The sequence below is a fragment of the Planotetraspora silvatica genome (assembly GCF_016863315.1).
In the GTDB taxonomy this organism is placed as follows: domain Bacteria; phylum Actinomycetota; class Actinomycetes; order Streptosporangiales; family Streptosporangiaceae; genus Planotetraspora; species Planotetraspora silvatica.
This window is the reverse complement of the sequence record NZ_BOOQ01000016.1, coordinates 115,344-170,808: the sequence shown is the minus strand read 5'-3', so window position 1 is coordinate 170,808 and position 55,465 is coordinate 115,344. Positions and strand designations below refer to the sequence as shown.

47 protein-coding genes (1 of these 47 running past the window's edge) are annotated in these 55,465 nt (G+C 68.9%); 23 read left to right on the top strand and 24 right to left on the bottom strand.

The window, feature by feature from the left end; all coding sequences use genetic code 11:
* Positions 1–1,472 (bottom strand): glycoside hydrolase family 99 protein (locus Psi02_RS14150; RefSeq protein ID WP_203974250.1); only part of this gene is annotated, 1,472 nt, incomplete at its 3' end.
* 328 nt (positions 1,473–1,800) lie between these two features.
* Between Psi02_RS14150 and Psi02_RS14145 the strand changes: the two genes are divergently transcribed.
* The 3 genes from Psi02_RS14145 (at position 1,801) to Psi02_RS14135 (ending at position 4,964) form a co-directional block, all read left to right on the top strand.
* Positions 1,801–2,403, top strand: a complete 603-nt coding sequence (locus Psi02_RS14145; RefSeq protein ID WP_203974248.1) for a DUF4291 domain-containing protein — start codon at positions 1,801–1,803, stop codon at positions 2,401–2,403.
* A gap of 48 nt (positions 2,404–2,451) precedes the next feature.
* Entirely contained in the window at positions 2,452–2,997 is a 546-nt protein-coding gene (locus tag Psi02_RS14140) for an MBL fold metallo-hydrolase (protein ID WP_203974247.1), read from the top strand.
* An 80-nt stretch (positions 2,998–3,077) separates the two neighbouring features.
* A complete protein-coding gene (locus Psi02_RS14135) occupies positions 3,078–4,964 on the top strand; it encodes a tetratricopeptide repeat protein (protein WP_239094876.1) in 1,887 nt (628 codons plus the stop codon).
* A gap of 1,097 nt (positions 4,965–6,061) precedes the next feature.
* Here Psi02_RS14135 and Psi02_RS14130 read toward each other — a convergent pair.
* A complete protein-coding gene (locus Psi02_RS14130; RefSeq protein ID WP_203974246.1) occupies positions 6,062–6,745 on the bottom strand; it encodes an NUDIX hydrolase in 684 nt (227 codons plus the stop codon).
* Positions 6,746–6,876: 131 nt separating this feature from the next.
* Here Psi02_RS14130 and Psi02_RS14125 point away from each other — a divergent pair, with 131 nt between their 5' ends.
* The 5 genes from Psi02_RS14125 (at position 6,877) to Psi02_RS14105 (ending at position 12,631) form a co-directional block, all read left to right on the top strand.
* Complete coding sequence (locus Psi02_RS14125; protein WP_203974245.1) at positions 6,877–8,649, top strand: AbeC-like domain-containing protein; 1,773 nt, start codon at positions 6,877–6,879, stop codon at positions 8,647–8,649.
* A complete protein-coding gene (locus tag Psi02_RS14120; RefSeq protein ID WP_203974244.1) occupies positions 8,646–9,536 on the top strand; it encodes a 5'-methylthioadenosine/S-adenosylhomocysteine nucleosidase family protein in 891 nt (296 codons plus the stop codon). Before Psi02_RS14125 ends, Psi02_RS14120 begins: the two co-directional genes overlap by 4 nt.
* 42 nt (positions 9,537–9,578) lie before the next feature.
* Positions 9,579–10,232, top strand: coding sequence for a hypothetical protein (locus Psi02_RS14115; RefSeq protein ID WP_203974243.1), 654 nt, complete (start codon positions 9,579–9,581; stop codon positions 10,230–10,232).
* Between the two features lie 289 nt (positions 10,233–10,521).
* Complete coding sequence (locus Psi02_RS14110) at positions 10,522–10,830, top strand: WYL domain-containing protein (RefSeq protein WP_203974242.1); 309 nt, start codon at positions 10,522–10,524, stop codon at positions 10,828–10,830.
* Between the two features lie 37 nt (positions 10,831–10,867).
* Positions 10,868–12,631: an ATP-dependent nuclease gene (locus Psi02_RS14105; RefSeq protein ID WP_203974241.1), complete on the top strand. Its 1,764-nt coding sequence runs from the start codon at positions 10,868–10,870 to the stop codon at positions 12,629–12,631.
* A gap of 121 nt (positions 12,632–12,752) precedes the next feature.
* Here the strand turns inward: Psi02_RS14105 and Psi02_RS14100 are convergent, their stop codons facing one another.
* Complete coding sequence (locus Psi02_RS14100; RefSeq protein WP_203974238.1) at positions 12,753–13,532, bottom strand: IclR family transcriptional regulator; 780 nt, start codon at positions 13,530–13,532, stop codon at positions 12,753–12,755.
* A gap of 88 nt (positions 13,533–13,620) precedes the next feature.
* On the opposite strand from Psi02_RS14100, the gene pobA reads away from it, so the two are divergent.
* The 10 genes from pobA to Psi02_RS14050 all read left to right on the top strand — a co-directional run bounded on the left by pobA (position 13,621) and on the right by Psi02_RS14050 (position 20,845).
* Complete coding sequence (gene pobA / locus Psi02_RS14095; protein WP_203974236.1) at positions 13,621–14,793, top strand: 4-hydroxybenzoate 3-monooxygenase; 1,173 nt, start codon at positions 13,621–13,623, stop codon at positions 14,791–14,793.
* Positions 14,790–15,533, top strand: a complete 744-nt coding sequence (locus Psi02_RS14090; RefSeq protein WP_203974234.1) for a CoA transferase subunit A — start codon at positions 14,790–14,792, stop codon at positions 15,531–15,533. The genes pobA and Psi02_RS14090 overlap by 4 nt, the downstream gene beginning before the upstream one ends.
* Positions 15,533–16,156 (top strand): CoA transferase subunit B, encoded by a 624-nt coding sequence (locus Psi02_RS14085; protein ID WP_203974233.1) that lies wholly within the window; start codon positions 15,533–15,535, stop codon positions 16,154–16,156. Before Psi02_RS14090 ends, Psi02_RS14085 begins: the two co-directional genes overlap by 1 nt.
* Positions 16,153–17,334, top strand: a complete 1,182-nt coding sequence (locus Psi02_RS14080; protein WP_203974272.1) for a thiolase family protein — start codon at positions 16,153–16,155, stop codon at positions 17,332–17,334. Before Psi02_RS14085 ends, Psi02_RS14080 begins: the two co-directional genes overlap by 4 nt.
* Positions 17,331–17,999, top strand: coding sequence for a protocatechuate 3,4-dioxygenase subunit beta (gene pcaH, locus Psi02_RS14075; protein WP_203974231.1), 669 nt, complete (start codon positions 17,331–17,333; stop codon positions 17,997–17,999). The genes Psi02_RS14080 and pcaH overlap by 4 nt, the downstream gene beginning before the upstream one ends.
* On the top strand, positions 17,996–18,487 hold the full coding sequence (locus Psi02_RS14070) for a dioxygenase family protein (protein WP_203974229.1): 492 nt from the start codon (positions 17,996–17,998) through the stop codon (positions 18,485–18,487). The genes pcaH and Psi02_RS14070 overlap by 4 nt, the downstream gene beginning before the upstream one ends.
* Positions 18,488–18,544: 57 nt before the next feature.
* Positions 18,545–19,324 (top strand): 3-oxoadipate enol-lactonase, encoded by a 780-nt coding sequence (gene pcaD, locus Psi02_RS14065; RefSeq protein ID WP_239094875.1) that lies wholly within the window; start codon positions 18,545–18,547, stop codon positions 19,322–19,324.
* On the top strand, positions 19,321–19,695 hold the full coding sequence (gene pcaC / locus Psi02_RS14060; protein ID WP_203974226.1) for a 4-carboxymuconolactone decarboxylase: 375 nt from the start codon (positions 19,321–19,323) through the stop codon (positions 19,693–19,695). Before pcaD ends, pcaC begins: the two co-directional genes overlap by 4 nt.
* A 75-nt stretch (positions 19,696–19,770) precedes the next feature.
* Positions 19,771–20,400: a TetR/AcrR family transcriptional regulator gene (locus Psi02_RS14055; RefSeq protein WP_203974225.1), complete on the top strand. Its 630-nt coding sequence runs from the start codon at positions 19,771–19,773 to the stop codon at positions 20,398–20,400.
* Position 20,401: 1 nt separating this feature from the next.
* Complete coding sequence (locus Psi02_RS14050; RefSeq protein WP_203974224.1) at positions 20,402–20,845, top strand: acyl-CoA thioesterase; 444 nt, start codon at positions 20,402–20,404, stop codon at positions 20,843–20,845.
* A gap of 40 nt (positions 20,846–20,885) precedes the next feature.
* Here the strand turns inward: Psi02_RS14050 and Psi02_RS14045 are convergent, their stop codons facing one another.
* The 18 genes from Psi02_RS14045 to Psi02_RS13960 all read right to left on the bottom strand — a co-directional run bounded on the left by Psi02_RS14045 (position 20,886) and on the right by Psi02_RS13960 (position 46,546).
* Positions 20,886–21,338, bottom strand: coding sequence for a hypothetical protein (locus tag Psi02_RS14045; RefSeq protein ID WP_203974223.1), 453 nt, complete (start codon positions 21,336–21,338; stop codon positions 20,886–20,888).
* A gap of 167 nt (positions 21,339–21,505) precedes the next feature.
* Positions 21,506–23,053 (bottom strand): nickel/cobalt transporter, encoded by a 1,548-nt coding sequence (locus Psi02_RS14040; protein ID WP_203974222.1) that lies wholly within the window; start codon positions 23,051–23,053, stop codon positions 21,506–21,508.
* Positions 23,050–24,342, bottom strand: a complete 1,293-nt coding sequence (locus tag Psi02_RS14035; RefSeq protein WP_203974221.1) for a tetratricopeptide repeat protein — start codon at positions 24,340–24,342, stop codon at positions 23,050–23,052. Before Psi02_RS14035 ends, Psi02_RS14040 begins: the two co-directional genes overlap by 4 nt.
* A 56-nt stretch (positions 24,343–24,398) precedes the next feature.
* Complete coding sequence (locus Psi02_RS14030; RefSeq protein ID WP_203974220.1) at positions 24,399–25,781, bottom strand: DUF4331 domain-containing protein; 1,383 nt, start codon at positions 25,779–25,781, stop codon at positions 24,399–24,401.
* 208 nt (positions 25,782–25,989) lie between these two features.
* Positions 25,990–28,671: a glycoside hydrolase family 38 N-terminal domain-containing protein gene (locus tag Psi02_RS14025; protein WP_203974219.1), complete on the bottom strand. Its 2,682-nt coding sequence runs from the start codon at positions 28,669–28,671 to the stop codon at positions 25,990–25,992.
* A gap of 55 nt (positions 28,672–28,726) precedes the next feature.
* Positions 28,727–29,920, bottom strand: a complete 1,194-nt coding sequence (locus Psi02_RS14020) for a CehA/McbA family metallohydrolase (RefSeq protein ID WP_239094874.1) — start codon at positions 29,918–29,920, stop codon at positions 28,727–28,729.
* A complete protein-coding gene (locus Psi02_RS14015) occupies positions 29,917–30,987 on the bottom strand; it encodes an ABC transporter ATP-binding protein (protein WP_203974217.1) in 1,071 nt (356 codons plus the stop codon). Before Psi02_RS14015 ends, Psi02_RS14020 begins: the two co-directional genes overlap by 4 nt.
* Positions 30,987–31,805: a carbohydrate ABC transporter permease gene (locus Psi02_RS14010; protein WP_203974215.1), complete on the bottom strand. Its 819-nt coding sequence runs from the start codon at positions 31,803–31,805 to the stop codon at positions 30,987–30,989. Before Psi02_RS14010 ends, Psi02_RS14015 begins: the two co-directional genes overlap by 1 nt.
* Positions 31,802–32,728 (bottom strand): carbohydrate ABC transporter permease, encoded by a 927-nt coding sequence (locus tag Psi02_RS14005; protein ID WP_203974213.1) that lies wholly within the window; start codon positions 32,726–32,728, stop codon positions 31,802–31,804. Before Psi02_RS14005 ends, Psi02_RS14010 begins: the two co-directional genes overlap by 4 nt.
* Positions 32,703–34,097: an extracellular solute-binding protein gene (locus tag Psi02_RS14000; RefSeq protein WP_239094873.1), complete on the bottom strand. Its 1,395-nt coding sequence runs from the start codon at positions 34,095–34,097 to the stop codon at positions 32,703–32,705. The genes Psi02_RS14005 and Psi02_RS14000 overlap by 26 nt, the downstream gene beginning before the upstream one ends.
* Before the next feature lie 714 nt (positions 34,098–34,811).
* Positions 34,812–37,787 carry a glycoside hydrolase family 2 TIM barrel-domain containing protein gene (locus Psi02_RS13995; protein WP_203974211.1) on the bottom strand — a complete coding sequence of 992 codons (2,976 nt, stop codon included), beginning with the start codon at positions 37,785–37,787 and terminating at the stop codon, positions 34,812–34,814.
* 38 nt (positions 37,788–37,825) lie between these two features.
* Complete coding sequence (locus tag Psi02_RS13990; protein ID WP_203974209.1) at positions 37,826–40,552, bottom strand: glycoside hydrolase family 38 N-terminal domain-containing protein; 2,727 nt, start codon at positions 40,550–40,552, stop codon at positions 37,826–37,828.
* A 51-nt stretch (positions 40,553–40,603) separates the two neighbouring features.
* Positions 40,604–41,461: a carbohydrate ABC transporter permease gene (locus Psi02_RS13985; RefSeq protein ID WP_203974207.1), complete on the bottom strand. Its 858-nt coding sequence runs from the start codon at positions 41,459–41,461 to the stop codon at positions 40,604–40,606.
* Entirely contained in the window at positions 41,458–42,405 is a 948-nt protein-coding gene (locus Psi02_RS13980; RefSeq protein WP_203974205.1) for a carbohydrate ABC transporter permease, read from the bottom strand. The genes Psi02_RS13985 and Psi02_RS13980 overlap by 4 nt, the downstream gene beginning before the upstream one ends.
* 7 nt (positions 42,406–42,412) lie before the next feature.
* Complete coding sequence (locus Psi02_RS13975) at positions 42,413–43,765, bottom strand: ABC transporter substrate-binding protein (protein WP_203974203.1); 1,353 nt, start codon at positions 43,763–43,765, stop codon at positions 42,413–42,415.
* Positions 43,766–43,948: 183 nt separating this feature from the next.
* Positions 43,949–45,190 carry an ROK family transcriptional regulator gene (locus Psi02_RS13970; protein WP_203974201.1) on the bottom strand — a complete coding sequence of 414 codons (1,242 nt, stop codon included), beginning with the start codon at positions 45,188–45,190 and terminating at the stop codon, positions 43,949–43,951.
* Between the two features lie 235 nt (positions 45,191–45,425).
* Positions 45,426–46,262 carry an SDR family oxidoreductase gene (locus Psi02_RS13965; protein ID WP_203974199.1) on the bottom strand — a complete coding sequence of 279 codons (837 nt, stop codon included), beginning with the start codon at positions 46,260–46,262 and terminating at the stop codon, positions 45,426–45,428.
* Positions 46,259–46,546, bottom strand: coding sequence for an antibiotic biosynthesis monooxygenase family protein (locus Psi02_RS13960; RefSeq protein WP_203974197.1), 288 nt, complete (start codon positions 46,544–46,546; stop codon positions 46,259–46,261). Before Psi02_RS13960 ends, Psi02_RS13965 begins: the two co-directional genes overlap by 4 nt.
* A gap of 62 nt (positions 46,547–46,608) precedes the next feature.
* Here Psi02_RS13960 and Psi02_RS13955 point away from each other — a divergent pair, with 62 nt between their 5' ends.
* The 4 genes from Psi02_RS13955 to Psi02_RS13940 all read left to right on the top strand — a co-directional run bounded on the left by Psi02_RS13955 (position 46,609) and on the right by Psi02_RS13940 (position 50,542).
* Complete coding sequence (locus tag Psi02_RS13955) at positions 46,609–47,061, top strand: MarR family winged helix-turn-helix transcriptional regulator (RefSeq protein ID WP_203974195.1); 453 nt, start codon at positions 46,609–46,611, stop codon at positions 47,059–47,061.
* A 268-nt stretch (positions 47,062–47,329) separates the two neighbouring features.
* Positions 47,330–48,712 (top strand): FAD-binding oxidoreductase, encoded by a 1,383-nt coding sequence (locus Psi02_RS13950; RefSeq protein WP_203974193.1) that lies wholly within the window; start codon positions 47,330–47,332, stop codon positions 48,710–48,712.
* Between the two features lie 59 nt (positions 48,713–48,771).
* Positions 48,772–49,398, top strand: a complete 627-nt coding sequence (locus Psi02_RS13945; protein ID WP_275415192.1) for a TetR/AcrR family transcriptional regulator — start codon at positions 48,772–48,774, stop codon at positions 49,396–49,398.
* Positions 49,399–49,438: 40 nt separating this feature from the next.
* Entirely contained in the window at positions 49,439–50,542 is a 1,104-nt protein-coding gene (locus Psi02_RS13940; RefSeq protein WP_203974189.1) for a GDSL-type esterase/lipase family protein, read from the top strand.
* A 145-nt stretch (positions 50,543–50,687) separates the two neighbouring features.
* Here Psi02_RS13940 and Psi02_RS13935 read toward each other — a convergent pair whose 3' ends face one another.
* Both Psi02_RS13935 and Psi02_RS13930 read right to left on the bottom strand, forming a co-directional pair.
* Positions 50,688–52,670: a phosphocholine-specific phospholipase C gene (locus Psi02_RS13935; RefSeq protein WP_203974187.1), complete on the bottom strand. Its 1,983-nt coding sequence runs from the start codon at positions 52,668–52,670 to the stop codon at positions 50,688–50,690.
* Positions 52,671–52,693: 23 nt separating this feature from the next.
* Entirely contained in the window at positions 52,694–54,439 is a 1,746-nt protein-coding gene (locus tag Psi02_RS13930) for an endonuclease/exonuclease/phosphatase family protein (RefSeq protein ID WP_203974185.1), read from the bottom strand.
* 154 nt (positions 54,440–54,593) lie between these two features.
* Here Psi02_RS13930 and Psi02_RS13925 point away from each other — a divergent pair, with 154 nt between their 5' ends.
* Complete coding sequence (locus Psi02_RS13925) at positions 54,594–54,968, top strand: hypothetical protein (protein WP_203951907.1); 375 nt, start codon at positions 54,594–54,596, stop codon at positions 54,966–54,968.
* Positions 54,969–55,038: 70 nt separating this feature from the next.
* On the opposite strand, the gene Psi02_RS13920 is transcribed toward Psi02_RS13925, so the two are convergent.
* Positions 55,039–55,465 carry the final stretch of a M1 family metallopeptidase gene (locus tag Psi02_RS13920; protein ID WP_239094872.1) on the bottom strand. The gene runs 863 nt beyond the window's last position, so 427 of the gene's 1,290 nt are visible here — the last part of the coding sequence; its start codon lies beyond the right edge, outside the window; its stop codon occupies positions 55,039–55,041.

Below are 55,465 nucleotides of genomic sequence, written 5' to 3'. Positions count from 1 at the left end.
GCCTGCCACGCCGACTGCGGCGGCAACTTCAGCACGACCCGCCCGATCGACGCCGCCGACCCGAGATCGACCTGAACCCATTGTGGGAACGCGTTGTTCGGGCCCTCCCAGTAGCTGTTCGGGTCGCCGTCGACGATGTTCGGCGAGCCGAAGTTCTGGTTGTGGCCGCTCTCCGCGGTCGCCTTGCCGCGAGCCAGGTTGGTGTCGCCGCCGCCACCGCCGACCACAGGAGGCGTGGGCCGGACGGGGGTCAGCGCGATCTGACCCTTCAGCATCCGGCCGCCGTCGCCGGTGAGCCTGAGGTAGTAGTCGGAGGAGCAGACGGTGCCGTCCTCGTCGAGTCCGAGGAAGCCGGAGTTGACCGGGATCATCGACTGGTTCTCCGCCGTCTTGGCGATCTGGTTGCCCTCGTTGAACTCGTCGAACATCGAGATGTAGATGCCCTGGGCGCCCACCCGGACCATGTTGTAGAACTGGCGCCACATGAAGTCGCCGTGCGCGCGATGCCGCGCCGTCACCTCTCCCGGCATCACGCAGGGCTGGTAGTCGATGCCGCGGGCGTTGCAGTACGCCTGGTCGGGGACGTTGAGGTCGTTGTAGAACCGGTCGGAGTCCGCCGCCGTGCTGATCCGTCCCACCATCCACGGCGAGAGCATGTTGTAGGCGTTGAACACGTCGATGAAGCCGGGCCGGCAGTCGTTGATGCCGGCACGCCAATAGGTCGGCACCCCGCCCATCACGTAGCAGCCCTGGCTCTTGAACCAGTTGACCACGTCGAGACAGGCGGCCGCGTCCGACGGGTGCTTGGCCTCGTTGAACCCGAAACCCCAGATGCCGACGACGGGCTTGCCGTTCTGTTTGGCGTACGCGGAGGACGCCGTCATGGCCGACATCTTGTTCGTCCAGTCGGCCTTGATCTCGGGCTGGAAGTTCGTCCAGCCGGACACGTCGTACATGACGTAGAACTTGCGGCCGTTCGCCTCGGCGGCACTGCGGACCTTGACGGCCATCGCGTCGCGGGTCGCGCCCTCGCCGCCGTTCGGGTTGAAGCGCTGAAGCGCGGCGGTGTCGCAGTTGTTCTCCCGCATCCACCGGAAATGGGTGTCGACGGTCTGCTGGTCGTACGACGAGAACAGCGCGGCGGGCTGCCCGTTGCCGAGGTTGGCGTAGGCGGTGGGGTAGGTCCGGGTGAACTCCCGCAGGTCGGGCCACGCGACGATGGTGGTGTTGCCCGGCGAGGGTGGCTGGGACCCGTTCTGGCTCCAGTGCCACCAGGTGTTGATGGGGGCGCCGTCACCCGGGCAGGCGAACCAGCCCTGGTAGCCGACGGTGATCTTCCCGACCACGTCCCCGACGGGACTCGCGGCGTTCGCCGCGCTGGTCATCGCAGAGATCAGTTCGGTTCCCGACACCGCGGCGATAGCGGATCCCGACATCACCGAGGTGATGAACGTCCGGCGGGAGACTGCCACGTGCTTTCCTTTCGTCCAGAACGGCGGTCCATGCCTCACCTCCTCGGCTGGGCCGTCCGGGGACGCTCCGGGGGCTCATGTCGGCGGGTCGGCACGCGGCGGCGCTCGCCGTACCCCCGGCGCGAGAGCAACCACTTTGCACGCATCTTGACAGGCATCGATACCAGCTTGCAATACTCGGAAATATCGATGAAATATGACGGCATATGGATAGCAAGAACTTGCGATCATTGCGGAAAGCGGACCGTTCCAGCATGCGTCCGGAGGAGAGGAATCCCTCGCCGAAATCGTGTTGCCCGGCGATCAGCTGTTCGGCACCGTTGCGGGCATGAGCGTGCCCTACCGGCAGATCCGTGCCGCATACTCCGAGGAGTCCATCACCGTCTACCAGGCCTACGATCCGGCCGTCGCGGGACCCGCCGTCGCCGCGCAGCGGTTCGTCCCCCCGTTCAAGCGAGAACGGATGACCTGGATCAAGCCGTCCTTCCTCTGGATGATGTACCGCTGCGGCTGGGCCACCAAGGCCGGCCAGGGCCGCGTCCTGGCGATCGACATCACACGCGAAGGGTTCGAGTGGGCGCTCGGCCATTCGTGCCTGAGCCACCCGGGCCACGGCGCCGACCAGGCGGACTGGGCGGCGCGGCTGCGGCGGTCTCCGGTCCGGATCCAGTGGGACCCCGAACGCGACCCGCACCACAACGCGTTGCCGTACCGGTCGATCCAGATCGGACTGTCGGGCGAGGCCGTCGACCGCTACCTGGACGAGTGGACCGTGGCGATCACCGACATCACCGACCTGGTCCGCACCGTCCACGCGGTCGTCAGGAGCGGTGGGGATCCCGCCGGACTGCTTCCCGTGGAGCGGCCGTACCCGATCGGCGCGGACCTCGCCTCGATCGTCGAGGCGACGACGGAGGCGGACGTCACCTGAGCCGCCCTCGGCGCGGAAGAGCGGGGTGAGGGTGAATAGTCTGGCGGGATGGCGACAGTTCATGTGCTGACCGAAGGCTACGTCGGAGACCGGGTGGCCGGCACGGTGACCCTGATCAGGGACGGATCGACGATCGCCGTCGTGGATCCCGGGATGGTGGCGGACCGGCGCCTGATCCTCGACCCGATCGAGGCCTTCGGCCTGACTCCCGCGGACGTGACCGACGTGGTGTTCTCACACCACCATCCCGACCACACGCTCAACGCGGCGCTGTTCCCCGAGGCCCGGTTCCACGACCACTGGGCGATCTACCAGGGCGACCGCTGGGACGACCGGGACGCGGACGGCTTCGCGCTCTCCGAGTCCGTACGGCTGACGCGCACCCCCGGCCACACCCCGGAGGACATCACCACCCTTGTGGAGACGGACGACGGGCTTGTCGCGCTCACCCACCTGTGGTGGAACGCCGACGGCCCGGCCGAGGACCCGCTCGCCGTGGACGGCGCCCTGCTTCTCACGTCGCGCGAACGCCTGCTCGGCCTCTCCCCCGCCTTGATCATCCCCGGCCACGGAGCGCCGTTCTCCGTGCGCTGACCCCCCGCCGCGAGTGGGTTCGTGTTCGGTGTCCGGGCATGGCATCGTAGGTCCTCATTTGCCGCGGATGAGGAGTTTTTGTGACGCCAGCACCGGAGGGCATGGGTGACCGCCGCATGGAGGCCGAAGGCGAGCTGAGCATGGCCCGCCTGGCCCTCGACGACGGTGAACGGCAGCACGCGGCGGAGCACATCGCGAACGCCCTGGTCTGCGATCCCACGCTGCCGGATGCCCATGAGCTGCTGACGGTGCTCACCGCACGGTCCAAGGACCGCCTCGACCTTTTCCCGGTCGAGCAGCCGGCCTTCCTCGGCGCGGTCGTCGCCCGCGCGCACGTGCTGGCCGCCGACGGGGAGCACGACGAGGCCCTCGGCCTGCTCGTGTCGGCTCAGTGCCATCAACCGGCGGGCCGGTGGGCGGACGTCCCCTGGGTGCTCGACGGCGCGCTCGCCACCCGGGTGCCGCCGGACGAACTGTGCGCCCTTGCCGCCCGGCTGCTCCGGGTGCTTCCCGACCCGATCCCGCGCGACATGCGGCCCGGCGTCCAGCCGTACCTCTCGCTGGTGCGCAACTCGGCCGGTCTGTGGCCGGAACACGCCGGGATCCTGTGGGTCACGTCCGTCCTGTCCCGCCGCATGGAGCTGTGGGACGAGGCGCTCGACACGGCTCTGCGCTCGGAGAGGGCCGCCCCTTCGCTGCAGGCGTCGGTGGCCGTGGCGTACGCCTACCGGAGCATGAAGCGCTGGGCCGAGGCCGAGCGGGCCTTCCTGCGCGCCCTGGAGCACGATCCCGGCAACGCCGCGGTGGAGACCGACGTCGCGGAACTGCTGGCGACGAGCGGCCGCGCCGAGGAGGGGCTCGTCTGGGTGGAACGCGTCCTCGAACGCGAGCCCCACCAGGAGAACGCCTTCCCCACGGCGTGCGGCATGCGCTTCGCACGTGACGGCGACGTGCGCCACCTGATCGACCTCGCCGACCACCTGCGCGAACATCCCGACAATTCGCACGCCGAGGCGGTGCTGACGTCCTGGTCCCAGCGTCGTTTCTGGCTCGGCCCGGTGCCGGCGCCCTCGGAGTCGGTCGTCAACGTGCTGTCCCAGGTGCTGGAGGCGGAGGAGAAGCCGAGCGGGGGGACGCTTACCGTCTCGGCGCCGGAGCCGCCGAGCGCCCTGCTGGCCTTCAGGCGCTCCCTCGCGGACTTCACGCTGACGATCGACGGCGTTCCCGACCCCGACCCGCGGGCGCCTGTCCCTGAGGTGTTCGCGGCGGGCCCGGTCCGCTCGATCGGCAGAAGGGTGTGGGACTACGAGGGAGCCGAGGCCCGGCCGTCGGCCGCCCCGCCGTCACCCGACGCGGCCCGCGCGCTGCAGGACATCGCCCAGGAGGGCTGGCCGCACCTCCTCGCCGCCTACGATCACGCGGTGCGCCTGTCGGGTCTGCCCCTCGACGACCTCCTCGGCGTTCTGGTCCACCCGCCGGCGCCGCTGAAGGACGACGCGGCCACCTGGCCGGAGTGGATCCGCTCGGTCCAGGCGTGGGCCTGCCTCGGCATCGCCCATCACCGGGCCGACCAGCCCTGGGCCGCTTCCGACCGGCGGGCGGTGCTCATCGATCTGGCCTACGGGCCGGAGGACTGGGTGACGGAGACGGCCCTGCTGGGGCTGGTCGCGACGGCGTGGGTGACGCCTGACACCCGTGCGGACGTCGCCGAACTGGTCGGATGGCGCTTCATCGCGGCGATGGAGGCGAGCCGCACGCGCCCCGTCACCCTCCTGGAGTCGCTGGCGCTGCTGACGCTGGCGACGCCGGAGATGAATCCCGACGTCCGGGCCCTGGCCTCACGAGTCCTGACGCCCGACGACGGCACCGATGCCGGGGGCCGCGGCGGACGACCGCGCGAACCCGGGGAGATCCGCCCTCGCTGGTGGCGCCGCGTCGTGCCGCGGCGGCGCCGTGGAGGCGCCTGACCGGGCTCCCCGGCCCTGACCGCGTCACGGAGCCTACGAGGGCCACTGCGGGGCGCCTTGTCACGATGGCCGACCGGATGCTCGGGTCGCGCACGGCCGAGGGACGCGGTGCAATATGGCTGCGACGGGGCGCCAAGTCGCTGCCGCAATCGACAACTTCGCTGGTTGACTGACCGCCGTGGTGGGCCGGATCTGCATTGACATGCTGCGCCCGCGCAAGGCCGACCCTGATGCATCGTAAGACGACCAACTGCCCAAGTTGGTCGCGACCCGAGGACAGCCACGGACGCCCGAGGACGACGTGTGCTCTCCGACCATCGGGCTGGCGCTACTTGTCGGGGCTCGGTACTCTCCGCACGCCGAACGGCTGCTCGCCGCAAGCCATACGCGTCCAGACGCGCCGCGATCGCCGCGGAGTCAAGCCGGGCGCCCAGATTCTGAACGACCAGATCCCCCAGGCCCACGGCGGCGAGTTCGCCGGGAGCACCCTGCAGGAGAAGCCCTGCCAGCGCAGCATTCGTCCGTGCAAGGTTCTGTTCGTCGTACCACTCAACCCACAGCAGTCGTAGCGTCTTCCAGGCCGTCTCCACCGACCCGAAGACGTTAGCCGACGCGAGCTCGTCGAACGGCGCGCGGAGGTCGCCAGAGAGCCAGTGCTCCAGTAACTCGGCTGGGCTCCCCGAGCTCCAGGCCCGGTCACTCAGCTCCTGCACGGGTCGGGCCGGGATCGTCGACACGAAGTGGAAGTGCCGCCCGGCCTCCGCGTGTCGTGCAGCTGCGGCCCAGATTCCCTTAGCCTGCAGTGATGCCACCGTCCAAGCGTTGGCATTTCCCTGCTGACGCTTCACCTGGTGGACCTCGATCGCCCCGGCCCGCCGGAGGGTGAATTCGGCACCCTCGGCTCGCTCGCCGACATCCTCGACTGTGATCGATTCGGCACCACCTTGCAGCACATACAGGAGGTGCTGCACGGTCCAGGCGCTCTCATATCGATTGCTGACCTTGTCGGTCTCACCTGCCGGCCGAGGGCTCATCGTCACTCCGGTGGTCGACTCCAGCCCCCCTATTCTCGCGTACCCGGATCAGCCTGAGGACGCTCAACGACCGACCGGAAACTCACTCGATCGCAGCAATGGAGGGATCAACAGCGACGCGACTCCTCTCCTATAAAGGGCCGCAGGACGGCCAACTTCGGGAAAGCGGCGCTCACCTGTGGGCTCGAGAAAGCCTTCCGTTCGTGTCACCTTCCTACGGAAGTTACTCGGGTCGAGCTTGAATCCCCATACAGCTTCGTAGATGCGGCGCAGGTCGCCGACGGTGAAAGGTTCGGGGCAGAACGCCGCGGCTACCGTCGTATGTTCAAGCTGCCACCTGGCCCGCTCCAGTCCATCGCGGAGTATCGCAGCATGATCGAAGGCTAGTGGCATGCCACCTCCGAGAGCGGTTGAGACAGGCATCCATCGCGCCGCTGCGGCATCCGTGCCTGCGACGGGCAGCGGCAGGTCGGGCCCAAGTGCCAGATAGGCCACCGTGATTATCCGGCCCCGCGGGTCGCGCTCCGGGTCACTGTAGGCGTGCAACTGCTCCAGATGCAGTTTCCGACCGTCGAGCGCGGTCTCCTCCCGCAGTTCCCGCAGTGCTGCCTCATCTAGGGTCTCGCCGTCGCGAACGAAACCGCCTGGGAGCGCAGCACAGCGCCGATAGGGCTCGTTGCCGCGCTCAATCAGCAGGACCTGCAGTTCGTCCTGCCTGACAGTGAAGATCACCAGGTCCACCGTCATGGTGACCGATGCCGGCGGACGTCGGCTGGACCTTTCTGACACGGTCCCACCCTAGCTAAAGGTCACCTTGACTTAAACCAGTAGAGCGACTTATGGTCAATTCGACCTAAACAGGAGTGCAGGAGGGCGATATGGCCCGATTGGGAACGGCACCTGACAAGTACCGGCACGACGGGGCCTTGAGAAAAGATGCCGCTACCCGGCACCTCTGCGCGGGCGTGTACCTCGACCGCACCTTCCGCGGCATCGTCCTTCGGCAGGTACACAACGACACGGCGCACATGGTCGCTCCGTCATACGGCTTCGACCTAGTGCCCGTCGTCAGACACGCGTGGTGGGCCTGGGGCCTAGAAACGGCTCAACATCTGTGCGTCCTGATGGTTTTCGCCATCGGTTGCGCCGTCAATCCGCCGGCCACCCTCTCTGTAGTCAGTGGACTCGGATTCTGGTTCATGGCCCGCCTGGCGATCAAGAGCGCCCGCACGGTGCTGCCACTCCGGGCGAAAGCAGCAACAGACACGTGGCTGCATCGGACGAGGTGGAGAAGCGACTCGGACGAGTTGCGGCAGCAGACGCGCCTTCTCCGCCTCAGTGGTGTCGGATGCGTCGTCCTCGCCATGACGCCGCCCCTCATGGCTGGGTTCTCCCGCATTCCGCTAGGTGAGATGACGAGAGCGACGGCACTCTTCGCGCTGCTGATCGCCATCGTGGTGGGCGGAAGGGGCGCAGCCGAGCGGATATGCCTGAATCGAATGCATCATGCTGCCTCATCGCGGCCGCGGAAGCTCACCCTGCGGCAACAAGCGATCCATGATCAGCAGTTTCATCCCTACGTGGTCTACCGCAGGCCCTCGCCACCGGAGCCTGAAGCGGACCCGGAGAGCTTCACCTTCGAACTGATCGACGAGGACCGGAGCCCGTTCGTGGGCAGCGGCGAGCTCGTGCACCGATGGCTTCCCCCGCTCACGGTCCAACTGCTCCGATCGGCGAAAGACCTGGGAAATCCTCTGGAACACAAATCGATGGATGAGCGGGAATATCCCAAAGCGCCCTTCGAGACTCACGAACTCGTCGCCTACTTGAAAAAGGCCATGGCGCCCATGGGAGACGGTGACGATCCGACCGGGTTACGCGGGTTCTCCGTGCACGACCGGCTGTACATAGCAGAATCCGACGTACGGCCAAGCCCTGAATGGCTCAGGAAGCGGCCTAATCAGAACGACATAGACAAGACCATCAATGATCCCTACGACGCCGTTCACCACTTTCTGGAGATCGGCGCCAACGTCGCCGGAGAGCTGGTCACCACGGTCTTCCTCCGGGTGACCGTCAAGGGCCGGGCGCTCAGTCTCGACTTCGCCACGTGCGCGCTGACCCGTACCCCCGTCGACTACCAGGTGCTCAACGCCTTCGCGGAGAGCGGGACGAGCGCGGTGATGCGCTCCACCTTGCGCGGACTGTTCAACCTTCCGTCCCAAGTCGCAGGAATGTGGCGTCTTATCGAGGCTCCCCTGCTCCTAATCGGTGCCGTGCGCGCCCGAAAGAATCGCATGCTGAAACCCCGGCGCGGGATGGCCATCGGCGCACAGTTGAGCATCCGCGAGGAGAAGTCGACCCCGTGGAAGCACGCGCAGTTGGACGAGGTCACGATCCACGACCATATGAAACTCATCGAACAGCGCCTGCTCAAGGCGACCGAAGACTTTCTCGAATCACGCAAGATCGATACCTCCGCGTTTAAGAAGCGAGCGGACAGCATCATCAACACGGGCGTGCTCAACATGGGCGGAAAAACCGAGATCAAACAGTCGGCGATCGGCACCAAGGCCCAGGTCCGCCCGGACGCCCGCGAACCCGATAAGAACACCGAACAGTCCTCGACAGGCGATGAGGGAGAACGATGAACGGCAACAGCGGCATCGTCAACTACGGAGGTTCCATGGACATCAGCCAGTCCGCGGTCGGACACGGAGCGACGGTGAACTTACCGGCCGACCGCGCAATGGCACCGCCGGACGCCGAACGTGCCGACGTAGGAGTGATCACCATCCTTGGCAAGGAGGCCGGCGCAGTCCACGAAGTGCTCGGCCTGCGGCGCGTCCAGACCGGCGGGCTCCCCTTCTTCGAGGGAGCCGTAAACGTCCGGGGGATGATCATCCGGATCGCCGCGATCCGCGCCCTGTCCCAGGGGCAGCGGTCGACCGTAATGGCCTTCGATCACCTACGGCGACACTACAACCCCGCCGTCGTCGTACTGACCGGAATCGGCGGAGGCATCCACAAGGACACCGCGATCGGCGACGTCGTCGTAACCACGCGGGTCGTTTACTACGACCTGCGCAAGGAAACCCCTGACGGGCCGCGGCGCAGAGGTGAGGAGCGGGAAGCCCCCGCCCCGATCGGCCACGCCGTCAACTCCTTCTTCACCGACTACGGTGAACCGGCCAAATTCCAGGCCGCCGACGGCAACGGCATTAGGCGCGACTACCTGGTGCACAATGGGCCAATCGGCTCAGGTGACGCGGTGATCGCAGATGCCGAATCAGAGATCATCCAATACCTCAGAGCCTTCAACGACAAGATCCTCGCCGTGGACATGGAAGCCGGTGGCCTCACCCAGGCCTTCCACGAACAGGACGGGCCCCAGGCGGTACGCGGCTGGGCCATCGTGCGCGGAATCTCCGATGATGCCAGCCCGAGCAAAAACGACGACAACCACGACATCGCCGCACGACACGCTGCCACGGTTCTGCGCAGCCTGCTTCCCTATCTCCCGATCGACAAGAAGTGACACTCTGCCTCCTCCTGGCCGCCGTCGATGAGGAAGACGAACATGGATGCGTTCACGCTCGGCGTGGTGAGCTCCCTCCTCGCGACCGCACTCACCGTCGCGGGAGGCTGGGCCTTCTCCATGCGTTCCCGCCAGTGGCCGATCGCGCTCCTCTCCCGTCTGACGGGCCTGGGTGTACGTCGCGTCTTGGCACGTCAACGCCTGGCCTCTCAGGAACTGGAGGCTGAGTTGGCCCGTGCGCGGTGGGTGCGTGTCCTGGCTGGACGCGGGAACGAATTGACGCGCGATGGCTTCACCGCCGTCTGGGAAAACGCGGGCAGGGGTCTCGATTCTGTACAGGTGCTCCTGCCCGACGCCGACCTCGGCCCAGACTCCTGGCTCGCCAGGCGAGAGGGTGAGATGCGTCGCGTTGACTTTGGTTTCGCCCCGGGCCTGCTCGCCGAACAAGTACACATCAACGCTGCCTACATCAGTGAGATCGCCCGGCACCGCCCAAACGTCTCGCTGCGGTTCTATGACCTACCCAACGTGCATCGGGTCATCGTCACCGACGATGTCGCTTTCCTAACCATCTACCAGCATGCGGAGCACGGCCGGAACTCTCCCTGTCTCATCGCACGCCGCCCGGGTCTCATGTATGACTACGCCCTGCTCCTTTTCACGACAGCTTGGGAGCATGGCCGTCCGGTGGATTAACGCTGTCAATCCCCCCAAAGCGTGGAGACGGTCCTATGCCACAGCAGCCCTCAGCAGGGCCGTTGATGCTTGCCTCTTGATTGCCATCTGACGTTCGAACTCGATAGGCGCCCGGGGCCGGTGGTCGATGACCATAGGTGACCCAGATCGTGCGGGGCGCGAATGTTGCGAATTGTAATAATTCTGATGCTAATGGTGTATTTGTTACATAGTGAATCTGGTTTGACTCAAGTGATTGGCGTGTAGGACGATTTATTGGTTGTCGTTCTGGCGAGTTTGGGGGCCGTTCGTGATTGAAAGCGTACTTGTGCCCATCCGCACGGCTATCGCGGAGCGGCATCGCCTGGAGTTCTCGTACAAAGGGCTTCCTCGGACCGTGACGCCGTGGGCGCTCGGGATCACAAAGGACGGGGTGTGGCGAGTCCGCGCGGCTCAGGTCGGCGGGTTCTCCTCCTCGGGGAGGGCAGGCGACGACCTCCCCAAGCTCTTCGATGTCGCGGGCATGTCGGGCCTGGTGTTGCTGCCGGAGCACTTTGAAGTTCCGCTTCAGTACCGCCAGGACGACAGCGCGTTCGTACGGCTCGACATCCAGCTCTGAGGTATGTAACCCGTCCAGCAGATTCGCGGAGAGCGTCGTGCAGATCGAATCGTTCAGCGTCTCCGGATTCAGATCGTTGGCGGACGTCGCGGACATTCCGCTTCGCCGTCCCACGCTCCTGACCGGCAGAAACGATAGCGGCAAGACCGCAACGCTCTCCGCGCTGGCCTACTTCCTAGACGCGTACGGCCTGACCGCTGAAGATGTCAGAGCCGACGCGGGGCAGGTCATCGTGACGTGCGTGGGGCGGCTTTCCGAAGCGGAGCAGAAGGAGCTCGGCCTTGGGGAGGTGGTCCGCCTGCGCCGTCGCGGTGCCGTCGGCTCGCGGGCGATCTACGAGGTCGAACGGGAGGTGCCCCGGGAGCAGGCTTTGCGCGGTCTGGATGGCCTAACGCTTACGGTCCTGCGGGACCGCGCTGGCATGCTCGGGATCGAGCCCGACGGGCCCAAGAATGTGAAGGCCTCCTATCTCGGACCGCTCCAAGCGGCAGCTGCAGAGGCGGAGACCGTTACCGACTGGGCGGCCCTGGCGGATGGCGTGCTCCTGTTGCCCGAGTACTTCCACTTGGCCGGGGCTGAGGGCGGGAGCCTGAAGGCTCAGCTGTCCCAGGCGTTGCGGATCACCTACCGCCGAATCCTGGCGGATCCGGAACTCACCGAACGGGTGAAGGATCTTGAAACGGAGATCTCCGGAAAACTGGCCGTCGAGGTCGAGGATCTCTGTGCCCTTATTCAGGAGAGGTGTGACGGCTACGAGCGAGTGTCGATCCTGCCAACCGTCTCCTACAAGGACGCGCTGACGGATGTCCGAGTGATCGCCGAGCGCGACGGACACCCGGTGAACTTCGACAGCGTGGGGATGGGCCGCCAGCGCCAGCTCAACCTCGCGATCTGGGAATGGTCGAACAAGCAGTTGTCCACGACCATCGATGACAGCGCTGAGCGCGGAGTGATCATCACCTACGACGAGCCGGACACTCACCTGGACTACCTTCGCCAGCGGGACTTCATGGACTTGGTGCGGCTGCAGTGTGCGGCGCCGAACGTTCGAATGATGGTCGCTACCCACTCGGTAAATCTGATCGACCGCGTCGCCCTTGAGGATGTCGCGCACCTGACACTCCAGTGCAACGGCCAGACCGGCCTCGAACGTCTCGCGAATGACACCGAGGCGGGCGTCGGCCAGTTCGTCAGCCAGATCTCCGACGAGTTGGGGTTGCCTACCAGCGCTGTGCTCTTCGAACGCTGCTTCCTGCTGGTCGAGGGACCGACGGAGAAGGCCGCGTTTCCTCGCCTGTTCCACCTGGCAACCGGACGACGGCTCCAGGAAGCAGGGATCGTGCTGTTCGACGCGGGCGGAAACACCACGGTGCTGAAATTCGTCGGGTACCTCCGCGATATCAAGCGCGACGTCCATGTTCTCGTCGATCAGGACAGCAAGAGGGACCAGCGGAAAATCTTCGAGGAGGCGCGGTTGACCGCGCAGGGTGTAACCCCTGACCGGATCGACTACGTAGGCGACCCCAACGAATTGGAGGAACTGTTCACCGACGCTCAATGGGCGGCCACGGCCAATGACTCCTGGCCCCGCCAGGACCGCGGTCTCTGGACGCCCCGGGACATAGCCGACCTGCGGGCCAGCGGGAAGTTCAGCGACAAACTCTGTACGCTGCTCGGAACGGCTTCAGGGGCAAAAGTGAGCAAACCTGCTCTGCTTTCACGTCTTGTCCAGCGGATGACCAGCCGAGACGAGGTGCCCGACGCGCTGGTCGAAATCTTCGAGCGACTGGCCGCAGCCTGAGCTGCAGATCGTGCTATTAAGACATGGCGCGCAGCTGATCGACGCCTGCCACGGCGATCTAATAGGCATCGTTATCAGAGCTACCTTGAGTGGTCACTGACCGCCTGGGCTAATCGCGCCGTTACTGGCGGGGCCGCGCCGGCGGAGCGACGGCGGTGTGGTAGGCCCGGGCGATGCCGTCGGTGGCCGTCAGAAGCGGGTCGACCAGACGCGGCAACTCCCGCACACGCCGCGATGAGACGACGATCCCGACCGCCGCCACCGGCACGCCGTCCGCGATGATCGGCGCGGCGGCGGAGCACGAGCCGAGCGTCATCTCCTCATGCGTGATGGCGTATCCCCGGGCGCGGATCTGGGCGAGCTCGCGCGACAGCCGCCCCGGCTCGGTGACCGTGTGCGGGGTGAACCGCTCCAGCGGACGCGACAGGAAGGACGTCACGAACCAGCCGGGCTCGAACGCGAGGAGCGCCTTGCCGACTCCGGTGCAGTGCATGGGCAGGCGGCCTCCGGTGTGCGAGACGATCGGCACCGCGCGCTTGCCGAACACCCGGTCCACGTAGAGCACCTCGACACCCTCGCGGATCGCCAGGTGGACGTTCTCCCCCGTGCTGCCGAACAGCTCCTGCAGCCAGGGATGCGCAACCGCCTGCAAGGAGTCGGGGGCGAGTTGCCCGAGCTCCCACAACCGGATCCCGATGTGGTAGCTCCCGTCCGCCGTGCGGCGCAGCGCCTGCCACTCCTCGAGCTCGCCGACCAGCCGGTGGACGGTGCTCAGGGCCATCCCGCTGCGGGACGCGATCTCGCTCAGCGTGAGCCGGGAGTGATCGACGTCGAAGGCGTCGAGGATGGCCAGGACGCGCGAGGTGACCGAACGTCCCGGATCGCGCGCGCCCCCGGCCATCCGCCTCACCACCGAAAATCGTTCGGGCAATTCCACTGAGTAGAAGGAAAGACTACGCTCCACCCCCGCGCTCCCGAATGCTCGTCTCATGCGAACCAAGGTCGGGATCATCGGAGCGGGGCCGGCGGGCCTGCTGCTCTCCCACCTGCTCCACATACGCGGCATCGACTCGGTGGTGCTGGAACGCCGCTCACGCGCGTACGTGGAGCAGCGGATACGGGCAGGCGTGCTGGAACAGGGCACGGTGGACACCCTCGTCGCCTCGGGGGTGGGCGAGCGCCTGCTCAGGGAGGGGCTGCCCCACCAGGGCATCGAGTTGCGGTACGGCGGCGCGGGCCACCGGATCGCGTTCGAGAAGCTGGTGCCGGGACGGGCCATCACGGTGTACGGCCAGCAGGAGGTCGTCAAGGACCTGATCGCCGCCCGGCTCGCGGCGGGCGGAGACGTCCGGTTCGAGGTCGACGACGTGGCCGTGCACGACATCGGCACGGGCAAGCCGTACGTGACCTTCGGCGACGAGCGCCTGGACTGCGACGTCATCGCGGGGTGCGACGGCTTCCACGGGGTCTGCCGGCCCTCGATACCCGAAGGGACGCTGACCGAGTTCCGGCGCGACTACCCCTTCGCCTGGCTGGGCATCCTGGCCGGGGTCACCCCGTCGGCGGACGAGCTCATTTACGCGCGCACCGACCGCGGCTTCGCCCTGCACAGCATGCGCTCCCCCGAGATAAGCAGGTTCTACCTGCAGGTGGCGGCCGACGACCACATCGACGCGTGGCCGGACGAGCGGGTCTGGGCGGAGCTCAAGGAGCGCCTGGAGACCGTGCCGGGCTTCACGCTCGCCACCGGCGAGATCATCGAGAAGGGGATCACCCCGATGCGCAGCTTCGTGGCCGAGCCCATGCAGTACGGCCGGCTCTTCCTCGCGGGGGACGCCGCGCACATCGTGCCGCCCACCGGGGCCAAGGGGCTGAACCTCGCGGTGGCCGACGTGCGGGTGCTGACCGAGGCGCTGGCCGCCTACTTCGACGACGGCTCGACCGGCCGGCTGGACGACTACTCCCGTGCCTGCCTCACGCGGGTGTGGCGGGCCCTGCACTTCTCCTGGTGGATGACCACGCTGCTGCACACCATCGACTCCGACGACGAGTACGGCAGGCGGCTGCAGACCTCCCATCTCGACTACGTGACCACCTCGGAGGCGGCGGCCACGACGCTCGCGGAGAACTACGTGGGCCTGCCGTACGGGGAGGAGGGATGAGCAAGCTGGTGGCCGGAGCCCATGAGGCCGTGGCGGACGTCGGCGACGGCGCCTCGCTGGCGGTGGGCGGCTTCGGGTTGTCCGGCGTGCCGTCCGTCCTCGTCCACGCGCTGCTCGAACGCGGCGTCACCGGCCTGCACGTCGTCTCCAACAACTGCGGCACCAACGGACGCGGGCTCGGCGAACTGCTCGCGGCCGGCCAGATCGCCCGCGTGACCGGCTCCTACGTCGGAGACAACAAGGAGTTCGCCCGGCAGTACCTCGCGGGTGAGGTGGAGTTGGAGCTGATCCCGCAGGGCACGCTGGCCGAACGCCTGCGGGCGGGCGGCTGCGGCATCCCCGCCTTCTACACGCCCGCGGGAGTGGGCACGCTCGTCGCGGAGGGCGGGCTGCCCTGGAGGTACGACGCGGACGGCGGCGTCGCGGTCGCCTCCCCTCCCAAGGAGGTCCGCGAGTTCGACGGAACGCCCTACGTCCTGGAGCGCGCGATCGTCACCGACTTCGCGCTGGTCCGCGCGTGGAAGGGCGACGTGCACGGCAACCTCGTCTTCCACGCCTCCGCGCGCAACTTCAACCCGCTGGCCGCGATGGCGGGACGCGTGACGATCGCCGAGGTCGAGGAGATCTGCGACCTGGACCCCGGCGAGGTGCACCTTCCCGGGGTGTTCGTGCAGCGGGTGCTCGCCCTCGGCCCCGAGGAGGCGGCCGACAAGCCGATCGAGAAGCGGACGGTGCGCTGATGTCCTGGAGCAGGGAGCAGATGGCGGCCCGCGCGGCCGACGAACTGCCCGACGGCGGCTACGTCAACCTCGGCATCGGCCTGCCCACGCTCATCCCCGGCCATCTGAACGGCAGGCCCGTCGTCGTCCATTCGGAGAACGGCGTGCTGGGCGTCGGGCCCTACCCGGAGCCGGACGAGGTCGATCCCGACCTGATCAACGCGGGCAAGGAGACCGTCACGGTGCTCTCCGGAGCGTCGTTCTTCGATTCCGCGTTGTCGTTCGGCATGATCCGCGGAGGGCACATCGACGTGGCGGTGCTCGGCGCGATGCAGGTGTCGGCCCGGGGGGATCTGGCCAACTGGGCGGTCCCCGGAAAGATCGTCAGGGGAATGGGCGGGGCGATGGACCTCGTCCACGGCGCGAAGAAGGTGATCGTCCTCATGGAGCACACGGCCAGGGACGGCACACCCAAGATCGTGCCCGAGTGCACGCTCCCCCTGACGGGCCGGGCCTGTGTGCACCGGATCATCACCGACCTGGCCGTCGTCGACGTGACCGGCGAGGGGCTGCGCCTGGTGGAGACCGCCTCCGGGGTCACGGCCGAGGACGTACGAGCGAAGACGGGAGCCGACCTGTGGTGACAGACGTCTACATCGCGGCCGCGGTCCGCACGTCGATCGGCAGGTACGGCGGGGCGCTCGCCGGGGTGCGCCCCGACGACCTGGCCGCCGACGCGATCCGCGCGCTGCTGGACCGGGCCCCCGGTCTCGACCCGGAGAGAATCGACGACGTGGTCTTCGGCGCGGCGAACGGCGCCGGCGAGGACAACCGCAACGTGGGCCGGATGGCCGCCCTGCTGGCCGGGCTGCCCGTCTCCGTGCCGGGCGCCACCGTCAACCGGCTCTGCGCCTCGGGCCTCGAGGCGGTCGTCCAGGCGGCCAGGGCCGTGGCCTGCGGCGACGCGTCCGTCGTGGTGGCGGGAGGCGTCGAGTCGATGAGCCGCGCGCCCTGGGTGCTGCCCAAACCCGAGCGCGGTTTCCCCCGCGGGCACGAGCAGTTGTACTCCACGACGCTCGGCTGGCGGATGGTCAATCCCCGGATGCCGGAGCAGTGGACGGTCTCCCTCGGCGAGGCGACCGAGATGCTCGGGAGTCGGTACGGCATCAGCCGCGACGCCCAGGACGCCTGGGCCGCGCGCAGCCACCGGCTGGCCGCCGCCGCGTGGAAGGACGGCCTGTTCGGCGCCGAGGCCGTCGTCCCGCAGGACGGCCTGGACCGCGACGAGTCGATCAGGGAGGACACCTCCCCCGAGGCGCTGTCGCGACTCAGGCCGGCCTTCGCCCCCGACGGCACCATCACGGCGGGCAACTCCTCGCCGCTGAACGACGGCGCCGCCGCCCTGCTGGTCACCGACTCCGACGGCCTGGCCGAGCACGGCCTGCGGCCGCTCGCCCGCGTGGTGTCGACCGGTGTCGCGGGCACGGACCCGGTCGACTTCGGCATCGGGCCCGTCCAGGCCGTCGCCAGGGCCCTCGGCCGGGCGCGGATCGGCCTCGGCGATCTCGACGCGGTCGAGCTCAACGAGGCGTTCGCCGCGCAGGTGCTCGCCTGCCTCGCCGAGTGGCCCGACCTCGACCCGGGGGTCGTCAACCCGCAGGGCGGGGCCATCGCGCTCGGGCACCCGCTCGGCTGCTCGGGCGCCCGGCTGGCCGGAACCCTGGCGCACCAGCTGTCCCGCCGCGGCCGCGGCTTCGGCGTCGCCACGTTGTGCGTCGGCGTCGGGCAGGGACTCGCGCTCGTCCTCGAAGGAACCTCATGACGCACCCCCCTTATCTGAGTCCCGCCTACCGCAGCACCCTTCTGCGGGCCCCCTCCCGGCCGCCTCTGCTACTCAAGGCCGATCCGGACACGATCGAGCTGACCAGCCCCGTGTTCGGCCATCACGAGGTTGACGAACACGAGGCGGACCTCACCCGGCAGCACTCCGGTGAACCCCTGGGCGAGCGCATCATCGTCTCCGGCCGGATCCTCGACGCCGCGGGCCGCCCGATCAGGAACACGCTGGTGGAGATCTGGCAGACCAACGCGGCCGGACGCTACGCCCACCCAGTCGACCGGCACCCCGCGCCGCTCGATCCCAACTTCACCGGCGCGGGACGCTGTCTCACCGACGACGACGGCCGCTACCGCTTCGTCACGATCAAGCCGGGCGCCTACCCCTGGCGCAACCACCACAACGCCTGGCGCCCCGCCCACATCCACTTCTCCGTCTTCGGCACCGCGTTCACCCAGCGCCTGGTCACGCAGATGTACTTCCCCGGCGACCCCCTGTTCCCCTTCGACCCGATCTTCCAGTCGGTTCCCGGCCCCGCCGCCCGCGAACGGCTGATCGCCGCGTTCGACATCGACGCGACCGAGCCGGAATGGGCACTCGGCTACCGGTTCGACGTCACGCTGGGACGCACCCCCGTGGAGGACTCATGACGACCCCGTCCCAGACGGTCGGTCCCTTCTTCGGCTACGCCCTGCCGTACGAGCGGGGCTGGGAACTCGTGCCCGAGGACCACGCCGGGGCGATCACGGTGACCGGCCGGGTGCTCGACGGCGCGGGCGAGCCGGTCCCTGACGCGCTGCTGGAGTTGTGGCTGGGCGAGACGGGGACCCGCGGCGCACTCGACCGCCGGGGCCCCGGCGCGTCGGGCTTCGGGCGCTGCCCCACCACGCCGGACGGCGGCTATCGGTTCCGTACGGCCCGGCCCGCCACGCCGTACCTCGCGCTGCTGGTCTTCGCCCGGGGCCTGCTCCGGCCGGTGATGACCCGCGTCTACCTCGAAGACGTGCCGGACCCGTTGCTGGACTCCCTCGAACCGGCCCTGCGGGCGACGCTGGTCGCGCGGGCCGAGGGAACCGGCACCTACCGGTTCGACGTCCGGCTGCAAGGCGAAGGGGAGACGGCCTTCCTTGAGTTCTGACCTTCGTTCCACCGGCACGGCGCACCCCGGCGACGGCCGGCGGACGGGAACCACATGATGCTGCACCACCGTTTCGACGGACCGCCCGACGCCCCTGTCGTGGTCCTCGGCCCCTCCCTCGGAACCTCCCTCGCCCTTTGGGAGCCCCAGCTGCCGGCGCTCACCCGCCGCTGGCGCGTGCTGCGCTACGACCTGCCCGGGCACGGCGACTCCCCCACCCCCGGCCTCACCATGGACGGCCTCACCATGGACGGCCTCACCATGGACGACCTCGCCGGGATGGTCCTGGCCGTCCTCGACCGGCACGGCCTGGACGTGGTGGCCTACGCGGGCGTCTCACTGGGCGGGGCCATCGGCACCACGCTCGCCGTCGCCGCGCCCGGCCGTGTCGGCAGCCTCGTCCTCTGCTGCACCTCCGCGTTCTTCGGACCGCCGGAGCCCTGGCGGGAACGGGCCGCACTCGTGCGGCGCGAGGGGATGGAGCCGGTCGCCCGGGCCACCGCGGCCCGGTGGTTCACCCCCGGGTTCGCCGGGGCCGAGCCGTACCTCGCCATGGTGCGCCGCGCGGATCCGGAGGGATACGCCGCCTGCTGCGAGGCGATCGGCGCCTTCGACGTACGGGACCGGCTGGGCCTGGTCCAGGCGCCGACACTGGTGATCGCGGGAGCCGAGGACCCCGCCACGCCGCCGGACCACGCACGTGTGCTCGCCGACGGCATCCCGGACGCGGACCTCCTCGTGATTCCTGAGGCCGCGCACCTCGCCAACGTCGAGCGGCCCGACGTCGTCACCGGCGCGCTCACCGCCCACTTCGAATCCCCCTGGAGGACCCCATGAGCTCGTACGACGAGGGCGAGAAGGTGCGGCGCGAGGTGCTGGGCGACGCACACGTGGACCGCGCGGCGGCGGCCACGACCGGCTTCACGGCCGATTTCCAGGACCTCATCACCCGCTATGCCTGGGGCGAGATCTGGACCCGCCCGGGCCTGGACCGTCGGACCCGCAGTTGCATAACGCTCACCGCGCTGGTGGCACGCGGTCACCTGGAGGAACTGGCCCTGCACGTGCGGGCGGCACTGCGCAACGGGCTGACCGCCGACGAGATCAAGGAGGTCCTGCTGCAGACCGCCGTCTACTGCGGCGTCCCCGCGGCGAACTCCGCCTTCGCCGTCGCCCAGCGCGTCCTCGCCGAGGACGGAGACGTCTAGACGTCCACCTCCCGTCCACTCGTGCCCGCGAAATATTAGCGACCGGTCGGTCATATTGTTTGGTAGGGTCCGGGTGTGATCGACGGACGACTTGTGCGCGGGGAACGGACCCGGCAGGCGGTGCTCGACTGTGCGGTCTCCCTGGCCTCGGTGGAGGGCATCGACGGCCTGTCCCTCGCCCGGCTCGCGCAGACCCTCGGTGTCAGCAAGTCAGGATTGTTCGCCCATTGGCCGGATAAGCAGCGGCTCCAGCTCGCGATCGTCGAGCACGCCCGGCAGCAGTGGATCGAAGAGATCGTCCGGCCTGCGATGGACTCCCCCGCGGGCCTGCGGCGCCTGTGGGCCCTGCACGAACGGCGCATGGCCTTCTACGAGGCCGGGACGCTTCCCGGCGGCTGCTTCTTCGCCGCCGTCGCCCCTGAGCTCGATGACCGTCCGGGCCCCGTCCAGGATGCCGTCGCGCTGGCCAACGACGCCTGGATGGACCTCCTGGAGAGGGTCGCCGCCCAGGCCATCGAAGTCGGAGAGATGCGACCCGGCACCGACGTCGGCCGGCTCGCCTTCGAGATCCAGGCGCTCGGCGAGGCCGTGGTGGTCCACAGCCATCTCCTGCGCCGCGGCGACAGTTACGCCTACTCCCGCGCCGCCGTCCTCGACCGGCTCCGCGGGCTCGCAACCGATCCCAGCATCCTCCCGGAGGCCTGACATGACCGCCACCCTGCGGATCGGGCACGTACAGCCCGTCCAGATCCACTTCGAGGACCTCGACGCGATGGGCGTCGTCCACAACGGCCGCTACGTCCTGATCCTGGAGCGCGCGCTTTCTGCCTACTGGGCCGACCGCGGCTGGCCGTTCGACCCAGCCCAGCCGCACTTCGCGGACGTCTTCTTCGTCGTCCGCGAGTTCGCCATCAGTTACCAGGTCCCGGTCACCACCGTGGGCGAGGTCGTCGTGCACTTCTGGGTCGAGCGTCTCGGCACGACCAGCGTGGTGTACCGCTTCCGCGTCCTGTCGGCCGACCAGACCGTCGTCCATGCCGAGGGGCGGCGCGTTCAGGTGAAAATCGACATGGTGACGCTGCGCCCGAGCCCGATCGGCGAGGACGTACGCCAGGCGATCATTCCTCTGCTCGACACCTCGCGATCCTGACGGGCTCTCACCGGAGTCCGGATCGCACCCCACCCGGGCCTCAGGAATCTTCGTCCTGGAACTCGAAAGACAGCTCGACGTACCCGTTCGGCGCATCGGGCGCCGTGATGGGCGAGAGGACCCACGCCATGACGGTCCGATCTCCGACCTTCCTCTTCACGACGGGGCTGTCGTCGAGGAAACGGGCACGTTCCTCCGCCGACAGGTCGCTCCACCCCTGTCTTTTGAGTTCGCCGATCACATCGGTGTAGGAACGCACGTGCCGGACCGTCACATCGGCCCATACGCCCTGCCCGTCCTCGTCGCACTCGGAGCCGTTCTGGATCGCGCCGACCGACATGGCTCCCAGGCTTTCCGGAACCGCCGAGGCGAGTTGTGAGTGCAGCCGGCGGATGTCCGCCTCCGACCACGAACACGCGGAACACGCCACCGGCAGAAGACCCGTCGCCACCAGAAGCACGGCCTTCGCCGTCCGGAGGGCTCGGATCAGCATGCGGACGCCGGGTTCGCCCGTACCGAGGACAGGGACCGGGACAGGCGCACGTCGAACCCCCACAAGATCAGCCGAAGAGACGGCCCGATCCTAGGGAACGGCACCGTCCACGTAAACAGTCGGAACGCGGCCGCCGGCATTGTGCCGGCGGCCGGATCTCCAGCGGGTCAGGCGGTTCCGGTGAGGCTGCGTACGGCGAGGCCCAGGCCGAGCACGATGACCACGCAGGCGGTCGCGATCGGCGCCAGCACCGACCAGCGGGCCGCCAAGCGGCTCCGCACGGCGATGCGGTCGAGCGATCCCGCCAGCCTGACCAGGAGCAGTCCGCTGGCGGTGAGGGAGGCGGCCATCCCGATGCCGTAGGCGAGCACGAGGGCGATCCCGAACCAGGTACGGCCGAGCGCGATCGCGCCGAGCAGGACGACGAGTGCCGAAGGGCTGGGCACCAGGCCTCCAGCCACTCCCATGCCGACCAGCCCGCCTCGCGATCGCCCCTTTTTGACGGGAGCGACTCGCTCCCGCTCCAGCAGCGCCACCTGGCCGCCCTCGCGAGTCTCGTGCCCATCGCCGTGCTCATGGCCATGTCCGTGCTCATGGCCATGTCCGTGGCCGTGGCCGTGGCCGTGGCCCTGGGGCTCATCGCCGTGCCGGGCGTTCCACGCGGACCTCAGGAGACCCGCGCCGACGACGGTGATCAGCAGGCCGCTCGCCAGGCCCAGCCAGCCGAGTACGGATTCTCCGGTGAGGGTGGAGAAGACGGTCAGCAGCAGTCCGGCGACGAGAACGCCGAGCGTGTGGGTGACGGTCACGGTGGCGCCGATGACCAGCGCGTCACGTGGGCGCCCCCTCCGCCCGGCCAGATAGGCGGCCATGATGGTCTTGCCGTGCCCCGGAGCGAGAGCGTGACCTGCGCCGAGCAGAGCGGCGAGGACGACGGCCAGCAAGCCCAGTGGCACGGTCAGGGAGCCGGTGCCGATCAGCCTGGTGAAGGTGCCGTCCAGGGCGGCCAGCGCCTTCTCGACCGGCCCGCCGGGCACCAGCGGCGACGCGACCGCCACGGATCCGGCCCCGGGAGCGACGGCCAGCTCCGCCGTGCGCTGGTCGAGCGGACTGGCCAGCAGGTCGCCCGGATAGCCCCGCAGTTCGCCGCTGACGCTGGTGCCGGGAACCGACGACCGTGCCAGCCGGACCCCGCCCGAGGACACCGCGGTGATCTCCCGCCAGCCCAGCCGGTCGGCGAGGAAGCCGTCGCTGAACCCGACCTTGCCCTCTGTGGCCACGGACGCCGTCAGCCGGCACGTCAGGCGGCTGACCTGCAGCCCGCCCTGCCCCGGCTCGTAAACGAAGCGGGCCTCGGAGATCCGCCACGGCGTGGCGGTGGCGTTCACCGTCAGGCGCTGCGCGGCGGCGAGTTCGCCGCAACGGGCGGTGCCGTACGACGATCGTTCGGCGTCGGAGACCGTTCCCGACCGGTCGGTGTCCACCGTGGAACGGGCCTGAAGGGTGGGCAGTTCGGCGCTGTCCACGATCGCCAGGTTCTCCACCCGGTCCGGAGCGATCCGCAGGCCGTCGTAGTGATTGACGGTGAAGTTGCCCAGGGGGTGCATGATCGCGGTCCTGGCGGCGGCGGGCCTCGCGGGCAGCAGCACCGTCACGCACACCGCCATCCCGGACACGGCCGCGGCCGCCGTCCTGACGGCCCTTCCGAGCATCATGAGAACCTCGCCAGCGCGGGAAGATCGGGTGAGAAGGAGGGGTCGGCGTCGCGGACCCCGGCCGCGGATCTGCGGGCTTCCTCGTCCATCCCGAGCGAGCGCTCGATCTCCGCGCGGTGATGATGGAGCAGCGCGTTGCGCCAGCCGGTGGCGGTGGCCGCCCGGGCGTACGGCAGTGCCTCCTGGTCGTGGCCGTCGCGGTGCAGGGCCCAGGCCAGGGCGTCGGCGGCGACCACGTTGGGATTGCGGGCGTACTCGGCCCGGGCGTGTTCCACAGCGAGCGCGGGAGAGCCGTGATCGGCCTCGTACTCGGCCCAGGTCAGGTCGTCCTTGACCCCGGACGCCTTCATCAGGTCCCGCTGCGCGCGCAGCAGCGCCCACTGGTCCTCCGGGTCCCTGCCCGCCGATGACAGGACCTCGGCGTACTCGGTGACGTACTGGGCCAGCGGCAGCCGGGCGACCACGGTGCCGTAGAGATCGGCCGCCTCTGCCAAGCGGCCGCTGAGCGCGGCGGATCTGGCGGTTCCGGCGAGGGCCGGGGTGAAGTCGGGAGCGGCCTTCAGCGCGAGGCGGTACTGCTCGGTGGCACGCGTCAGATCACCGGAGTGCAGGGCCAGCTCGCCCAGGTAGTAGCGGCAGTAGGCGATGTCGGAGGGCGCGAAGGCGTCGTCGAGGGCGTGCTCCAGCATGCGGCGGGCCGTGGCGCGGTCACCACGGAGCTCGGCGTCGTAGGACGCCCGGGTGAAGGCCGCGACGCCGGGGTGCAGCGCCATCATCCTGTCGATCGCCCGCGTGGCCTCGCCGTACCGGCCGAGCTGGGTGTAGGCGTCGGCGAGCACCGCCTGGGCGCCCTGGCCGTACGGGTTGGCGGCCTCCGACAGCCGGGCCAGCCGTACGGCCTCGGCGAAGTCATGGCGGCCGGCGGCGAGCGCGGCCTGCCCGGCCAGCGCGGCGAAGTCGCCGGGGCGCAGTGCGAGGGAGCGGGCGAGCGCCTGCTCGGCCCGGGGGTAGAAGGACGGGTCGGCGGTCAGGCGTGCCTGCTGGACGTAGGCGGAACCGAGCTGGGCCCAGGCCTGGTAGTCGCGGGGCAGGCGCTGGAGCCGGGTGGTGAGTGCCTGGATCGTCGCCTTGACCGAGGTGGCGGAGACCGGGAGCTCCCCGGCGGCCTGAGACGTGCCGGTGACGGCGGGTGACGGCCGCTCGCCGGGGATGAGGGCGGCACCCAGGGTCAGGACGACGGCCGTGCCCAGCACGGCGGCGGCGATCCGGACTTTCGCGGAAGTCTTCACGATGATCCCCTCAGGACCGGGCGCGGGACCCGGGAGGCCGGGTCCCGCGCGTCGGATCAGCCGGCGTTGACGGACGTGGTGCCGGGCAGCGGGATGTACGGGAACTGCACGCTGAACGGCCTGTCGTTCTGGTTCACCTTGTCGCCGGCGGCCAGGGCGCCGACGAGCTTGCCCGTCTGAGCGGCGCCGGCCATCGCCTGGAGGGCGATGTCGATCACGTCGTCTCCGAGGCGTCGGCCGTTGGGGAAGCCCTGCAGGTCACCGGCGAGAACGCCGAGCCGGTTCGGGCTCGCGGCGGGCGGGATGGCCATGTTCAGCCGCAACATCTCCGAAGGACGCAGCTTGCCCGCGTCCTTGTTGAGGATCTGCGAGTTGAGGTCGGCCTTGATCGGGCCGTTGGCCTTGGCGATGCCGGTGAGGAAGATCTCGACCAGGTCGCCCCGCGGGGTCTTGGGCGCCTTGAGGCCGTAGATGGACTGGAGCAGCTTCGGCACCTCGGGGTTGGTAACGCGCTTGACGACGGCCGGGACGTCCGCGTCCTTCGCCGGAGGCAGCGCGTTGAACGCGTCCTTCAGCGCCGCCGGGACGACGACCTCGTTGACCAGGGGCTGGCCCAGGCGGGAGACCTGGACGTAGCCCCTCGGGCTCCACTTGTCCACGGTCGACCAGACGCCGATGACCGGGTTGCGTCCGGCGTTCCCGCGCAGCGCGACGTCCTTCTTCGGGACCTGCAGGGCCAGGCTGTGCACGTTGTAGCGCTTGAAGGTGTCCTGGCCGACCTCGGACAGGTTGCCGCCGTAGAGCAGGTCGAAGACCCGCAGGTCGGCGAAGAACGCCTCGTCGGCCTGGCCGGCGAACGCCTTGCTGCCGCCGGGCAGCCACTTGATCGACTGCGCGCGCAGCACGGAGTACATCGGCATCGAGGCGGGTCCGCTGTTGCTCGGCGCCACGATCCCGTTGGAGACCAGGGTCCGCGTCCCCGCGTGCGTGATCTTCTTGAGCGTGTAACGCTGCTTGAACAGCAGGTTCTTGTCGGTCAGCGAGGTGACGGGGCCGTTGTTGTAGAGGAAGGTCCCGGTGCCGCGCCTGTCCTCGTTCCGGAAGACCCACTGGTAGGTGACGTCGGGCTTCGCGTCGCCGTCGTTGTCGATCTTGATGTTGTAGCGCGAGTTAGTGTCGAACTGGTAGAAGTTCGGCCCGCCGTTCGGCTCCTCGAACGGGATGAAGTTGGCCATCAAGGTGACGGTGTCGGGCCTGTCCGGGCTGACGAAGGCGTACACGTCGGTGTTGTCGTTCCGGGGGTCGCCCGCGATCATGGGTGCTTCGCGGTGTGAGGACGCCACGCCGGCCTCCGGCCGTAGCAGGGCGAGAGACGACACGGCCACCGCGCCCGTCAGGCCGAGGGCGATGAGGGTGCGCCGGTTGGTTCGCAGCTCCATTTGTCTGCTGGGTCCTTTCGGCTCCCGGCCACGTGAGTGGCCGGTCGGGGCTGTTCGGGAAAGGATCCGGCCGGATTCCTGTCTCCGATTCGTCGCCGTGCGACCCATGGATTGGCCCGATTTTCCGATATATCCGGACAGCAAACGGCCCCCGAACCCACGCAGGTCCGGGGGCCGTTCACCTGTCGCCCGATCAGGAATCGATCATCTAGTCGGCCAGTTGGACGGTGGCGATCTCCCAGGCGCGCAGGGGCAGACGGACGCCGCCGGAGCCGGCCTCGATCGAGTCGCCGGGGCGGCCACGGAGATCGGCGTACCGGGCGCGGGTGAAGGCACCCTCGATGACCGCCTCCGTGTCCGTGTCCGACAGGGCCACGACACGCAACTCCCGCCAGTCGTCCCTGGCACGCAGCGAGGTCATGGCGACTCCGTCGCCGGTGACCGTCAGGCCCGGGGCCGCCGGGGGCAGGTCGGCCGAGGTCGGGCCTGTGCCGGGCACCGCGAGCAGGTCGTGGCGGAAGGTCTCCGCCGCGGGCGGGACGGCCGCCCAGGATCCGCCGTACGGCATGAGCGCCAGGCCGACCGAACGCAGCCCCCGCACCTGGGCGGCCGGGGTCGCGAGCTGCGGCCCGGCGGGTTCAGGCCGCATGGCGTGGAGGTTACGCGACAGGAATCCGACCGAGCGCAGCAGCGTGAGCGCCAACTCGGTCCCGTCGTTCACCAGCTCGTACTCGGTGACATGCTCAAGCAGCGCCGCGACCCCTCCGGCGGCCACCCACGAGGAGGCGGGGAAGGTCGGCAACGGCTCCTCGCCGCACCCGCCCTCCGCGGTGAGGCCGCGGGTGACGACGGCGAACTGCCCCTCGGCATGCGAAGCCGTCGCCGGTGCGGGCAGCGGCACATGCAGCCGGACTCTATGGTCGGAACACCGGTTGTCGAACTCGACGTGGAGCCTGACGAACGGCTCACCCGCCCGGAGCTCGACCCGGGTGCCCACGACGATCTTCTCGGTGGCCTCGGCTCTCGACGCCGCGGGGATCTCCGGGACGCCCACCACACCATGGCCCGCGGCGGGCCAGCGGTAAGTGCGCACCACGTCGAACGCGGCCACCAGCGGCCCCGAACCGACGACCGACACCTCGACCGTTGAGGGCTCGGAGACGATCCGGTCGGTGGCCGGGGGCGCGTAGTTGTAGGTGTCCCCCACGTCGCCGCCGTCGACGACACGGCCCGCGCCCGTGAGCGTGGTGCCGTCCACGCCGGTGAGCGTCAAGGTGCCGTCGTCCGCCACCTCGACGCGGAGCAGCCCGTTGTCCAGGACCCGGTCGCCGGCGCGCACCCCGGCGAACGGGGCCGGCGTCCGGTGGGCGTCGCCGTGCGCCTGCGGCCGCACACTGGTGTGCCCCAGCGGCGGCGCCTCGACGAGTGCGGCCACGGTGCGGCGGGGCTCGGCGACGATGCGCACCCGGGTGACCCCGTCGAGCGCTTCCCGCACCTCGGCCACGTCGAACGCCGCCGAGGACACGTTCGCCACGGTGAAGGTGAGGGTGTCGCCGGCCACCTCCCAATCGACGATGTGCCGGCCGTACAGCTCGGTCCCGTGGATGAAGGTCAGCGCCGTGGCCGGGTCCATCTCGGCGTCGAGCAGAACGGTGGGCGCGTATTCCAGCGTCTGGGCGGGGACCGGGGCGCCTGTCGAATCGACCAGCGGGTCAAGCCCGGCCACGTCCATCAGCACGATGCCGCGCCGCCGGGCGGGCGTCGGGTTGACGACCAGCACGCCGTCCGCGGGCACCGCGGCGGCGAGCCCGGCCGTGACCATGTCGCGGACGGCCTGACCGAGGTGTTCGGCCTCGGCGATGCGAGCCGCCACCTGCTGGGCCGTGTCGTCGACGCCGCAGCCGGTCACCGAGTCGTGGCCGCTCGCGTCCACCAGCCGCCACCACGCCATGTCGAGGAAGCGGCCAGGCCAGCGGTCGCCCCACAGGGTGGCCAACGGCTCGGCATAGCGCTCCACCATCCGCTCCGCGCGGCCCATGGCCTGTTTGACGTGCGCGCGGACAGAGATGACGCCGGGCAGGATGTTGGCGCGGGCGTGGGACCGCAACTCGCCGGACACCCGGGGCAGCCCGTCCACATCCCCCGAATGGGCGCCGATGTAACCGGACAACGTGTCCATACGAGCGCCGATGCCGGCCACCATCTGCGGCAGGCCGCGGACCGGCGCGGAATGGTCGGCGCCGTACATCGCCAGCAGGGCGCCCTCGGAATCGTGCCACTCACGCATCCGCAGGGTGAAGTCCGCGGCCCGCTCGGCCAGGTGCGCGGGGTCCTCGAACAGGTGGGCGCCGTTGCCGTACCCCCCGATGGGCAGGTATTGGGTCCGCAACGCCGTACCGTCGGGGGCGACCCAGGCGAACGCGTCCGTCACCACGGACGACGGCACCCCCCGGTAGACGCACGCGTGCAGCAGGCCCGCTCGCTTCAGGATCTGCGGCATCTGCGCGACATGCCCGAACATGTCCGGCAGATAGCCCACCGGCATGGCCCCGCCGAGTTCGTCGGCCCGGTCCATGCCGAGTTCCAGATTGCGGATGATGTTCTCGCCCGAGCAGAGGAACTCGTCGAGCAGAATCTGCCACGGCCCCGCCGCGAGCCGCCCGGACTCGACCAGCGCGGCGATGCGGTCCCGATTCTCCGGCCGCACCTCCAGGTAGTCGTCGACGCAGGCAAGCTGCCCGTCAAGAGTGAAGTGATAGCCGGGCTCGCGCTCCATCGTGTCGAGCACCTCGTCGAGCAGCGCCACCAGCCTCAGGCGGAAGCGCTGGAACGGCTCATACCACTCGCGGTCCCAATGGGTGTGCGGGACGACGACGATCTCGGCGGTCATGCGGCCTCCCAGCCGATCGGGTCGAGGTCCTTGGCGCGCATCAGGCCGGCGCGTGTCACCCGCATATGGCCATGACCTCGTTCTCGTGCGTCTCCAGCCGATGCCGCCCCTCGCGCGCCGGGACGAGCACCCGCTCACCGCGGATCACCTGCCGGTCGCCGCCGGGACGGACCAGAATCAGCCCGTCGGCATCGAGCGCGAGCAGTTCACCGCCGAGCCTGAGGAGCAACGGCTCACCCGGGCCCGCCGAGATCGCGGTGCGTCCGGCGGCCACCGCCTCGAAGATCGCGCCGGTGTCCTCGGCCAGCACCCAGGTGGTGGGCTGGCCGGGCAGCCCGTCGTTGCCGACGATGTGGAAGTCACTGGCGCCGATCGCCACCAGGTCGGGGTGCCAGGCGTCGGCCCAGGCCAAGGGTGCGCCCCAGCGCCGGTCGAACCAGCCGGAATGCCACACCTCGGCGATGCGCGGCCGCTCGGCCACCGGCTGGAGCCAGGCGCAGTCACCCCCCAGCGGGTGATTGATCGAGATCAGTCCGCCCTCGCGGGCCGCGTGCCGCACCCAGGAGTCGACCGGCTCGCGGAAGTCGACCCAGCCGACGTCGCCGAAGACGTTGGCGTGGCCGCGGTCGGTGGTGACCTCCTGGCCGGGCAGCAGCGCGATGCCCCGATCCTTCCCGACGCCGGCCAGCCACGGGTGGTGGCTGGTCGTGTTGTGGTCGGTGACGGTGAGGAAGTCGAGCCCGCGGCCGGCGGCCAGCTCGGCCAGTTCCGGGATGGTCAGCGAGCCGTCGCTGTGCAGGGTGTGGGCATGGAAGTCGCCGGCGAACCAGTGCAGGCCATCGACGTCAGGGATGTCGCGGCGCGGCGGCCGCCCGCCGTGGGGCGGTTCGTCGGCAAGGGGCTGCGGAGGCACGGCCGTCCCGGTGGTGATCTCCAATGTGTAGTCGAGGCCCTGCGGCGGCACTCTGTGCAGTCGCAGCCACACCTGCCACGTGCCGTCCTCCAGCGGGCCCGGCAGATAGCCGGGCGTCGCCCACTCCTCGGTGATCGTGTACTCGTCCCGCGCCCCGCCGGACCAGCCGCGGAAGCCGGCCGGCGAGCCGCACCCGAGGTCGAGCACCCCGAGCGACCTGTCGAAGCGCAGCTTGACCGTCACCGCCCGAGTCCCGGCGGGCACCTCGAACGGCACCTCGCGCAGGATCCGCTCCAGTCTGTCGTCCAGGCTGCAGTGCCCGCGGATCACGGTCACGCCGGCACCAGTTCGCCGTCGCGGTAGATCAGGGCCCGATCGCGCCGTGGCAGTGCGTAACCCTCGTCGCCGATCAGCGGCTCGTGACCCTCAGGCACGACGGCCTGCACGAGCACCCCGTTGACGTCCAGAGTCACCAGATAGGACGCTCCCAGGTTCTCCACGATCGACACGTTTCCGCCCAGCGAGCCGTCCACGGGCCCGGCCGAGTAGACGTTGTACTCGGGACGCACGCCGTAAACGATCTTCTCCCCGTCGTGCAGCAGGCCTTCGGCCGACTGCGGGACCGCCAGCTTGCAGCCCGACACCTCCAGGGTGTCGCCACGGACGACCCCGTCGAGCAGGTTCATCGGAGTCGAGCCGATGAATCCGGCGACGAAGGTGTTCGCGGGACGCTGGAACACCTCGGCGGGGGTGCCGATCTGGCGGATGTGCCCGGACTCCATGACGGCCATCCGGTCGGCCATGGCCAGGGCCTCGGCCTGGTCGTGGGTGACGAAGACGGTGGTCACGCCGAGTTCGTGCTGGAGCTTCTTGAGGAACGTGCGCGCCTCGAGGCGCAGCCTGGCGTCCAGGTTGGACAGCGGCTCGTCGAACAGGAACGCCTGGGCCTGCGTCGCCATGACGCGGGCCAGCGCGACGCGCTGCTGCTGACCGCCGGACAGCTGGCCGGGGCGCCGATCCATGAGTTGCTCCAGGCCGAGCCTGGCGCCGACCTCGGCGGCCTTCTGCTGGCGGGCCGCCTTGCCGACCTTCTTGATGCGCAGCGGGTAGGCGATGTTGTCCGTGACGTTCATGTGCGGAAAGAGCGCGTAGTCCTGGAAGACCATGGCGATGTCCCTGGCGCCCGGCTGGAGACCCGTCACGTCGCGGTCGCCGATGACGACGGCCCCTCCCGTGGCGGTCTCCAGCCCGGCGATCGTGCGCAGCAGCGTGGTCTTGCCGCAGCCGGACGGGCCGAGCAGGGCGAAGAACTCACCGTCGGGGATGGCCAGGTCCAGCGAGTCGAGCGCCTTCACTCCCCCGGGATAGACCTTGGTCAGGCCCCGCAGTTCGATTGCGGACATCAGCGCTTGATCCCTCCGTGGAAGCGGAAGCCGTACTTCTTGCTTACGAACAGGTACATGAGCACCACAGGCACCGAGTAGAGCAGGCCGAATGTGGCCAGCAGCTTGATGTTGGCCTGGCCGCCCTCGGTGTACAGCGTGTACATGATGACCGCGGCAGGCTGCTTTTCCACGTCGCTGAGCAGCAGATACGGCATCAGGAAGTTGCCCCACACGTTGGCCACGGCCCAGACGGCGATGGTGGCCAGGCCCGGCCGTACGAGGGGGACGACGACGTGGCGGACGATCTGCAGCGGCGAGGCCCCGAAGACGCGGGCCGACTCCTCGTAGGACTTCGGCGTCGAGTCCATGAAGTCCTTCATCATGAAGATGGCCGCCGGCAGCAGGCCGCCGGTCATGATGAGGATCAGCCCGAGCTGCGAGTCGATCAGATGGAGCTCGACCGCCAACTGGAACAGCGGCACCATGGCGGCCGTTCCCGTGATGATCGACGAGAGCAGCAGCAGCGTGTAGAGCAGCGCGTCACGGCCCGGCAGCCGGACCCGGCTGAGCGCGTACGCGGCCAGGGCCGCGAACACGACCACCAGTACGGCGGTGCCCGCGGCCAGCACGACCGAGTTCCACAGCGAGCCGAGGGCGTAGGGGTTGTCGAGAATCGCCCGGAAGTTCTCGGACGTGAAGTCGGGCAACCGCACCTGGTACGTCGGATCCGACGTGAACGGCGCGGATGCCAGCCACAGCAGCGGAACGGTGAAGAAGGCCAGCAGCACGGCGATCAGTACGTAGAAGCCGATCCGGTGCAGCACGAACCGTGTCATTTCTTACTCCGCAACAGCCGCAGGTAGAACACCGCCACGACCAGATTGATCAGCAGGATGACGGTGGAGACGGCGGCGCCGTAGCCCAGCTCGCCGCCTTGCAGCGCCACCTGGTAGACGTGTACGGCCAGCACCTCGGTCTTGCCGTCGGGCCCGCCGGCGGTGAGCAGGAACGGTGTGAAGTCGTTGAACGTCCACAGGCTGATCAGCAGCAGGTTGGTCAGCACGTGTCCCCTGATGTGCGGGAACACCACGTCACGGAGCTGCTGCCAGCCGGAGGCCCCGGCCAGCCGGGCGCTCTCCAGGTGGGACGGCGGCACGTTGCCGAGCGCCGCGCCGTACAACATCATCGAGAAGGCGGCACCGCGCCAGGTGTTGAAGACGATGATCGACAACATCGGGTGGTCGAGCAGCGGCGCGAAGTCCTGCGAGTGGAGCAGCGTGTTGAGGGTGCCGTCGTCACGGTCGAGCAGCGCCACCCACAGAAACGAGACGACGGCGCTGGGCAGGATCCACGCGAGGATGACCAGCCCCTCCACGATCCGCTTGAGCGGGCCGGTGCGGTCGCGCATGATCCAGGCGAGCAGGAAGCCGAGGACGACCTGCCCGATGACGGCCGAGCCGAGCACGAACTCGAACGTCAGCCAGGTCGAATTCCAGAACTCCGGGTCCGTCAGCGCCTTGACGAAGTTGTCGAACCCGACCGACTGGGGCGCGGCGGCGGCCGCGCCGGTGAGGCGGTAGTTCGACAGGCCGAGGTAGAGCACCCAGAGCGCGGGGAACACGAGGAAGAGCGAAATGAGCGCCAGAGCCGGCGCGACGAACGCGCCCGCCCTCAGCCTGCCCAGGCCCGCCGCGTCCGCGCTGTAGCGGCGGGCCTTCGCGTCGTCGAGAACCTCAGGAGGCAACGTTGCCTGCGCCACCGACGATTCCTTCGAGCTTCGCCTGATAGTCGGCGGCGGCCTGGTCGGGCGTCTTGCCGCTGACCACTTCGGCGGTGGCCTCCTGGAGCGCCACGGACACCTGCGTGTAGGCGGCGACCGGCGGCCGGAAGGCCGTGAGCGGCACCACCTTGTCGGAGATGTAGGTCAGCAGCGGCTCGGCCGAGAGGATCTCCTTGTTGACGTCGGTGCGCGGGGTGATGCGCACGTTGCCGTTCTTGGTCTCCTCCTTCAGCCCGTCGGGCGACAGCGTGAACGCCGCCAGTTCGAACGCCTCCTTCGGGTGGGCGCTGTTCGGGTTGACCGCGCGCAGCGCGCCGCCCGACATGCTCACGAAGTCCTGGCCGTTGATGCCCTTGCCGGGCTCCTCGGCCGGGATGAGGGCGTAGCCGACGCTCTGGTCCCGGTCGGCCATCTTGGCCACGCCGGTCTCGGGGTTGAGCACGCCACGCCAGAGGTAGTCGCTCTCCAGGAGGATGCCGATCTCGTTGCCGGCGAACTGCTGGAAGGACTTGTCGCGGCCCTTGGCCTCCTGCTGGAGCTTGGGGTCGCCGAGGCCGCTGCCGCCGTAGATCTTCTCGTAGAAGCCGAGGGCGTCCTTGAGCGGCTGGGACGCGCCGGTCCACTTGCCGTCCTGCTGCAACTGGCCGCCCGCGCCCGCGAGGAGCGGGAGGACGCCCTGCATGGTGGTGGCCTCGCCCATCGCGGTGCCGGCGTTGATCTGAATCGGCACCGGCACGCCGGCCGCCTTCAGCTTGTCGCCGGCGTCGAGGATCTCCTGCCAGCTCTTGGGCTGCCAGTCGGCCGGCAGTCCGGCCTTCTGGAAGAGGGTCTTGTTGAAGTAGAGGACCCGTCCGTCGGTGCCGACCGGCAGGGCGTACTTCCTGCCGTTGTAGGTGGCCAGGCCCTGGACGGACTGAGGAATCTGCGCCCAGCCGTCCCAGTTGTCGGCGTCGGCGCCGACCACGTCGGACAGCGGCTTGAGGTAGCCGGCCTCGGCGAACTCACCGGCCCAGATGCCGTCGAGGTCGAAGACGTCCGCGCCCTTACCCGACTTGAGGTCGAGGGACAGCTTGGTCTTGTACTGCTCGTCGTCGACACCGCTCGGGACGAACTTGACCTTGACGGTCTTTCCCTTCGCCTTCTCGGCGGCCTCGAACTTCGGGATCACCCAGTTGGTGATGTAGTCGGCCGCGGCCGCGTTCTTGCCACCCGCGATGGAGTTCTGCGCGATCGTGAGCTCGATCGTGTCCCCGCTGCCGCCATCGGACGACTGACCGCAACCGGTGAGCCCCAGCCCCGACGCGACGACGACCACGGCCGCGCCCATCAACCTATTCCGTAACCTCATGTAACGCCTCCGACGCATCCCATAACCAGGAGGAACTTTGCCAATATGTCATGTCATATTCATGACGTGAAGACTTGTCATAATCGGTTGCACAGCTGAAACTCACATGCAACAGAGAAGAAATCTTCCGCTCCTGAGGGACGGTCTTCCTAAAGGCGCCACCACCCACGTTCGCCCAGCTCATACCTCATATCTCAAAGCTCCGGAGCGCTGAATCACGCCGGCGGCCCGGGGCCGTGCCGGGTGACGATCGCGTGACTCCGGCGGGCATCGATGCCACGGCGGCCGCGGTCACCACGACGGTTCTCCGCCGCGGCGAGCGGACGCGGACGTCTCGTCCGGGTTCTGCGGGCGGTGTCGTCCGGGCCCCGCCATCGGAGTGCGGGCCGGGGGCGCCGACCTGCCCGGGAGTGAAATGCCGAGCAATGGCCGGCCGGGTGAGGATGACGTCGCGCGGATGCGTTTCTTCGAGCCGAAGATGGAGCGCCAGGGACTTTTCGCAGGTCCCCGTCCTCGCTTCTGGTGAGACGTGCGCGTGAACCATTGGGACGAACTCCTCGTGATGGCGATTCTCACGCCACAATGGGCGCCTTTGTCCCATTTCCGGCCTTCTCCGACACGAGCATCGAGGTGCGGGCCGAGATGCTGGACGAGGCCCGGCCTCCACGGCGCTGCGACACTCGAGCGGCGCCGTGGAGGGAGTGGACCGCGTGGCTAACCTCCTGCGATGCGCAGCCGGATCGTGCGAGCTTCAGGGCGAAGCGCGAACTCCGGCCACACATCCGGCCCACAGGCCCGTGAGCCGAGCCCGTGCTGGGCCGCATCGACGATCAGGTGACTCGTCGTCGAATCCGGCAGCTCGAATGGGTGTCCCGCCTGTGCGATCTGCTGCGGGGTGTGGCGGCTGAGCGTGAAGCCGGGGCGACGTCCGCGCGTGTCCGGGAACGTCACGATGCGCAGCACCCCGGCGCCGGCACTCGTCAGCGTCAGCTGCCGCAGGTGGGAGCGGTGCCCCGTCTCCTGGGGTCGCGCGTAGTCGACGGACAGGTCGCGGATGGTCGAGGAGAAACGGCCGGTACGTGCCGCGCGGAGACTGTCAGGGTAGGACTCGAGCGGGCCGAGGCCGAACCATTCGGCGCCGTCGACGGGAGCGGCGCCATCGGGCAGATCGAAACGAATCCCGATCCGCGGCCACACTGTCAGCCAGCCCCTCGAGGGCTCGATCTCGACACGCAACTCGAGTTCGCCGCCCACGAGCGACCAGACCGACTCCACGATCACCGACAGGGCGGAGTTCGCCGCCGAGACCTTGGAGATCGTTCGCAGGGCGTCCGCGCTGCGCTCCACGGACAGCAGCCGAGTGGTCAGCCGGTCGAGACCGTCGCGACGCCACAGCTCGGCATTGGAAACGCCCGCGACGCTCGCGTCGCTCTCCTCGACCTCCTGGGTCGCGCCTTCGTCGTTGTCGGTCGGGGCGCGGAACAGTTCCAACCGCGGGCCCGCCACAGCACGGCCGGCGAGGCGCACGAGGGACCCGTCGACGAACTCGGCGATTCCGAGCGCCAGCGTTCCGTCGCTCGGCCGCCAGTCGGTTTCGCGCCGGACGGCAGGCACGGGACGTCGCGTCGAGCGGTCCAGCTGGGCGGTCGCGATCACATGCCCGTCGCGCGCCCACGCGGTCTCGGCGGCCAGTACCGCGTCGATGGTGAGCCACGTCTCCGCGTCCTGCGCCACCGGGATCCGTGGAAGCGGCACACGTGCCGACTCGCCCGCCGCCACGACGGGGACCTCCATGTCCCCGGAATCCACGAGTGTCCCGTCGTGCTCGACACGCCAGTGGAAGCGCAGGTCAGAGGTGTCAGCCGAGTGCCGCAGGTTGGCGATCGCGACTTCGTCGCCGTCGAAGGTGAAGCGGACCGGCTGCACGACCGCCTTGTACTCGTGGAGGCTGGGAGTCGGGACGTCGTCGCTCAAGAGCATGCCGTCCATCACGAAGTTGCCGTCGTGAACGACCTCTCCGAAGTCGCCACCGTACGCGTAGAAGGGCGTCCCATCCGGGGTCGTCGTCAGGATGCCGTGATCGCGCCATTCCCAGATGAAGCCGCCGTGCAGCCGCGGGTGCTCGTGCACGAGCGCCTCGTACTGGTCGAGCGCTCCCGGCCCGTTGCCCATCGCGTGGGCGTACTCGCAGAGCAGGAACGGCTTGGTGCGCTGCCGAGCGCCCTGCGCGGGAGTGCAGTTCAGCAGCGGCGCGCGTGAGCCGTCGGTTCCGATCTGCTCGGTCTCGAGCACCGACGAGTACATACGCGAGTAGACGTCGGTGTATTCGCCGGCGTGGTCACCTTCGTAGTGCACAGGTCGCCCGGCGTCGCGGGCGTGGACCCACGCCGACATCGCCGCGAGGTTGGTGCCGGTTCCCGCCTCGTTGCCGAGCGACCAGATCACGATGCTGGGGTGGTTCTTGTCTCGCTCGACGGTGCGCCGGATGCGGTCGAGGTACGCCTCACGCCACGCCGGGTCATCACTGGGATTGCCGACCCAGCCGAGCTTGTCGAAGCCGTGCGTCTCGAGATCGCATTCGAGGACGACCCAGAATCCGAGTTCGTCGGCGAGGTCGAGCAGCCGTGGATGCGGTGGGTAGTGGCTGGTGCGGATCGCGTTCACGTTGAACCGCTTCATCCGGGCCAGGTCCTCGCGGGCGTGCTCCTCGTCGAAGACGCGTCCGCGCTCGGGGTGGGTCTCGTGGCGGTTCATCCCGTGGAACACGACGCGGCGGCCGTTGACCAGGAACCGGTCGCCGCGGATCTCGACCGTGCGGAAGCCCACCCGCAGGGCGATGCTCTCCGCGGCCGTCGACACGGTGACGTCGTACAGGCGAGGCCGCTCGGCCGACCAGGGCTCCACGCCGTCGACGTCGAGCGGGGCCACGTCGGCCGCCGTCGCCCAGACCTGCTCGACGCCGAGTTCAGGAAGGCGGAGGGTGACCGGGAACGCCGCCGCGTCGGCGGTGACCTCCGTCTCGACCTGCCCGCGCCCATTGTCGAACCCGGTTCGCAGCCAGACGTCCTCGATGCCTCCGGCCGGCCGGGCGATCACGGTGACGTCGCGGAAGATGCCGGGCAGCCACCACTGGTCCTGGTCTTCGACGTAGCTGGCCGCCGACCACTGGTGCACGCGCACGGAGACGACGTTGTCGCCCGGGCGTACGGACGACGTCACGTCGAATTCGTGGGCGAGCCTGCTGCCGCTGGCGCTGCCGATCTCGTCGCCGTTCACCCACACCTTGAAGAGCGACTCGACACCGTCGAACCGCAGCACGACGCGCTCGGCCTCCGACCAGTCGGCGGGCACCTCGAAGTGGCGGCGGTAGTCGCCGGTGGGGTTCTCGTCGGGCACATGGGGCGGGTCGATCGGGAACGGGAACTGCACGTTCGTGTAGATCGGCCGACCGTAGGCTCCGTCACCCCGGAGCACCCAGTGCGAGGGCACCGGGATGTCGTCCCAGCCGGTGTCGTCGAAGCCTTCGGCCGCGAAATCCTCCGCCACCGACGCCGTCGGCGACAGGCGGAAACGCCAGAGCCCGTTCAGCGAACGAGAGGGAGCGTCGGAGTGCAGCCACGACCGCGCAGCGCGCAGCGCGCCTCGTTCTGGCGCGGTGTCCGAGACGTACGCGGAATGTTGGGAGGGCACGAGGTCACAACTCTTTCTCGATGACAAAGGGATGTCGCCTACCGGACCACGACCGTCCGGATCTCCCACGGGCCGAGGGCGAGTTCGAGTCCGTCCGCGGCAGGCGTCGTGGAGAGCGGCCGGCCGAGCAGGTCGACCGTGGTGGCTTCGGTGAACGCGCCGGTCATGCGGGCGGTCGATCCCGTGTCGCTCATCGCGACCAACCGCACCTCGGTGCCGGCCCCGCGATCGTCGTCGGCGACGCGGCGGATGCTCGAGACGAGGATGTCCGAACCGTCGACCCGCACGCCGGTCGCGTCGGGGAGAAGCTGACCTTCGGCGGGCGCGGTCCCGCGGACGACCAGCACGTCATTGCGGAAGTCTTCGGCGAGAGCGACCGCGTTCGCGCCCTGCCAGCCGGTCGCCGAGGGCACCACGGCGAAACGGTTCTCGATGCGCACGCCGAGATCTTGCGCGCCCGGGGCGGGGATCTCGCTCGCCGCGGGCTCGTCACGGAGTGGATGGATGTTGACGCTGATCGAGCCGATCGCGCGCAGCAGCGTGATGGCGAGTTCGGAGCCGTCGCCGACGAGTTCGTACTCGGTGGCGTGGTCGAGCAGTACGTTGGCGGCGCCGGCCGACACGAACGTGCTCGCGGGGAAGGTCGGGATCGGGTATTCGCCCCAACCGCCCTCGGCGGTGAGCCCACGCTCGGTGACGGCGAACTGCCCGGCGGACGCGGACACGGTCACCGGCTCGGGCAGCGGCACGTGGAAACGCAGGCGGTGGTCGGCGGACTGGTTCAGGAACGACGTGGAGACGCGCACGAACGGCTCACATGCGCGCACCTCCACGAGCGTCTCCACCGGGGTCGGCACGGTCTCGCTGTTGCGAAGGTCGCGCTCGGAGGAGAGCGCGGTGGGCCATTCGTAGACGCGGGTGACACGCATCCGCGAGCGCAGCGGGCCGCTCTCGAGGAGTTCGACGGCGACCTCCGCCGGCTCCGACACGAGCACATCCCGTCCCGGCGGAGCGTAGTTGTAACTGTCGCCGCGGTCACCGCCGTCGACGAGGCGGCCGACTCCGTGCAGCACGGTCCCGTCGGCCCCGATCACGTCCAGCGTGCCGTCGGCGGCGATCGCGACCTCGACCAGTCCGTTCGCAAGGGTGCGGCCCGTCGCCGTCGCGGGTGCGAACGTCGTCGACGGTGCGGTCCGGTCGCTCGGTTCGACCCGGAAACTCGCAAGCCCGGAGGCGGGGACGTCCACGGGCACGAGCGCGGTCGCGCGAGCTTCCTCCAGCGTCAGCACCCTCCACTCCCCCGGATGCGCGGCGGCCGCGGCGGCGACCTCCCTGCGCAGGATCAGCAGGTCGAACGGTCCGCTGGTCGGCACCTCCGCGAGGTGGAAGACGAGCGACCCCGGGGTGAGTTCGTAATGGTCGATCAGGCGGCCGAAGAGCTCGCGGCGGTGGATGCGGCGCAACACGCGTTCGAGCTGCGAGGCGTCCATGCGCTCGTCGCTGAGCACGGTCGGGGCCTGGGAGGTCAGCTGCACGGGACGCGCCGAGCCGTCGGCGGCGGTCGCGACCAGAACGGTCCCCTCGGGCGGGGCCACGACATCCACCTCGACCGATGTCGTACGCGGGAACGGCAGCGGGTTGGCGACCAGGTAGCCGTCGCTCGGCACCAGGGCGGCGGGCTCGGCGAGGGCCGCGTCCCGGACCGCCCGTGCGGCGTGCGTGGCCTCGGCGAGACGCGCTTCGACCTGATCGGAGGTCTCGTCGGTGCCGGAGCCGACGACCGAGTCGTGCGCGGACGACTCGATGATCTTGTGCCACGCGAGCGAGAGGAACGGTGAGTCGTCGCGCCGGGACCACAGGGCGTTCACCCGCTCGGCGTGGTCGATGGTGCGCTCGGCGACGGCCATCCGCTGCTTGAGCGCGAGCCGTACGGACAGCACGCCCGGGAGGATGTTGCCGCGCACGTGGCTGCGCAGCTCGCCGGTGACGACGGTGGAGACCTCGTCGCGCACGTGCTTGCGGATGTACTCGTCGAGCGTCGCGATGGTGATGGCGCGCTCGTCGCTGGACGCGCGCCGCAGCCAGGTCGCAAGTTGCGGGTCGGGCGCGTTGTGGTCGGTGCCGGCCATCGCGAGCACCGGGTCGCCGCCCCACCGCTCGACCGTCATCTCCGCGTACTCGCCGAGCGCGCGGCCGATCTGGTCGGGCACCAGCAAGACGTCGAGGCCGTTGTCGTAGCCGTCGAAGAGGAACTCGGTGCGCACTTCAGAGCCGTCGGGGGCACGCCAGCGGAAGGCGTGACCGTCGACGGAGCCAGGAACACCGCGCCACAGCGCCGCGTGCTCGATTCCGGCGCGCGCCAGGATCTGCGGCATCTGCGCGACGTGGCCGAACATGTCCGGCAGGTAGCCGATGGGCATCGAGCCACCGAGGTCCGCCGCCGCCGCCCATCCCATCTGCAGGTTGCGCACGATGGTCTCGCCGGAGCACAGGAACTCGTCGAGCAGGATGAGCCACGGCCCGATGGCCAGCCGGCCGCCGGCGACCAGGGCCGCGACCCGATCGCGGTTCTCCGGCCGCATCTCCAGGTAGTCCTCGATCGCGGCCATCTGCCCGTCGACGGTGAACCGGAAGTCCGGGTTCGCCTCGGCCGTCTCCAGCACGGTGTCGAGTGCGGTGACAAGCCGGTGCCGGAACACCTGGAAAGGCTCGTACCATTCCCGGTCCCAGTGGAAATGGGGCACGAAGACGGCGGAGTTCTGCATGAGGAGAGAGGACCTTCTTTTGATGGGACGTGGGAGAGCGAAGAAACGTGACTACTTGATCGAGCCCGAGGCGAGCCCGGTGCGCCAGAACCGCTGCAGGAGGATGAACACGATGATCACGGGCACGATCGAGATCAGCGCGCCGGTGATCACGGATTCCTGAAGGAGCGAGACGCGGGCGGTCTGACCGTTCCACTCGTAGAGGCCGAGCGTGATCGGGAAGAGCGACTCCTTCTGCAGCATCACCATCGGCAGGAAGAAGTTGTTCCAGATGCCGACGAACTGGAACAGAAAGATCGTCACCAGCGACGGCGTCAGCAGCTTGAGCGCCACCGAGAAGAACGTGCGGAACTCACCGGCGCCGTCCAGGCGCGCCGACTCGAGGATCTCCTCGGGGACGGCGGCGGCCGTGAAGATGCGGGCGAGATAGACGCCGAACGGGCTGACGATGCTGGGCAGGAACACCGCGAGGTAGGTGTTGACGATCCCGGTCGCCGAGAACAGAAGGAACAGCGGGAGCGCGAGCGCGGTGGTGGGAACCAGGACGCCGCCGAGGATGACGGAGAACAGGAACTCGCGGCCCCGGAACTTGAACTTGGCGAGCGCGTAGCCGCACAGCGCGGAGATCAGGGTTCCGACGGCCGCGCCCAGCACCGCGTAAATCACGCTGTTCAGCGCCCACCGTCCGAAGATGCCGTCGCTGCGGCTGAACAGGGTGCCCAGATTCTTGAACAGGTCGAAGTGCGAGAACGCCAGTCCGAAGGTGGAGGCGAGGTCGCCCTGCGGTTTCGTCGCCGCGACGATCAGGAAGTAGATCGGCAGCAGGAAGTAGATCGCCAGGAGGAACATCAGAGCCATGACGGCCGTACGGCTGACGCGGCTTTCGCGGATCGGGGTCTGGTTGCTCACAGTCCGGCCCTCTTCGAGGTCAGTCGCATGAACCCGAAGCTCAAAACGAAGGTGACGACGGCGATGACCACGGAGATCGCCGCTGCCTGCTGGTAGTTGTTCCCGGAGGCCACCGCATACGCGAGCATGTTCGGCGTGAACGTGCTCGAGATGTTCGAGGAGATCTGGCGCAGCACGGCCGGCTCGCCGTAGAGCTGCAGCGTGCCGATGATCGAGAACACCGTGGTGAGGATGATCGACGGGGCGATGATCGGGACCTTGATCTTCCACGCGATCGCCCAGTTGCTCGCACCGTCGAGCTTGGCGGCTTCGTAGAGCTCCTGCGGGATCGCCTGCAGCGCCGAGAACATGATCAGCATGTTGTAGCCGGTCCACAGCCAGGTGGAGACGTTCGCCGCCGACCACAGCACGGCGCCCGGGCCGAGGAAGTCGGGCTGGAGGCCGATGGCTTTCAGCACGTCGACGACGGGGCTGAGCTGCGGCGAGTAGAGGAACGACCACATGATCGCGGCAATGACGCCGGGCACGGCGTACGGCATGAACGCCGCGATGCGGAAGAACGCCTTCAGCTTCAGCAAGGGAGTGTCGAGCAGCAGCGCCATGATCAGCGCGACGAACAGCATGACCGGCACCTGCACGATGCCGAACAGTCCGATGCGCCCGATGCTGTTCCAGAACTCCGTGTTCTGGAACACCTGCACGTACTGGTCGAAACCGCCGAAGGTCGTGTACGACGTGCCGTACTGGCCACCGGTCCGGCGCACGACGAGGAAGCTCTGCCCGATCGCGTAGGCGATCGGCACCAGGTAGAACAGCACGAACGGAAGGAAGAACGGGATCAGGAACGCGATGATGGTGCCCGCCCGGGGGCCGCCGCCGTTGTGACGACTGCGGCCTCCGGTCGTTGCCACCACGCGGGTCCCGCGGGTTGCGATGTCAGTCATGCTGAGGTCAGTTGCCCGCGACAGCCGGGATCGCCTGATCCTGCATCGACTTCAGCGCGGCCGCCTGGGCGGCCGTGAGTGCGTCTGCGAGCTTGCCGTCGCCGGCCGCCGCCTTGGCCAACGCATCCTGAAGCGCCAGGTTCACCGTCTTCTGGGTGGGCCCCCAGGTGAAGCTGGTGTCGATGTTCTTGGACGAGTCGGCGAAGACGTCGAAGATCTTCTCGTTGTTGTAGTACGGCACACCCTCCGCGAGCGCGGGAAGCGCCGAGCCGGCGGTGGCCGCCGGGTAGAGGCCGCCCAGCTTGTTCTCCAGCGCGAGGGCTTCCGGGTCGGTGTTCAGCCAGGAGTTGAACTTGACCGACTCGTACAGGTGCGTGTTGCCCTTCATGAACGCGACGGTGGATCCGCCCCAGTCGCCGGACGCGGCGCTCGAGCCCCAGGTCGGCATCGGGACGATCGTCCACTTGCCGGACTGGTCGGGCAGGTTGTCGCGGAACATGCTGTAGCCCCAGGCGGCGCCGACGTAGGTGGCGATCTGGTTCTTCTGGTACGCGGCGTACATCGGGGTGGAACCGTGGGCGAGGTCGGTGCGGACGAGCTTGGCGTCGATCAGCTTCTGCCAGTACTCGGCGACCTGCTTGCTCTGGTCGGACTCGACGGTGACGTGCCACTTGTCGCCGGAGTAGCCGTACATCTCGGCGTTGTTCTGCCAGAGGAGCCCGTTGAACCACTCGGCGTTGTTCGGGTCGAAGAACGTGATACTGAGGTTGGGGTCCGCGTCGTGGAGCTTCTGCGCGTCCGCCGCGTACTCGTCCCAGGTCTTGGGGATCTCGAGGTCGTGCTTCTTGAAGATGTCGCTGCGCACGTAGAGGGCCATCGGGCCGGTGTCCTGCGGGAAGGCGAACACGCCGGTGTCGCCGAAGCTGGTCTGCGACCAGGTCCACGGCACGAACTTCGACTTGGCCGCGGTGGCGTCCGCGCAGGCCGAGGCGTCCACGAAGGCGTTCTGGGTGCGCAGGTCGGGGAGCTCGTCGTAACCGACCTGAGCGAGCTCCGGCGCCTTGCCCGCCTTGAGGGCGTTGCCGATGGTGCCGTACTGGTCGTTGGAGATGTTCTTCATCTCCACCTGGATGTTCGGGTTGTTCTTGTTCCACAGGGCGACGACCTGGTCCATGCCCGGAACGGTGTTCCAGTACTGGAGGGTGACGTTGCCCTTCGCCGGCTCACAGGCGGCAGCGGGTGCGGCTGCGGCCGCGTCACCCGACGGGGCGGGCGACGAGCACGCGGCGAGTCCGGCGATACTGGCTGCCGCGGCGACGACGGCACCCGCGAGGCGGATGCGCGTGGCTGTGTTGCTCATATTTTCCTCAGAGAACGACTAGCGACGGCGCTAGACGGGTCGACGTTGACACCTCAGGCAAGTGGATGCCATCCGGTTGGGTGGACGAAACGCACGGTGCCGGTTCGAGCGCCGAGCTCCGTGGCGGGAATTAGCAAATCATGTTGTCTAATTGCCCGCAACACTTTGTGAGGACAAAGTTGCTCATTCCGCCGCGAGGAGCAGGGCGGACGGCCGGGGCGAGAAGGTGTTGTCGAGCACGAGAGTCGCGGCTCCGACGGCGGCGACGTCGACGGGGATCGCGGACTGGGCGAACCGGACGGGGTGCGGCGGGATCAGGGCGGGATCGCTGCGCACCGCATCCGGCAGCGCTTCGAGGATCACCGGGGAGACGCGCGCCCAGAACGGCCCGCCGAAGATGACCTCGTCGATGTCGAGAAGGTTCACGATCACCACGATCGCGCGCGCCAGAGAACGTGCGGCGTCGGTCAGAATCGCGTTCGCCTCGGGATTCCCGTTGGCGGCGAGGTCCGCCAGCCTGCTGAACGCCGCATCCACGTCGACCATGTGCTCGAGGTTGCCGGCCTCGGCCACCGAGAGCACGCCGTCGAGCACCGCGCGTTCGACGAGCGCCCGCGGAACGGTGATGTACCCGACGCAGCCGCGCCGGCCGCAGGTGCACACCGGACCTTCGGGGTCGACGGTGATGTGGCCCGCGTCGCCCGCATTGGAGCTGATGCCGCGGACGACCTCACCCGACACCGACAGGCCGGTGCCGAGACCGGTGCCGTAGTACATGAACGCGAAGTCGCGGCTGCTGCCGGGGCCCGCGAACCACAGCTCGGCGACGACCGCGGCCGTCGTGTCCTTCTCCAGCAGCACGGGCAGGCCGGTCGCCTCGGCGAGCGCGCGCCGCAAGGCCACGCGATGCCAGTTGGGCATCATCGGCGGGTTCAAGAGCACGCCGTCGTCGACGTTCACCGGGCCGGGCGACGCGATGCCGATACCGAGGATGCGGGACCTGTCGACGGCGGAACCCGCGATGAGCGCCTCGATCGCGTTCGCCATCTCGTCGATGATCGCGCTCGGGTCTCCCGCGGTGGGGGTGCCGGTGCGCGAGTGGTCCCTGACCGTGCCGGACAGGTCGACGAGCACGTAGGTCACCGCTGCGGGATCGATGTGCACCCCGACTGCGAAACCGCCGCTCGGGTTCAGTTTGACGACCGCCGCCGGCTTGCCGGGGCCGCTCGTGCGGGTGCCGTGCTCGTCGACGAGACCGGCATCGAGAAGGCGCCGGCAGACCTTCGTCACCGTCATCCCGCTCAGGGCGGTCAGTGCGGCGAGTTCGGACCGGGTGATCCCCTCCGGGCGCCGGCGGATGGCGTCGAGGACTACCGTCTGGTTGTACTCACCGACGGCGGGAAGGTTTGTTCCCGTGCGATCCAAGGCTGATCTCCCCACGCGCTGTGGCCCGTCGAAAGCCTAGCGGTTTGGACTGAGTGGAAATCGAACGCTACGTCGCGATGACGATTGGTTTCGCCCTGGACGGCGTGCCCGTCCCCGTCCTGCACCGCCGTCTCCGCGGCAGGCATCCACGCCGGCGTCTCAGCCTTCACCTCTGCCCGCTACGACGTGGCGGGCCGGTGCGGCCGGCCCGGAAGACCGGGCCGGTGGTGCGGCCTCATCCGCCGATCTGGTCGGCGTAGTCGCGGGCGAACTGGGCGAACGTCGTGCCCGGACGGCCCGTCACGGCGGTGTACGTGGGCGTGGTGTAGTCGCCCCAGCCCGCGTCGTAGGCCTTCAGGTACTCCCGGGTGACCTCCGCGTCCCACTCCTTCATCCCGGCCTTCAGCAGCACGGGGTAGGCGTCGTCCGGGCTCATCGGCTGGTAGGTGATCGGCCTGCCGTACACCTCCGACAGCGTGTCCGTCATGTCCCTGAGTCTGATCGCCTCCGGTCCGGTGACCGTGTAGGTTTCCCCCTGGTGGCGCGCGGGGTCACGGAGCACGACGGCGGCGAAGTCGGCGATGTCCCGCACGTCGATCATGCCGATCCGGCCCTCGCCCGGAGCACCGTAGAAGGTGCCGCCGTCGACCGAGCCGAGAATGTTCTGCATGAAGAACGCCGGGCGGACGACGGTCCAGCCGAGCCCCGAGGCCGCGAGCTCGATGTCCGAGAGGGCGTGCAGCCGGCCGTTGCGGGTCGGCGCGTCGTGCCCCGCGCCGATGGCCGACATGCGGACGATGTGCCGCACGCCCGCCTTCTTGGCCGCCCAGAGTGCGTTGCTGCTGGCGTGCGTGGAGTCCGGGCCCATGGCGGTCAGCTGCCACACCGTGTCCACGCCCTCGAACGCCTGGTCCAAAGTCTCCGGGTGGTGGAGGTCGCCGACCGCCACCTCGACACCTGACGGCGCCTTGGCCCTGTCACGTACCAGCAGGCGAAGGTCCGCCGTGCCCCGCAGCGAGCGCAGTACCTCTTTGGAGACGGTGCCGTTGGCACCGGTGATCAGGATGGTCATCGCAATGTCCCCTCTTCCGTGGAAACGAGTTCGTCGATCAAGGCGAAAAAGGCCTGGATTCCCGGCAGATTGCCGCCCTTGGTGCGGGAGGCCGCGAAGTCGGCCGGCGAGCGCCACTCCACGATGTCCAGCCATTCGCCGTCGGGCAGTTGAACGAGCTGGGCGCCGAGGAACCCGTCCCGATCGGCCTGGAAGTCCGCGACCATCCCGCCACGGGCGGCCAGAAGGTCCGCCGCGTGCTCGGGAGAGACGCGGAACCTGGTGATTTCCACTGTCGTCGTCATGCCATGACGATATAGTAAGAATTAGTGACGGTCAAAATTAGTGACTAAATGCGAGGAGTGCAGTGCGTAGGAGCGAGCGCAAGCGTGAGGTGCCCGACCTGGGGATCCTGTCCAGCCGGACGCTGTTCAGCGTGCAGAAGGAGCTGTTCTCTCGGCTGTCGGAGACGGGGCACTCACAGGTCAGGCCGCGGCACGGGGCCGTGCTGGCCTACCTGGACGTGGAGGGCAGCCGGGCCTCCGACCTGGCCGCACAGTCGGGCCAGCACAAGCAGGTGATCGGCACCCTGGTGGACGAACTCGTGGCGCTCGGGTACGTGGAGCGACAGCCGGATCCCGCCGACCGCAGGGCCAAACTCATCGTGCCCACCGAGCTGGGCCGCGATCACATGGTGAAGTCGGACGCCATCCTCGTGGAGATGGAGGCCGAGCACGCACGGGCGGTCGGCGAGGAGGCGTACGCGGAGTTCAAGCGCGTGTTCCAACTGGTCGCCGAACGCCAGACCAGGACGAAGTGACCGTTACCGCCTCACGGTGGCACTGTCCCCCGACGTACCGGTCCGGGGTTGAGGACGCACGCAAAATCGGTATCGTGGTACCGTATTGTTATGCTGATCGTGTAGCGGTCGGCTGGAACACAACACAGGGCGGTCGACAAGGACCGCAGATCGCATGCCGGGCCCCCACACATCTGCCGGGCAACAGACGACTGCCTCCGACCCGCCTTTGGTCATCGGCACCCGGCTCGCACCGGCTCCCGCAAGACAAGATCAGAAAGACATCGCCATGCCCCTCCATTCGAGTTCCCCGCTGCTCTCATCCGTCAAAGGGCCCGTCCTCTTCCCGGAAGACGACGGTTTCGCCGACGAGGTGTCGGTGTTCAACATGACCGTCGCTCATCGCCCGCGCGTGATCATCGGCGCCACCGACGTCGCGGACGTCCAGGCGGCGGTGAACTTCGCCAGGGATCAGGATCTCCCCGTCGCGGTCCTCAACACCGGGCACGGTCCTTCTGTGTCCGTTCCCGGTGAAGCCGTCATGATCACCACACGTCGCATGACGGAGGTGAGCATCGACAGTGCGGCGAAGACCGCCCGGGTCGAAGCCGGCGTCCGCTGGGGTCAGGTGGTGCAAGAGGCCGCCAAGGTCGGACTCGCGCCCCTCGCCGGCTCCTCACCGCAGGTCGGTGTCGTCGGTTACACGCTCGGCGGCGGGGTGAGCATCGCACTGGGGCGGGCCTTGGGCTACGCGGCCGACCATGTCCTGGCGATCGACGTCGTGACCGCGGATGGCCGGCTCCGCCATGTCACACCGCATTCCGACGCGGAGTTGTTCTTCGCCCTGCGTGGCGGGAAGGGCAACTTCGGCGTCGTCACCGCGATGGAGTTCAGCCTGTTCCCTGTGACGGAACTGTACGCCGGGGCGCTGCACTTCCCGGGTGAGAACGCACGAGCCGTGCTCCAGGCCTACCAGCGGTTCACTGCCACGGCGCCCGACGATCTGACTTCGTCGATCGTCTTCCTGCGCGCGCCCGACCTGCCGTTCATTCCCGACTTCATGCGCGGAAGGCTCACCGTCTCCGTACGGATCTCCTACCTGGGCTCGGCACACGACGGCGAAACACTGGTCGGCCCGTTGCGGGCGGCCGCGCCGGTACTCGCCGACACCATGACCATGATGCCCGCCGCGCACATCGCTTCCATCACCAATGATCCGACCGAACCGGGCGCCGCCGTGGAGCATTTCGCCGTGCTCGACGCATGGTCCCCGTCAGCCATGGAAACGATCCTGGAGGTCGCCGGACCGGATTCCGGCTCGGACATCACCATGGTCAACCTGACGCATCTCGGCGGCGCGCTCGCGTTGGCTCCGGAGTGGGCCAACGCGGTGGGACGGCGTGACGCAGCTTACGCCGCGTTCGCGTTGACAGCGGTCGCGCCCGGCGATGAGGGCGGCCGCAAGGACATGGGCCTGGAACTGATCGACAGGCTCGCCGCGTCTGGAGGTGGCCGGAAGCACCCCAGTTACCTCTCGCCGGCCGACGCCTCCATCGAGAGCGTACGGCTGGCGTACGACGAGGCGACCTATGAGCGGCTGCAGGCGGCGAAGACCACGTACGACCCGCGCAACGTGTTCCGTTACAACCACAACATCCCGCCCCTGGCATAGCCGTGGAACGCCCACCCACGGGTTTTGACCGCCACCAGGCATGAAAGTATGGTACGGCCATGCCTATAGCGAATCGGAAACGGCGTGCGGGCGGGGAGAAACGGACTCTCGTCCTGGATGCCGTAACAGATGTGCTCGCCGAACGCGGCTATGAGAACACCCGTTTCGCCGACGTGTCGGCTGCCAGCGGTGTCGCGATCAGCACGCTGCAGAATTACTTCGGTTCGCGTGAGGACATGGTCATCGAGGCCATGGGCCTTTCCGTCGATCGGGAGGTGGCAGCCCTGGAAGCAGTGGCCGCCGCCGAACGTGATCCATGGGAGCGGCTGGTCGCCATGATCGATCGGAGCCTGGATAATTCCGATCGCACGCGTCGGATGCTCGTCGAATTCTGGCGGTCCGCAATGCGGGACGACGAACTTCACGCGTACAGCACGACAGTGCAACAGCGCTACCGGGCGCCCTTTCTCACCGCCGTGAGGGAAGGCGGTGAGCAGGGCGAATTCACCCTCACCCGTGGACCCGACGACGTGACGGACTTCCTGCTGTCCGCCCTGACCGGCGCCGTCATCTCCCGGGTCCTCCACCATCCCACGCCGGCGCCCGCCGACTACCGTGGAGTTCTGCTGGCCCAACTCCGCTTGATGCTGGGACTCCATGGTGCGAGCCCCGCGACTCGCCGGTGAGAACCTCCACAACTCACGCGAGGATGAAAGAGCAGCGAGCATGATTTGGACCGCCGGCTTCCGCACCGCAGTGATCAGTCCCTACGGGCGGATCCAGTTCACCCGACCGCGCGGCTTCGCCGACCAGACGGTGCGCCAGGTGCTCCACATGGCCGGCGGAGGAGAACTTCTCCGCGTACGCCTGACGAACCGCTACGGCCGCACCCCCTTGACGATCGCCGCCGCGACGGCCGCCACCGAGCACGGGTTGGCCGCCCTCGCCTTCGACGGCGCCGAGAGGCTCACCATCCCGCCGGGAGCAGAGGCCGTCAGTGATCCGGCGGATCTGTCCATCGCCTCCGGCGACGACCTGGTCCTCAGCCTTTATCTCCCTGAGAAGACAGGTCCGGCCGCCTATTCCCACATGCCGATGGAGACCGCTCACATCGTCGGTGGCAACCGCGTCACGTCTCCCCTACTGCCCGAGGCTGAGCAGGTGGAAGCCAGGTTCTACGTCTCAGGCGTCGACGTGCTCACCCCGGACGACACCGCGATCGCCGTGGCGTTCGGAGACTCCTGGTTCGAAGGGGTCGGCACGACGACCGGCGCGAACAACCGCTCCGTCGACTTCCTCAACCGGCGCCTGAAGCGGGGATGGGTCGTCAACCAGGGCATCGCCGGAAACCGCCTCCTCAGGAACGAGGTCGGCGAGCACGCGCTGGCGCGCTTCGACCGCGACGTTCTCTCGATTCCCGGCCTGACCCACGTCCTGGTGCACTTCGGCATAAACGACCTCGTCCTCCCCGGCATGACCGGCGAGCCTCCCACCAGCTCCGACGCCCTCATCGAAGGCTTCAAGGCCCTGGCCCACCGCGCTCACCAGGCCGACCTGAAGATCCTCGCCGCCACCATCGGCCCCTTCGCGGGCGCCGGCTCCCCCGGGTTCAGTACCCCTGCGGCCCTCGCGGCTCGACGCGAGGTGAACGACTGGATCCGTACCACCGGCACTTTCGACGCCGTCTTCGATGTGGCCCGAGCTGTCGCGGACCCCGAAGACCCCGACTACATCCACCCCGCCCTGGACAGCGGTGACGGCATGCACCTCAACGACAAGGGCGCCCAAGCCATGGCCGACGCCGTAGACCTGGAAACCCTCGCCCTCTAGAAACCTCGTCCCGTGACCACCGAGGACCGTGCCGATCGCATGCGGCACGTCCCCCACCGCGGTCCCGCCCATGACGAGCGGGACCGGGCACGGTGTCGGCCACCGCGCCCGGTCCCGCCTGCCGTACGGTCAGACCGATGGACGGTCAGACCTGGTGCACGGTGCCCGCGTAGCGCTGGGCGAAGCGGGTGCCGGTGCTCGCGGTGACGGTGAAGTCGTACCGGCCGTCATCGGTCCGCCACGTCGTCTCGGTGTGCCGGCCGGGCCCGACCCAGACCGTCTGCGCCTTGCCGGCGAAGTCGTTCGGCGTGATCGTGAAGGCGACCTCGGTGCCGCCGTCGTTGACCAGATTCAGCTCGATCGAGGCCTTCTCCGGGCGCCCCATGTGCCGCAGCTTCGCCTCCACGGACGGCACCGCCACGTCGTCCTGACCGTCCCGCACGACCGTGCCGGAGAAGCGCCGGACGAAGCCGTCGGCCCCCTGCACGGTGAAGTCGTACCGGCCGTCGGTCTTCGTGGTGTCCCACACGTAGGTGCGCGACGAGCGCGGCGGGACCGTGAACGGCGTGCCGACGAAGGGCAGCGCGATGTTCGGGAGCACCGTGAAGTGGAAGCCGACCGTGCCGCTGTTGGTCAGCTTGCAGGTGACCTTGCCGCTCTCCCGGTCCACCGAGACGTCCGCCCAGGGCTGGTAGGGCAGCGGGCGGTGCGGACGGTCCCCCGGCTCCTGTACGGCCATGGCCTGCTGGCCGGCCGCCGGAACCTTCACCCCGGGCAGCGAGTTGTTCGCGTCGGCCTTGGCCATCAGCGCCACCGTGTCGGGCAGCCGGGGGATGCTGTAGTCCGGCCTGGTGAAGTCGAAGCAGCTCGTGAGGTCGCCGCAGACCGTGCGCCGCCAGTCGGAGATGTTCGGCTCCTTCACGCCGGTGACGTGCTCGAGGAAGCGCAGCACCGACGTGTGGTCGAAGACCTGGGAGTTGACCCAGCCGCCGCGCGACCACGGCGAGACGGCCCACAGCGGGACCCGGCTGCCGAGCCCGATCGACTTGCCCCCGGCGAACTCGTCCGGCGTGCCCGGCTCGGGGAACGGCGGGATGACGTGGTCGAAGTACCCGTCGTTCTCGTCGTACATCAGCAGGAAGACGGTGTGCTTCCACACGTCGGGGTTGGAGAACAGCGACTGCAGCGCGGTGTTCACCCAGTGGGCGCCGTAGTCGGGGCTGGCCGCCGGGTGCTCGCAGAACAGGTACGGCGCCACCAGCCACGAGACCGTGGGCAGGGTGCCGTCCTTGCAGTGCTGGTCGAACGCCGTCAGGTCGAACTTCGTCATCGCGTTGATGTACCGCGGGTCGTCCTTCGGGAACGCGTGGAACTGCTTGAAGTACGACAGGGCGTTGTCGTCGTAGTCGCCGTTGCGGTCGTCGGAGCCGTCCGGGTTGTGGTAGACGCGCCAGGTGACGCCGGCCTCCTCCAGCCGCTCGGCGTACGTCGTCCAGTCGGCCACCGGGTTGTCCGTGACCGGCGTGTTGTCGGTCCAAGGGCCGGTAGTGCCGTCCACGCCGGGGCCGGCCGTGCCGGTCCACAGGTAGAGCCGGTTGGGGTCGGTGGGCCCGTTCAGGGAGCAGAAGTAGCCGTCGGCCAAGGTGAAGGCGTCGGCCAGCGCGTACTGGTAGGGGATGTCCTCACGCGTGAAGTACCCCATGGTCCGCTCGCCCTTGGCGTTGACCCACTTGTCCATGGCGCCGCCGTCGACGGCCGTGTGACCGGTGTCCCAGTCGTGCGGCAGGCCGCCCGCGTTCTGCGCGTTGTACTTGGTGGTGTCCATCCGGAAAGGCAGCAGATGCCCCTCCGGACGCCCGCGGTCGGGCTGCTGGAACACCGAATCACCGTTGGGGAAGACCAGCGCCTGACGGTCGCCGAAGCCCCGCGCCCCGCTCAGGGTGCCGAAGTAGTGGTCGAAGCTGCGGTTCTCCTGCATCAGGATCACGACGTGCTTCACGTCGGCGATGCTTCCGTGGTCGTGTCCGTGGTCGGAGGCTTCGGCCGTGCCCGTCATGGCGGGCAGGGCCGCCACCGCTCCGGCCGCCGCGGTGGCGCCGATGAAGGCGCGACGACTGATGTCACTCATTTGGGGATATTTCCTTAGGTCGGTCAGCCGCGTGCGGCGTTGAGGGAGAAGGTGACGACGGCGGCGGCGTGGTCGGACGGCCAGCCGTTCGCGGCGGTTCCGGGCACGGGCTGCGGCCAGCCGGTGAACAACGAGTGGGCCTCGACGACCTTGAGCGATCCCCGGTACTGGACCTGGTCGACGCGGTCCTGCGGTTCCGCCTTCCCGCCTTCGTTGGTCGGCCGCACCGGCGACCAGGTGATGCCGGGGGCCTTCGCGGGGTTCGAGTTCGCGTCACGGAAGGCGTCGGTCAGGCCCGCCTGCTGGAGCGCGTCCGTGACGGGCCAGCGGAGCTTGCCCACACCCCCGTGGGCGGAAGCCGTACGGGACGTCCAGTCCAGGTGGGACGGCGAGGCGAGGCCCGCCGCGAGGACGACCGGGACGTCGGAGGCGAGGTCGTGCTTCATCGCGGCCACCAGGGCCTGAACCTGCTTGTAGCGGAGCGTCAGCTTCTCCGCGGCCTCCACCTGCGCCGCCGTCTTGCCGGACGACAACGCGTACGGGCCGTAGTCGGCCTCGTCGAGCTGGGCCGTCCACAGCCGGATCGTGCGGCGGCCGGGCAGGGTGACCGTGACCGCGGCGGCGGGCAGGGTGGCCGTGGGGGCCACGACGGAGCCGAGCGGGTAGCGGCTGACGATGCCGAGGCTGCCGCCGCTCTGGTAGGACTGCCAGCCCAGCGCCTTGGCGAGCGCCTGCGCGACGGTGCCGCCGGTCTCCTGCAGCGCGAGGACGTCCAGGCCCTGAGTGAGCACGACGCGCATCAGCTTCTCCAGGAAGCCGTCGACGTGCGATCCGCCGTCCCAGACGTTCAAGCTGGCGATCTTGACCTGGATCCGGTCGTTGCCCTCGCGCACCGGCACCTGCACCCTGATGGTGTCGCTGCCGACCACGCTGTCCTGCACGCCGACCACGAGTTGCCCCGGCGTCCGCAGCGGGAGGGCGGGCGCGGTGCCGGTGACGTCTCCACCGGCGGTGACGGACAACCAGGAGGGGCCGCTGATGCGGCGGAAGGCGGCGGAGCCGGCCGCATTGCCCTCCGGCCTGATCCAGAGCCCGCCCAGGTGGACGGAGACCGCCGAGCCGGCCGTCTGCGGGGCGGCGGTGACGGCGTCGACCACCGCGTAGGGGCGCGGGATGACCGGGCGGACGGCGAAGCTGAACGGGGCGGTGCGGGCGAGGATGCCGTAGCCGTCCTTGGCCAGCAGGTAGGCGGTGTAGGGACCGCCGCTCAGGCCGGAGGTGTCCAGGGTCATGTCGCCGGAGGCGCCGGGGGTGTACTCCCACACGATCGAGCCGCCGTTGCCGGGCTGCCGGCCGCCGTCGTAGATCCCGATCCAGTTGGTGGGGTCAGGGGTTTCGGTGGTCCAGTGGAAAGTCAGCTTGTCGCCCTCGAGCGGGGCCGTCGGCGACGTGAGCACGATGGTGTCGGTCTGCGGGCCGGCGAAGCTGAACGGGGCGCTCTGCGCGAGGATGCCGTAGCCGTCCTTGGCCAGCAGGTAGGCGGTGTACGGCCCGCCGCTCAGTTTTGAGGTGTCCAAAGTGAGGTCCCCGGAGTCTCCGGGGACGTAGGCCCACACGGGCGCGGTGCCGGTGCCCGGCTTCCGGTCGCCGTCGTAGATCCCGATCCAGTTCTTGGGGTCGGGAGCGTCCGTGGTCCAGTGGAAGGTCAGCCGGTCGCCCTTCTGAGGGTTGGCCGGAGAAGTGAGCGTGACGGAGTTCCCAGCGGTCACGGCACGTGAGAGGGGTGACACAGGTACGGTCCTCTCTGCCCGGACACCACGTGTGTGACGCCGGGAGTGAGCAAGTTGTCTATATAACTTGCTCAAGTAAGCCCGGTCAGGACGGCGTGCTCGTGAACGTCGGGTGACGATTATCTTGGGACTGGTGGAAGAGAATCGGGCACGGCGGGTCGTGGACGCGCTTCGTGAGCGCGGCATCAACGGAACTCTCGCCAGAGTCGGCGTCTACCAGTTCGGGATTCGGGTGTCCCTGCCGGACGGCCGGGAGGCGGAATGGGACACCGACGGCACGGCCGGCCTCGAGGCCCAGGTCATGCGCAACGGCATGCTGGTGGGGTTCGTCCCCGTGATCGAAGGGTCGGAGGACTTCGACGAGCACCAGGTCGTCGACGCCATCGCGCGGACCGACTACGACCAGCCCATCGCCAGGCAGCGCCCGGTGGCGCCGCCTCCCGGCGAGCCCCTGCCGCGTGTGGGCGGGCTCTTCAGGCGGTTCCTGGACGGCTTCCGCTACCGCTGACCGGCGCGGCCTCCCGGCCGCGCCAGAGCAGACATCAGCGCAGACGCCGGCGCAGACCTCAGAGCGGGCCTCAGGGCAGGAAGGGCAGCCGGGAGTCGTACAGCCAGGTCCACAGGAACGTGTCGAGGGGCCGGGTCGCATAGCGCTGGACGTGGTCGGCGAACGCGTCGGTGCTCACCACGCCGTGCCGATGCCCGGCCGTCCAGTCGCGCAACATCGGGAAGAACGCGCCGTCCCCGAGCGTCCGCCGCAGGGCGTGCAGGGCCAGGGCGCCGCGCTTGTAGACGCGGTCGTCGAAGATCCGGTCCGGGCCGGGGTCGGCGAGCACCAGGTCCTGGGGCATGGCCGCGAGCCTGCGGTGCCATCGTTGGGCGTGCTCGTGCGCGTGCTCGCCGCCCGAGTCCTCCGACCACAACCACTCCGCGTACGCGGCGAACCCCTCGTGCAGCCAGATGTCGCGCCAGTCGGCCAGCGTGAGGCTGTTGCCGTACCACTGG

Bases quoted from the DNA above. Each gene is read 5' to 3' on its own strand.
- Psi02_RS13950 (WP_203974193.1), top strand. From the start codon at position 47,330: ATGCCCCTCCATTCGAGTTCCCCGCTGCTCTCATCCGTCAAAGGGCCC.
- Psi02_RS14010 (WP_203974215.1), bottom strand. From the start codon at position 31,805: ATGACACGGTTCGTGCTGCACCGGATCGGCTTCTACGTACTGATCGCC.
- Psi02_RS14145 (WP_203974248.1), top strand. From the start codon at position 1,801: ATGAGCGTGCCCTACCGGCAGATCCGTGCCGCATACTCCGAGGAGTCC.
- Psi02_RS13975 (WP_203974203.1), bottom strand. From the start codon at position 43,765: ATGAGCAACACAGCCACGCGCATCCGCCTCGCGGGTGCCGTCGTCGCC.
- Psi02_RS14125 (WP_203974245.1), top strand. From the start codon at position 6,877: ATGGCCCGATTGGGAACGGCACCTGACAAGTACCGGCACGACGGGGCC.
- Psi02_RS14130 (WP_203974246.1), bottom strand. From the start codon at position 6,745: ATGACGGTGGACCTGGTGATCTTCACTGTCAGGCAGGACGAACTGCAG.
- Psi02_RS14030 (WP_203974220.1), bottom strand. From the start codon at position 25,781: ATGGAGCTGCGAACCAACCGGCGCACCCTCATCGCCCTCGGCCTGACG.
- Psi02_RS14050 (WP_203974224.1), top strand. From the start codon at position 20,402: ATGACCGCCACCCTGCGGATCGGGCACGTACAGCCCGTCCAGATCCAC.
- Psi02_RS13960 (WP_203974197.1), bottom strand. From the start codon at position 46,546: ATGACGACGACAGTGGAAATCACCAGGTTCCGCGTCTCTCCCGAGCAC.
- pcaD (WP_239094875.1), top strand. From the start codon at position 18,545: ATGCTGCACCACCGTTTCGACGGACCGCCCGACGCCCCTGTCGTGGTC.
- Psi02_RS14085 (WP_203974233.1), top strand. From the start codon at position 15,533: ATGTCCTGGAGCAGGGAGCAGATGGCGGCCCGCGCGGCCGACGAACTG.
- Psi02_RS14000 (WP_239094873.1), bottom strand. From the start codon at position 34,097: ATGAGGTTACGGAATAGGTTGATGGGCGCGGCCGTGGTCGTCGTCGCG.
- Psi02_RS13945 (WP_275415192.1), top strand. From the start codon at position 48,772: ATGCCTATAGCGAATCGGAAACGGCGTGCGGGCGGGGAGAAACGGACT.
- pcaH (WP_203974231.1), top strand. From the start codon at position 17,331: ATGACGCACCCCCCTTATCTGAGTCCCGCCTACCGCAGCACCCTTCTG.
- Psi02_RS14100 (WP_203974238.1), bottom strand. From the start codon at position 13,532: ATGGCCGGGGGCGCGCGCGATCCGGGACGTTCGGTCACCTCGCGCGTC.
- Psi02_RS13940 (WP_203974189.1), top strand. From the start codon at position 49,439: ATGATTTGGACCGCCGGCTTCCGCACCGCAGTGATCAGTCCCTACGGG.
- Psi02_RS14120 (WP_203974244.1), top strand. From the start codon at position 8,646: ATGAACGGCAACAGCGGCATCGTCAACTACGGAGGTTCCATGGACATC.
- Psi02_RS14115 (WP_203974243.1), top strand. From the start codon at position 9,579: ATGGATGCGTTCACGCTCGGCGTGGTGAGCTCCCTCCTCGCGACCGCA.
- Psi02_RS13965 (WP_203974199.1), bottom strand. From the start codon at position 46,262: ATGACCATCCTGATCACCGGTGCCAACGGCACCGTCTCCAAAGAGGTA.
- Psi02_RS14140 (WP_203974247.1), top strand. From the start codon at position 2,452: ATGGCGACAGTTCATGTGCTGACCGAAGGCTACGTCGGAGACCGGGTG.
- Psi02_RS13935 (WP_203974187.1), bottom strand. From the start codon at position 52,670: ATGAGTGACATCAGTCGTCGCGCCTTCATCGGCGCCACCGCGGCGGCC.
- Psi02_RS13990 (WP_203974209.1), bottom strand. From the start codon at position 40,552: ATGCAGAACTCCGCCGTCTTCGTGCCCCATTTCCACTGGGACCGGGAA.
- Psi02_RS13980 (WP_203974205.1), bottom strand. From the start codon at position 42,405: ATGACTGACATCGCAACCCGCGGGACCCGCGTGGTGGCAACGACCGGA.
- Psi02_RS14090 (WP_203974234.1), top strand. From the start codon at position 14,790: ATGAGCAAGCTGGTGGCCGGAGCCCATGAGGCCGTGGCGGACGTCGGC.
- Psi02_RS14070 (WP_203974229.1), top strand. From the start codon at position 17,996: ATGACGACCCCGTCCCAGACGGTCGGTCCCTTCTTCGGCTACGCCCTG.
- Psi02_RS14045 (WP_203974223.1), bottom strand. From the start codon at position 21,338: ATGCTGATCCGAGCCCTCCGGACGGCGAAGGCCGTGCTTCTGGTGGCG.
- Psi02_RS14040 (WP_203974222.1), bottom strand. From the start codon at position 23,053: ATGATGCTCGGAAGGGCCGTCAGGACGGCGGCCGCGGCCGTGTCCGGG.
- pobA (WP_203974236.1), top strand. From the start codon at position 13,621: ATGCGAACCAAGGTCGGGATCATCGGAGCGGGGCCGGCGGGCCTGCTG.
- Psi02_RS14015 (WP_203974217.1), bottom strand. From the start codon at position 30,987: ATGTCCGCAATCGAACTGCGGGGCCTGACCAAGGTCTATCCCGGGGGA.
- Psi02_RS14025 (WP_203974219.1), bottom strand. From the start codon at position 28,671: ATGACCGCCGAGATCGTCGTCGTCCCGCACACCCATTGGGACCGCGAG.
- pcaC (WP_203974226.1), top strand. From the start codon at position 19,321: ATGAGCTCGTACGACGAGGGCGAGAAGGTGCGGCGCGAGGTGCTGGGC.